The 54,420-nt window shown below is 74.0% G+C and carries 57 protein-coding genes and 2 pseudogenes (1 of these 59 running past the window's edge); 29 read left to right on the forward strand and 30 right to left on the reverse strand.

What is annotated here, in order from left to right; all coding sequences use genetic code 11:
* Positions 1–330 carry the 3' portion of a hemerythrin domain-containing protein gene (locus tag B446_RS04820; protein ID WP_020938293.1) on the forward strand. The gene continues 234 nt to the left of window position 1, outside the view, so the window shows 330 of its 564 coding nt (coding positions 235–564); its start codon lies off the left edge, out of view; the stop codon is at positions 328–330.
* 246 nt (positions 331–576) lie between these two features.
* Here B446_RS04820 and B446_RS04825 read toward each other — a convergent pair whose 3' ends face one another.
* A complete protein-coding gene (locus B446_RS04825; protein WP_020938294.1) occupies positions 577–921 on the reverse strand; it encodes a DUF3040 domain-containing protein in 345 nt (114 codons plus the stop codon).
* A 307-nt stretch (positions 922–1,228) separates the two neighbouring features.
* Between B446_RS04825 and dhaK the strand changes: the two genes are divergently transcribed.
* The 3 genes from dhaK to B446_RS04840 all read left to right on the forward strand — a co-directional run bounded on the left by dhaK (position 1,229) and on the right by B446_RS04840 (position 3,345).
* A complete protein-coding gene (gene dhaK / locus B446_RS04830; protein ID WP_020938295.1) occupies positions 1,229–2,221 on the forward strand; it encodes a dihydroxyacetone kinase subunit DhaK in 993 nt (330 codons plus the stop codon).
* A 46-nt stretch (positions 2,222–2,267) separates the two neighbouring features.
* Entirely contained in the window at positions 2,268–2,870 is a 603-nt protein-coding gene (gene dhaL / locus B446_RS04835) for a dihydroxyacetone kinase subunit DhaL (protein WP_020938296.1), read from the forward strand.
* An 88-nt stretch (positions 2,871–2,958) separates the two neighbouring features.
* On the forward strand, positions 2,959–3,345 hold the full coding sequence (locus B446_RS04840; RefSeq protein ID WP_043477633.1) for a PTS-dependent dihydroxyacetone kinase phosphotransferase subunit DhaM: 387 nt from the start codon (positions 2,959–2,961) through the stop codon (positions 3,343–3,345).
* 236 nt (positions 3,346–3,581) lie between these two features.
* On the opposite strand, the gene B446_RS04845 is transcribed toward B446_RS04840, so the two are convergent.
* Positions 3,582–4,280, reverse strand: coding sequence for a glycoside hydrolase family 75 protein (locus tag B446_RS04845; protein WP_020938298.1), 699 nt, complete (start codon positions 4,278–4,280; stop codon positions 3,582–3,584).
* 404 nt (positions 4,281–4,684) lie between these two features.
* Between B446_RS04845 and B446_RS04850 the strand changes: the two genes are divergently transcribed.
* Positions 4,685–5,641, forward strand: coding sequence for a fibronectin type III domain-containing protein (locus tag B446_RS04850; RefSeq protein WP_106960539.1), 957 nt, complete (start codon positions 4,685–4,687; stop codon positions 5,639–5,641).
* A gap of 181 nt (positions 5,642–5,822) precedes the next feature.
* The gene (locus B446_RS04855; protein WP_020938300.1) at positions 5,823–6,371 is read left to right on the forward strand and encodes a hypothetical protein; all 549 of its coding nucleotides are present in this window, start codon (positions 5,823–5,825) and stop codon (positions 6,369–6,371) included.
* Between the two features lie 504 nt (positions 6,372–6,875).
* Here B446_RS04855 and B446_RS04860 read toward each other — a convergent pair.
* The 4 genes from B446_RS04860 to B446_RS04875 all read right to left on the reverse strand — a co-directional run bounded on the left by B446_RS04860 (position 6,876) and on the right by B446_RS04875 (position 11,033).
* The gene (locus B446_RS04860) at positions 6,876–7,460 is read right to left on the reverse strand and encodes a PadR family transcriptional regulator (RefSeq protein ID WP_020938301.1); all 585 of its coding nucleotides are present in this window, start codon (positions 7,458–7,460) and stop codon (positions 6,876–6,878) included.
* A gap of 30 nt (positions 7,461–7,490) precedes the next feature.
* The gene (locus B446_RS04865) at positions 7,491–9,506 is read right to left on the reverse strand and encodes an NADPH-dependent 2,4-dienoyl-CoA reductase (protein WP_020938302.1); all 2,016 of its coding nucleotides are present in this window, start codon (positions 9,504–9,506) and stop codon (positions 7,491–7,493) included.
* Positions 9,507–9,684: 178 nt separating this feature from the next.
* A complete protein-coding gene (locus tag B446_RS04870; RefSeq protein ID WP_020938303.1) occupies positions 9,685–10,056 on the reverse strand; it encodes a hypothetical protein in 372 nt (123 codons plus the stop codon).
* A gap of 95 nt (positions 10,057–10,151) precedes the next feature.
* Entirely contained in the window at positions 10,152–11,033 is an 882-nt protein-coding gene (locus B446_RS04875; RefSeq protein WP_020938304.1) for a hypothetical protein, read from the reverse strand.
* A gap of 344 nt (positions 11,034–11,377) precedes the next feature.
* Here B446_RS04875 and B446_RS04880 point away from each other — a divergent pair, with 344 nt between their 5' ends.
* Positions 11,378–13,471 carry a SpoIIE family protein phosphatase gene (locus B446_RS04880; RefSeq protein WP_020938305.1) on the forward strand — a complete coding sequence of 698 codons (2,094 nt, stop codon included), beginning with the start codon at positions 11,378–11,380 and terminating at the stop codon, positions 13,469–13,471.
* Positions 13,472–13,522: 51 nt separating this feature from the next.
* Here the strand turns inward: B446_RS04880 and B446_RS04885 are convergent, their stop codons facing one another.
* The gene (locus B446_RS04885; RefSeq protein ID WP_020938306.1) at positions 13,523–14,359 is read right to left on the reverse strand and encodes a putative protein N(5)-glutamine methyltransferase; all 837 of its coding nucleotides are present in this window, start codon (positions 14,357–14,359) and stop codon (positions 13,523–13,525) included.
* 128 nt (positions 14,360–14,487) lie between these two features.
* On the opposite strand from B446_RS04885, the gene B446_RS04890 reads away from it, so the two are divergent.
* Positions 14,488–14,970 carry a MarR family winged helix-turn-helix transcriptional regulator gene (locus tag B446_RS04890; protein WP_106960540.1) on the forward strand — a complete coding sequence of 161 codons (483 nt, stop codon included), beginning with the start codon at positions 14,488–14,490 and terminating at the stop codon, positions 14,968–14,970.
* A 92-nt stretch (positions 14,971–15,062) separates the two neighbouring features.
* On the opposite strand, the gene B446_RS04895 is transcribed toward B446_RS04890, so the two are convergent.
* Positions 15,063–15,857, reverse strand: coding sequence for a GNAT family N-acetyltransferase (locus B446_RS04895; RefSeq protein ID WP_020938308.1), 795 nt, complete (start codon positions 15,855–15,857; stop codon positions 15,063–15,065).
* A 169-nt stretch (positions 15,858–16,026) separates the two neighbouring features.
* Between B446_RS04895 and B446_RS04900 the strand changes: the two genes are divergently transcribed.
* From B446_RS04900 to B446_RS04910, 3 genes are all read left to right on the forward strand, one after another.
* Positions 16,027–16,632 carry a sulfite oxidase-like oxidoreductase gene (locus B446_RS04900; protein WP_020938309.1) on the forward strand — a complete coding sequence of 202 codons (606 nt, stop codon included), beginning with the start codon at positions 16,027–16,029 and terminating at the stop codon, positions 16,630–16,632.
* 4 nt (positions 16,633–16,636) lie between these two features.
* Positions 16,637–17,392 (forward strand): ferredoxin reductase, encoded by a 756-nt coding sequence (locus tag B446_RS04905; protein WP_043477642.1) that lies wholly within the window; start codon positions 16,637–16,639, stop codon positions 17,390–17,392.
* 334 nt (positions 17,393–17,726) lie between these two features.
* Entirely contained in the window at positions 17,727–18,311 is a 585-nt protein-coding gene (locus B446_RS04910) for a hypothetical protein (protein WP_020938311.1), read from the forward strand.
* Positions 18,312–18,431: 120 nt separating this feature from the next.
* Here B446_RS04910 and B446_RS04915 read toward each other — a convergent pair whose 3' ends face one another.
* Positions 18,432–19,205, reverse strand: a complete 774-nt coding sequence (locus tag B446_RS04915; RefSeq protein ID WP_020938312.1) for a glycosyltransferase family 2 protein — start codon at positions 19,203–19,205, stop codon at positions 18,432–18,434.
* 65 nt (positions 19,206–19,270) lie between these two features.
* Here B446_RS04915 and B446_RS04920 point away from each other — a divergent pair, with 65 nt between their 5' ends.
* Positions 19,271–19,483: a hypothetical protein gene (locus B446_RS04920; RefSeq protein WP_020938313.1), complete on the forward strand. Its 213-nt coding sequence runs from the start codon at positions 19,271–19,273 to the stop codon at positions 19,481–19,483.
* Between the two features lie 33 nt (positions 19,484–19,516).
* Here the strand turns inward: B446_RS04920 and B446_RS04925 are convergent, their stop codons facing one another.
* Positions 19,517–20,005 (reverse strand): GNAT family N-acetyltransferase, encoded by a 489-nt coding sequence (locus tag B446_RS04925; protein ID WP_078614638.1) that lies wholly within the window; start codon positions 20,003–20,005, stop codon positions 19,517–19,519.
* A gap of 268 nt (positions 20,006–20,273) precedes the next feature.
* On the opposite strand from B446_RS04925, the gene B446_RS04930 reads away from it, so the two are divergent.
* From B446_RS04930 to B446_RS04960, 7 genes are all read left to right on the forward strand, one after another.
* Entirely contained in the window at positions 20,274–20,675 is a 402-nt protein-coding gene (locus B446_RS04930; protein ID WP_020938315.1) for a YciI family protein, read from the forward strand.
* Between the two features lie 8 nt (positions 20,676–20,683).
* Positions 20,684–21,937 (forward strand): RNA polymerase sigma factor, encoded by a 1,254-nt coding sequence (locus B446_RS04935; protein WP_078614879.1) that lies wholly within the window; start codon positions 20,684–20,686, stop codon positions 21,935–21,937.
* A 105-nt stretch (positions 21,938–22,042) separates the two neighbouring features.
* Positions 22,043–22,528 (forward strand): DUF6328 family protein, encoded by a 486-nt coding sequence (locus B446_RS04940; RefSeq protein ID WP_020938317.1) that lies wholly within the window; start codon positions 22,043–22,045, stop codon positions 22,526–22,528.
* Positions 22,529–22,808: 280 nt separating this feature from the next.
* Positions 22,809–24,053 (forward strand): NAD(P)/FAD-dependent oxidoreductase, encoded by a 1,245-nt coding sequence (locus B446_RS04945; protein WP_020938318.1) that lies wholly within the window; start codon positions 22,809–22,811, stop codon positions 24,051–24,053.
* A gap of 165 nt (positions 24,054–24,218) precedes the next feature.
* Positions 24,219–24,842: a sigma-70 family RNA polymerase sigma factor gene (locus B446_RS04950; RefSeq protein ID WP_020938319.1), complete on the forward strand. Its 624-nt coding sequence runs from the start codon at positions 24,219–24,221 to the stop codon at positions 24,840–24,842.
* A gap of 152 nt (positions 24,843–24,994) precedes the next feature.
* On the forward strand, positions 24,995–25,990 hold the full coding sequence (locus B446_RS04955) for a MerR family transcriptional regulator (RefSeq protein WP_020938320.1): 996 nt from the start codon (positions 24,995–24,997) through the stop codon (positions 25,988–25,990).
* A gap of 146 nt (positions 25,991–26,136) precedes the next feature.
* A complete protein-coding gene (locus B446_RS04960; RefSeq protein ID WP_020938321.1) occupies positions 26,137–26,697 on the forward strand; it encodes a DUF4383 domain-containing protein in 561 nt (186 codons plus the stop codon).
* A 51-nt stretch (positions 26,698–26,748) separates the two neighbouring features.
* On the opposite strand, the gene B446_RS04965 is transcribed toward B446_RS04960, so the two are convergent.
* Positions 26,749–27,345, reverse strand: a complete 597-nt coding sequence (locus B446_RS04965) for an NADPH-dependent F420 reductase (protein WP_020938322.1) — start codon at positions 27,343–27,345, stop codon at positions 26,749–26,751.
* Positions 27,346–27,386: 41 nt separating this feature from the next.
* On the reverse strand, positions 27,387–28,235 hold the full coding sequence (locus B446_RS04970) for an inositol monophosphatase family protein (protein WP_020938323.1): 849 nt from the start codon (positions 28,233–28,235) through the stop codon (positions 27,387–27,389).
* Positions 28,236–28,372: 137 nt separating this feature from the next.
* Here B446_RS04970 and B446_RS04975 point away from each other — a divergent pair, with 137 nt between their 5' ends.
* The 4 genes and pseudogenes from B446_RS04975 (at position 28,373) to B446_RS04990 (ending at position 32,701) form a co-directional block, all read left to right on the forward strand.
* Complete coding sequence (locus tag B446_RS04975) at positions 28,373–29,278, forward strand: LysR family transcriptional regulator (RefSeq protein ID WP_043474767.1); 906 nt, start codon at positions 28,373–28,375, stop codon at positions 29,276–29,278.
* A gap of 242 nt (positions 29,279–29,520) precedes the next feature.
* A pseudogene (locus B446_RS41080) lies at positions 29,521–30,349 on the forward strand (NADP-dependent oxidoreductase).
* A 279-nt stretch (positions 30,350–30,628) separates the two neighbouring features.
* The gene (locus B446_RS04985; protein ID WP_020938325.1) at positions 30,629–31,597 is read left to right on the forward strand and encodes an acetylxylan esterase; all 969 of its coding nucleotides are present in this window, start codon (positions 30,629–30,631) and stop codon (positions 31,595–31,597) included.
* 360 nt (positions 31,598–31,957) lie between these two features.
* Complete coding sequence (locus B446_RS04990; RefSeq protein ID WP_020938326.1) at positions 31,958–32,701, forward strand: GntR family transcriptional regulator; 744 nt, start codon at positions 31,958–31,960, stop codon at positions 32,699–32,701.
* Here B446_RS04990 and B446_RS04995 read toward each other — a convergent pair.
* Positions 32,671–33,450: a class I SAM-dependent methyltransferase gene (locus B446_RS04995; RefSeq protein ID WP_020938327.1), complete on the reverse strand. Its 780-nt coding sequence runs from the start codon at positions 33,448–33,450 to the stop codon at positions 32,671–32,673. The two genes, B446_RS04990 and B446_RS04995, sit on opposite strands and share 31 nt — an antisense overlap.
* On the reverse strand, positions 33,450–34,019 hold the full coding sequence (locus B446_RS05000; RefSeq protein WP_020938328.1) for a PadR family transcriptional regulator: 570 nt from the start codon (positions 34,017–34,019) through the stop codon (positions 33,450–33,452). The genes B446_RS04995 and B446_RS05000 overlap by 1 nt, the downstream gene beginning before the upstream one ends.
* 72 nt (positions 34,020–34,091) lie before the next feature.
* On the opposite strand from B446_RS05000, the gene B446_RS05005 reads away from it, so the two are divergent.
* Positions 34,092–34,490: a nuclear transport factor 2 family protein gene (locus tag B446_RS05005; RefSeq protein ID WP_020938329.1), complete on the forward strand. Its 399-nt coding sequence runs from the start codon at positions 34,092–34,094 to the stop codon at positions 34,488–34,490.
* Between the two features lie 26 nt (positions 34,491–34,516).
* On the opposite strand, the gene B446_RS40120 is transcribed toward B446_RS05005, so the two are convergent.
* On the reverse strand, positions 34,517–35,563 hold the full coding sequence (locus B446_RS40120) for a hypothetical protein (RefSeq protein ID WP_234967454.1): 1,047 nt from the start codon (positions 35,561–35,563) through the stop codon (positions 34,517–34,519).
* 446 nt (positions 35,564–36,009) lie between these two features.
* Between B446_RS40120 and rho the strand changes: the two genes are divergently transcribed.
* Positions 36,010–37,155 (forward strand): transcription termination factor Rho, encoded by a 1,146-nt coding sequence (gene rho, locus B446_RS05015; protein ID WP_020938331.1) that lies wholly within the window; start codon positions 36,010–36,012, stop codon positions 37,153–37,155.
* Positions 37,156–37,329: 174 nt separating this feature from the next.
* Positions 37,330–38,211, forward strand: a pseudogene (locus B446_RS05020) (D-alanyl-D-alanine carboxypeptidase family protein); the annotation flags it as partial.
* 50 nt (positions 38,212–38,261) lie between these two features.
* Here B446_RS05020 and B446_RS40930 read toward each other — a convergent pair.
* The 12 genes from B446_RS40930 to B446_RS05085 all read right to left on the reverse strand — a co-directional run bounded on the left by B446_RS40930 (position 38,262) and on the right by B446_RS05085 (position 49,279).
* On the reverse strand, positions 38,262–39,614 hold the full coding sequence (locus tag B446_RS40930; RefSeq protein WP_078614639.1) for a glycosyltransferase family 87 protein: 1,353 nt from the start codon (positions 39,612–39,614) through the stop codon (positions 38,262–38,264).
* Complete coding sequence (gene mptB / locus B446_RS05035; RefSeq protein ID WP_020938335.1) at positions 39,611–41,044, reverse strand: polyprenol phosphomannose-dependent alpha 1,6 mannosyltransferase MptB; 1,434 nt, start codon at positions 41,042–41,044, stop codon at positions 39,611–39,613. Before mptB ends, B446_RS40930 begins: the two co-directional genes overlap by 4 nt.
* 111 nt (positions 41,045–41,155) lie before the next feature.
* A complete protein-coding gene (locus B446_RS05040; RefSeq protein ID WP_020938336.1) occupies positions 41,156–42,094 on the reverse strand; it encodes a glutaminase in 939 nt (312 codons plus the stop codon).
* A gap of 47 nt (positions 42,095–42,141) precedes the next feature.
* Positions 42,142–43,551, reverse strand: coding sequence for an aspartate ammonia-lyase (aspA, locus tag B446_RS05045; RefSeq protein ID WP_020938337.1), 1,410 nt, complete (start codon positions 43,549–43,551; stop codon positions 42,142–42,144).
* Between the two features lie 84 nt (positions 43,552–43,635).
* A complete protein-coding gene (locus B446_RS05050; protein WP_020938338.1) occupies positions 43,636–44,652 on the reverse strand; it encodes an asparaginase in 1,017 nt (338 codons plus the stop codon).
* Between the two features lie 247 nt (positions 44,653–44,899).
* The gene (locus B446_RS05055; protein WP_020938339.1) at positions 44,900–45,628 is read right to left on the reverse strand and encodes a FadR/GntR family transcriptional regulator; all 729 of its coding nucleotides are present in this window, start codon (positions 45,626–45,628) and stop codon (positions 44,900–44,902) included.
* 115 nt (positions 45,629–45,743) lie between these two features.
* On the reverse strand, positions 45,744–46,580 hold the full coding sequence (locus tag B446_RS05060) for an undecaprenyl-diphosphate phosphatase (RefSeq protein WP_020938340.1): 837 nt from the start codon (positions 46,578–46,580) through the stop codon (positions 45,744–45,746).
* A 75-nt stretch (positions 46,581–46,655) separates the two neighbouring features.
* Positions 46,656–47,030, reverse strand: a complete 375-nt coding sequence (crcB, locus tag B446_RS05065; protein ID WP_020938341.1) for a fluoride efflux transporter CrcB — start codon at positions 47,028–47,030, stop codon at positions 46,656–46,658.
* Positions 47,027–47,434, reverse strand: a complete 408-nt coding sequence (locus B446_RS05070) for a DUF190 domain-containing protein (RefSeq protein ID WP_020938342.1) — start codon at positions 47,432–47,434, stop codon at positions 47,027–47,029. The genes crcB (B446_RS05065) and B446_RS05070 overlap by 4 nt, the downstream gene beginning before the upstream one ends.
* The gene (gene crcB, locus B446_RS05075; RefSeq protein ID WP_020938343.1) at positions 47,431–47,892 is read right to left on the reverse strand and encodes a fluoride efflux transporter CrcB; all 462 of its coding nucleotides are present in this window, start codon (positions 47,890–47,892) and stop codon (positions 47,431–47,433) included. Before crcB (B446_RS05075) ends, B446_RS05070 begins: the two co-directional genes overlap by 4 nt.
* Before the next feature lie 66 nt (positions 47,893–47,958).
* Positions 47,959–48,909: an SMP-30/gluconolactonase/LRE family protein gene (locus B446_RS05080; RefSeq protein ID WP_020938344.1), complete on the reverse strand. Its 951-nt coding sequence runs from the start codon at positions 48,907–48,909 to the stop codon at positions 47,959–47,961.
* 82 nt (positions 48,910–48,991) lie between these two features.
* Positions 48,992–49,279: a helix-turn-helix domain-containing protein gene (locus B446_RS05085; RefSeq protein WP_020938345.1), complete on the reverse strand. Its 288-nt coding sequence runs from the start codon at positions 49,277–49,279 to the stop codon at positions 48,992–48,994.
* Positions 49,280–49,702: 423 nt separating this feature from the next.
* Here B446_RS05085 and B446_RS05090 point away from each other — a divergent pair, with 423 nt between their 5' ends.
* Together B446_RS05090 and B446_RS05095 are read left to right on the forward strand one after the other, a co-directional pair.
* The gene (locus tag B446_RS05090) at positions 49,703–50,053 is read left to right on the forward strand and encodes a VOC family protein (RefSeq protein WP_020938346.1); all 351 of its coding nucleotides are present in this window, start codon (positions 49,703–49,705) and stop codon (positions 50,051–50,053) included.
* A gap of 72 nt (positions 50,054–50,125) precedes the next feature.
* Positions 50,126–50,524, forward strand: coding sequence for a MarR family winged helix-turn-helix transcriptional regulator (locus B446_RS05095; RefSeq protein ID WP_020938347.1), 399 nt, complete (start codon positions 50,126–50,128; stop codon positions 50,522–50,524).
* A gap of 20 nt (positions 50,525–50,544) precedes the next feature.
* Here B446_RS05095 and pqqB read toward each other — a convergent pair whose 3' ends face one another.
* Genes pqqB through B446_RS05110 form a run of 3 tightly spaced genes read right to left on the reverse strand, consistent with a single transcriptional unit; the run spans position 50,545 to position 53,055 of the window.
* The gene (gene pqqB, locus B446_RS05100; protein ID WP_234967455.1) at positions 50,545–51,438 is read right to left on the reverse strand and encodes a pyrroloquinoline quinone biosynthesis protein PqqB; all 894 of its coding nucleotides are present in this window, start codon (positions 51,436–51,438) and stop codon (positions 50,545–50,547) included.
* A 59-nt stretch (positions 51,439–51,497) separates the two neighbouring features.
* Positions 51,498–52,619 (reverse strand): hypothetical protein, encoded by a 1,122-nt coding sequence (locus B446_RS05105; protein ID WP_020938349.1) that lies wholly within the window; start codon positions 52,617–52,619, stop codon positions 51,498–51,500.
* Between the two features lie 37 nt (positions 52,620–52,656).
* Positions 52,657–53,055, reverse strand: coding sequence for an SseB family protein (locus tag B446_RS05110; RefSeq protein WP_020938350.1), 399 nt, complete (start codon positions 53,053–53,055; stop codon positions 52,657–52,659).
* 332 nt (positions 53,056–53,387) lie between these two features.
* Between B446_RS05110 and B446_RS05115 the strand changes: the two genes are divergently transcribed.
* Complete coding sequence (locus B446_RS05115) at positions 53,388–54,344, forward strand: GlxA family transcriptional regulator (RefSeq protein WP_020938351.1); 957 nt, start codon at positions 53,388–53,390, stop codon at positions 54,342–54,344.
* Positions 54,345–54,420: the final 76 nt, after the last annotated feature.

Raw genomic sequence — 54,420 nt, forward strand, 5'->3', positions numbered from 1 at the left:
CACGCCGAGGCCGAGCAGATCATGAAGGACATCGAGGGCCTGGACGCGGACGACCCGCAGTTCGACACCCTCATGACCCGGTTGATGAGCGAGATCCGGTCCCATGTGGAGGACGAGGAGCAGAACCTCTTCCCGATGCTCCAGGCGGCCTGCTCGCCGGAGGCACTGGACGAGCTCGGCGACAAGGTGCGCCGGGCGAAGAAGACCGCGCCGACCCGCCCGCACCCCACGGCACCGGACAAGCCCCCGGCCAACAAGATGCTGGCACCGGGCGCCGGTCTGGTCGACCGGCTGCGGGACGCGATGTCCGGGCGGGGCAAGGAAGGCTGATCTCCACCGGGGAGGCGCCGCACCACCCGGGACGCCACGGCGCCTGCCGAACACATGATCATGTGTTCGGCAGGCGCCGTGGCGTCTCCGTGCAGAGCCCAGGAGCAATCCGTGCAGAGCCAGGAGCACGAGCGAGAGCTGCGAGCCCGAGGCATCGCCCCACCGCCCTGTACCGCCCTGTCGGAGCCGGAGCCCGAGGCATCGCCCCACCGCCCTGTACCGCCCTGTCGGAGCCGGAGAGCCACGTCAGAGCCACGGGCTCACGCCGCCGGACGGGGGCCGCCGGCGGGTGGCGCGGCACAGCAGGCGGAAGCCCTGCAGCAGGGTCAGGGGCCACAGAAGGGCGAAGCACCACAGCAGCGAGGGGTCCGAGGTCTGGATCCCCACCACGGCGGTGAACACGGACGCGCACCCGAGCAGCAGGAAGGCGAGCAGCAGCCACGGGCCCCGGCGGAGGCGGGACCGGCCCGGCGTCGCCCGCATCCGGTGCGCGAGCCGCCGGTCCTGCCGCAGCTCGGCCTCGATGATCAGCAGCGCGACGCGCTCGCGCGGCGAGAGCCGTACGTCGTCGGGGGTCTCCCAGTCGTTCACGGAGAACGCCACCTCCTCCGGCCGCCCGCGGCCTGCGTACTCGTCTCTCCGGACCCCCGGGTTCCCCACCGGGCCCCGGTCCAAGCGGCCGTGCCCGTCCCGGCGCCGGGGCCGGGGCGGTGAGGCTCCAGGCAACTTCCCCCGGCCGGGGGGCCGCTCTCCGCCGGGCGGGCGGTCCGGCCGCCGCGGCCGCCGCAGGATCCGTGGCTGCAGTGGACATGACCTTGACTGCCGCAAGGCCGATACTGAGGAGCAGGACTCCCCTTCCGTCCGTCGCCGAGCGGATGAGGCTTCTTAGGAGGCACTGATGAGGATGCTGATCAACGTCCCGGAGACCGTCGTGGCGGACGCGCTGCGGGGGATCGCGGCCGCGCATCCGGAGTTGACCGTAGACGTCGAGAACCGGGTGATCGTCCGCCGGGACGCGCCCGTCGCCGGGCAGGTCGCGCTCGTCTCGGGCGGCGGGTCGGGGCACGAGCCGCTGCACGGCGGGTTCGTCGGTCCCGGCATGCTCTCGGCGGCCTGCCCGGGAGAGGTGTTCACCTCGCCGGTGCCGGACCAGATGGCACGCGCCGCGGCCGCGGTGGACAGCGGCGCCGGCGTCCTGTTCGTCGTGAAGAACTACACCGGCGACGTGCTCAACTTCGACATGGCGGCCGAACTCGCCGAGGACGAGGGCATCCAGGTCGCCAAGGTGCTGGTCAACGACGACGTGGCGGTCACCGACAGCCTGTACACGGCCGGGCGGCGCGGCACCGGCGCCACCCTGTTCGTGGAGAAGATCGCGGGAGCCGCGGCGGCGGAGGGGCAGCCGCTGGAGCGGGTCGAGTCCGTCGGGCGCCAGGTGAACGAGAACTCCCGCAGCTTCGGCGTCGCGCTGAGCGCCGTCACCACCCCGGCCAAGGGCAGTCCGACCTTCGACCTGCCCGCCGGAGAGCTGGAGTTGGGCATCGGCATCCACGGCGAACCGGGCCGGGAGCGGCGGGCCATGATGACCTCCCGGGAGATCGCGGACTTCGCGGTGCACGCCGTCCTGGACGACATGACTCCACGCAATCCCGTGCTGGTCCTGGTCAACGGCATGGGCGCCACCCCTTTGCTGGAGCTGTACGGCTTCAACGCCGAGGTGCAGCGGGTGCTCGGGGAACGCGGTGTGGCCGTGGCCCGCACCCTGGTCGGCAACTACGTGACCTCCCTCGACATGGCGGGCGCCTCGGTCACCCTGTGCCAGGTCGACGAGGAACTGCTGCGGCTGTGGGACGCGCCGGTGAGCACCCCGGCACTGCGCTGGGGGATGTGATACGGCGGACGAAGCGGTCAACACCCCTACCACGCAAGGAGATCCAGTGCTCGACGCCGATTTCTTCCGCCGTTGGATGACGGTGGCCGCCGCGTCCGTCGACCGGGAGGCGGAACGGCTCACCGCCCTCGACTCGGCCATCGGGGACGCCGATCACGGCAGCAATCTGCAGCGCGGGTTCACGGCCGTCAGGGCCACCCTGGAGAAGGAGTCGCCGGAGACCCCGGGTCAGGTGCTCACCCTGGCCGGACGCCAGTTGATCTCGACGGTCGGAGGGGCCTCCGGGCCGCTGTACGGCACCCTGCTGCGCCGCGCCGGGAAGGCGCTCGGGGATGCCGCCGAGGTCGACGAGGCCCAACTGGCCGAGGCGTTGCGGGCGGGCGTGGACGGGGTGATGGCGCTCGGCGGCGCGGCACCCGGCGACAAGACCATGATCGACGCCCTGGCGCCGGCCGTGGACGCGCTCCCCGACGGCTTCGCCGCCGCCCGGGCGGCCGCCGAGGAGGGCGCGGTGGCCACCACGCCGTTGCAGGCGCGCAAGGGCCGGGCGAGCTATCTGGGCGAGCGCAGCATCGGCCACCAGGATCCGGGCGCCACGTCCTCCGCGCTGCTGATCGCGGCGCTCCAAGAAGCGGCGTCGGGAGCCTGAGGTGAGCGACGACAGCGGCCGCGCCACGAGCGGCGGGAACGACGGGGACGACGGGAAGGGCGGGCAGGGAGGCGAGAAGGCGGTCGGGATCGTCCTGGTGTCCCACAGCGCGCAGGTCGCCGCCGCCGTCGCGGAACTGGCGAAGGGCCTGGCCGGCGGGGCGGCCGGTGTCCCCGTCGCCCCGGCGGGCGGCACGGAGGGCGGCGGGCTGGGCACCAGTGCCGAGCTGATCTCCGCCGCCGCGGCGTCGGTGGACCGGGGTGCGGGCGTGGCCCTGCTCACCGACCTCGGCAGCGCGGTGCTCACGGTGAAGGCGCTGATCGCCGAGGGCGACGAACTCCCCGACGGCGCCCGCCTGGTGGACGCGCCGTTCGTCGAGGGCGCGGTGGCGGCCGTGGTCACGGCGGCCACGGGCGCCGATCTCGACGCGGTGGAGGCGGCGGCCGGGGAGGCGTACGGCTACCGGAAAGTCTGAACCGCAGGCACCTGAGGGCGTGACCTTCGGCCACGGAAGGCGTGAGCCACGGCCGGCGGAAGGTAGGAACCTCGGCCGGCGGAGGGTGTGCACCGCGGCCGCGGGAAGGCGTGAGCCGTCCGTCGGTGCTGTCCGTCCGAGCCCTCCGGACGGACAGCACCGGCACCGGCACCGTCGGCACGCATCCGCATCCGTATCCGCGTCCGCCGGGCGGCCGGCCGCCTCACGGCACGCTCTCACTTGGCCCCGACGAACCTCCGGGCCAGCCGCTCCCCCTCCGCCACCGCCGCCCGGTGGTCCTCGATGGGCGAGATCCGGGAGCCCTTGAAGACGATGTAGGTGACGCCGGAGTCGGCCCCGCCGCTGCGTGGGTCGGCCTCGATGCCGAGGCCGCGGGCGGTGGCGTAGGAGGCTTCCCCGATGAGTTCGCGCGGGCCGGTGTCGCCGACCACCGCGTACTGCACGCGTCCCCGGTAGACGACGGCCGCCACGGAGCCGCCGCGCACGCCCTGCGCCCGGGGGTTCCACACGCGGCTGGCGGCGGGGATCACGATGTAGGGCAGCGTCTCGGCGTTCAGGTGGCGGCCGTCGGACTGCTGGAAGGCGGTGGCGGCGAAGAACAGCGGGTCGGTGCGGCGGTTGCAGCGGGCGGTCGGGCGTCCGTCGCAGTCGACGTCCAGGTCCGCCTTCCAGAACACCGCCTTGGGCGTGGCGCAGACGGGGACCTTGCGCCGGGTGCCGTCGTCGGTGCGGTACCGGCCCCGGGAGACCTGGGCGCAGGTGCGCACCCGGTCCAGCAGGTCGGCCGCAGCCACGGAGCCCTCCCCACGGCCGACGGGCTCCTGCCGGGGTGGCGCGGCGGCGGCGGCCGGAAGCGTCGTCGGGGCGAGCAGGGCGGCGCCGGCCACGGCCAGCGTCAGCGACTGGACACGCACTCTGAGGGACCTCTCCTCGTGGGACATTCCGGACACCATGCCCAATAACGGGACCAATGGGCGAGCACCTGACACCCCTATGGGGCCGGATGGAGCAGTCGGCCGACGCCTGGCGAGAGGCGAACCAGGGGCCGGGGGGCCGGGGGAACATCACCCCGAGCCCCCCGGCCGCCCAGGCCGGCGCGGGTCCGGCGACGACAGCGTTTTCCGCGCCTGAGCGTGAACTTCCCTGCGATCGAGGGGAGTTCGTCCCGTTGGGAGACCTCAGCATACGTAACTCCCCCGCACGACGGGCAACACCGCCCCTTGCCGCGGCCGCCCCGGTCGGGCCATATTGGTCCGGACCTTTGCCGTGATGCCGTCCGCAGGGAGGCGGAGCCGTGCGACACGTCCCCCCGCGGTTCATGCCGGCCTTCGGCGTCGTACTGCTGGTCGCGTCCTGCGGCTGGGGCGGTGCGGCCGACGACGGGGGCGGCGGCGCGCCCGGCGCCCCGACCGGTGTCACCGCCGCGGCCGGGAGCGCGTCCAGCGTGCACGTCATGTGGAACGCGCTGCCCTCCGGTCCGGGGATCCGCTCGTACGAGGTGTACCGCGGCTCGACGAGGGTCGCCGAAGTGCCGGGCTCCCAGCACATGGTGGACGTCGTCAGGCTCAGGCCGTCCACCGGGTACGCCTTCACCGTGCGGGCACGCGACACCGGCGGCCGGCTCGGGCCGCCCAGCCGCGCGGTGCGGGCGCGGACGCCCGCGCTCGCGGCGGCGGACCGCTCGGCCCCCGGCCGCCCGTCGCGGCCGGCCGGGCGGGTGGTCGGCAGCCGGGCGGTCCAGCTCTCCTGGGGCGCCTCCCGGGACGACCGGGGCGTGGTGTCGTACGACGTCCTGCAGGGCGGCGTGAAGATCCACAGTGTCGGCGGCGGCCAGACCGCGACCGTGCTCACCGGACTGCGTCCCGGCACCCGGTACGCCTTCACCGTGCGGGCGCGGGACGCGGCAGGCAACCTGTCGCCCGAGAGCGCCCCGGTGCGGCTCGCCACTGCGGGCACCGACGACGGCCGGGCCACCGCGCCGTCCGGCTTCACCGCCACGAGCCACCGGTCGGCCGGGGCCTACTACATCGACCTGGCGTGGGATCCACCGCGGGTGGACGGCGTGATCACCGAGTACCGGATCCTGCTCGACGGCAGCACGGCCACCTCTCTCGTCTGGGGCGGCGACCCGCCGCGCGGCCGGGCCCGTTACAGCTTTTACGCCGGCCGGGACGCGGGGGCGGGGCACCGGGTGCGGCTGCGCGCGCGGCTGCCCGACGGCACCTGGGGCGGCTTCTCGGCCGAGCGGACGGTGACCACCGGCGCGGCCCGCTGAACCACGGCCCGTAGGGCCCGGGACGGCACCGGAGCGGCGCGCCGTCGTCACCCGACCGGGTGCGGTCCGCATGCGGCGGGATCACGGAGGACGTTTGCTGCCGTTGAGGCAGCACGGACGTTTCCCGACCCTCGGCGGCGCATGGGACGTACCGCCAACCGTGCCGCCGGAGGGCCAGCCAATGCGTAACTCCCGCCTTATCCTCCGCTCCGGCCTGACCCTGGCGGCCGCCGCCGCGCTCCCGGCCTCGCTGGCCGGGCCGTCGGCCGCGGCCTCGGGAATCTCGGTGAGCACCACCGGGTCCACGGTCTCGGTCGTCACCAGCGCCTGCACGCAGACCAACGGCAGCTGGGGAACCGCCTCGCTCCTCGGCAGCCGCGAGGCGAACTTCGCCCAGGGCCGGCAGGTGGCCCTGTCGGGCACCACCGTCAGCCAGTCCGCGGCCTGGTCCGGGGTGAGCCCGGGGACGTACACGGTCGCCGTGCTCTGCTCGAACGGTCTGAGCGCCGGGACCCAGTCCGTCATCGTCTCCGCCCCGGCCGCCCCGGCGGCCCCCACGATCTCCTCGACGTCCAAGCCCGCGCCCTCGCGCGGTGTGATGGGCGGTCTCGGTGGCGCGGCCCGTGACTACGGCCCGCTCACCGTGGGCGTCGGCGCGGCGCTGGTGGGCTCCGGGGTCATCGCCGCGGCCTGGTTCCTGCGCCGCCGCTCGAAGCCCTACCGACTCTGAGCCGACCCCCACTGCCCCGGCCCGGCGGGCACCCCTCTCGGCCTACGCCGGGTGGGCGCCCCTGGACCCCGGATCCGGCGGACCCCCCTGAGCCCCGACCCAGCGGCCATCCCTGAGCCCGGGCTCCGGTGGGCATCCCTGAGCCCGGGGTTTGGTGGCCATCCCTGAGCCCGGGGTCCGGTGGGCGCCCCTTGAGCTTCCGGCCCGGCGGGCGTCCTCACAGCAACCGGACCGGTGGGCACCCCCTGAACTCCCGATCCGCTGGGCGCCCCTCAGCCCCGGCCCCGGCAGACGCCCCCTCCCCCTCCACTCGGGTCCGGCGGGCGGCCCCTGAACCCCCGAGCCCGGCGGGGGAACCCCGGCCCGGCAGACGCCGCTCCTTTACCCCGACCCGGCGGGCGTCTCCTGGGCACCTTCTTGGCTCCGGCCCCGTGGGCGTCCCCTCAGCCCCGGCCCGGTTGCCCCTCCCGGAACTCTGGTGGCCGGCGGTCGTCCGGGCGGGCGTCAGGCGGGCGTGTTGTCCGGTGTTCGCGGGTCGGGGGGCGGGCCCTCGTCGGGGAGGGCGGCGAGTTCCGTCAGGGCGTGGGTGAGCCAGCGGGTCCAGAAGGTCTCCAGGTCGATGCCGGCGCGCAGGACCAGGTGGCGCAGACGGTCCTGCGGGGCGTCCCGGTCCGGTGGGAAGTCCCGCCGCTCGATCTCCTGGTACTCGGTCAACTGCCGCCGGTGCAGCTCCAGATGGCGGCGCAGGTCGGCCTCCAGGCCCGCCGTGCCGACCACCGCGGCGGCCCGCAGCCGCAGCAGCAGGACGTCCCGCTGCGGCTTGGGGTCCTGGGCCGCGGCGGTCCAGCGGGCCAGTTCGGCGCGGCCGGCGGGCAGCACCTCGTACCGCTTCTTCTGCCCACGGGCCGGCTGTTCGGCCGGCAGCGTGCGGATGAGGCCCTCGCCCTCCAGCTTCCCCAGCTCGCGGTAGATCTGCTGGTGCGTGGCCGACCAGAAGTACCCGATCGACTTGTCGAACCTGCGGGTCAGTTCGAGGCCCGACGACGGCTTCTCCAGCAGGGCGGTGAGGATGGCGTGCGGGAGTGACATGGCCTCATCCTAGGGACGCGCCCACGGCCGCTACAGCGCCGCCGCCAGCTCGGTGCCCTGCTTGATGGCCCGCTTGGCGTCCAGCTCGGCCGCGACGTCGGCGCCGCCGATGAGGTGGGCGCTGCGCCCGGCCGCGACCAGCTCCTCGTACAGGTCCCGGCGCGGCTCCTGACCGGTGCACAGCACGACGGTGTCGACCTCCAGGACCGTGCTCTCGTCGCCGACGGTGATGTGCAGGCCGGCGTCGTCGATCCGGTCGTAGCGCACGCCCGGGACCATGGTCACGCCGCGGTGCTTGAGCTCGGTGCGGTGGATCCAGCCGGTGGTCTTGCCGAGCCCGGCGCCGACCTTGGTGGTCTTGCGCTGGAGCAGGTGGACCGTGCGCGGCGGGGCGGGCCGCTCCGGCGCGGCGAGGCCGCCGGGGGCCGTGTAGTCCATGTCGACGCCCCAGTTGCGGAAGTACGTCGCGGGGTCCTCGTGCGCCTTGTCACCGCCGTCGGTGAGGTACTCGGCGACGTCGAAGCCGATGCCGCCCGCGCCGAGCACGGCGACCCGGTCGCCGACGGGGGCGCCGTCGCGCAGCACGTCGAGGTAGCCAAGGACGCGGGGGTGGTCGGCGCCGGGGATGTCGGGGGTGCGCGGGGTGACGCCGGTGGCGACGACGACCTCGTCGTAGCCGTCGAGGTCCGCGGCGCCGACCCGGCTGTCGAGGCGTACGTCCACGCCGTGCGCGTCGAGCTGGTGGCGGAAGTAGCGCAGCGTCTCGTCGAACTCCTGCTTGCCGGGGACCTTGCGGGCCACGTTCAGCTGGCCGCCGATCTCGCTCGCCGCGTCGAACAGGGTGACGTCGTGGCCGCGTTCGGCGGCGCTCACCGCGCAGGCGAGGCCGGCCGGCCCCGCGCCCACGACGGCGACGCGCTTGCGCAGCCGGGTCGGGGAGAGCACGAGTTCGGTCTCGTGGCAGGCGCGCGGGTTGACCAGGCAGGAGGTGATCTGCCCGCTGAAGGTGTGGTCGAGGCAGGCCTGGTTGCAGCCGATGCAGGTGTTGATGGCCTCGGGGCGGCCGGCCGCGGCCTTGTTGACGAAGTCGGGGTCGGCGAGCATCGGGCGGGCCATGGAGACCATGTCCGCGTGCCCGTCGGCGAGCAACTGCTCGGCGAGTTCGGGGGTGTTGATGCGGTTGGTGGTCACCAGCGGGACGTCCACCGCGCCCATGAGCTTCCGGGTGACCCAGGTGTAGGCGCCGCGCGGCACGGAGGTGGCGATGGTGGGGATGCGGGCCTCGTGCCAGCCGATGCCGGTGTTGATGATGGTCGCCCCGGCGGCCTCGACGGCCTTGGCGAGGGTGACGACCTCCTCCAGCGAGGAGCCGCCCGGGACCAGGTCGAGCATGGACAGCCGGTAGACGATGATGAAGTCCTCGCCGACGGCCTCGCGCACCCGTCGGACGATCTCGACGGGGAACCTCATCCGGTTCTCGTACGAGCCGCCCCAGCGGTCCTCGCGCCGGTTGGTCTGCGCGGCGATGAACTCGTTGATCAGGTAGCCCTCGGAGCCCATGATCTCCACGCCGTCGTAGCCGGCCCGCCGGGCGAGGCGGGCGGCGCGGGCGTAGTCGTCGATGGTCCGCTCGACCTCGGCGTCGGTGAGCTCGCGGGGGACGAAGGGGCTGATCGGGGCCTGCAGCGCGCTCGGGGCGACCAGGTCCCGGTGGTAGGCGTACCGGCCGAAGTGCAGGATCTGCATCGCGATCCGGCCGCCCTCGCGGTGCACGGCGTCGGTGACGGCCCGGTGCCGCTCGGCCTCCGCCTCGGTGGTGAGCTTCGCACCGCCCTCGTAGGGGCGCCCCTCGTCGTTGGGCGCGATGCCGCCGGTGACGATCAGGCCGACTCCCCCGCGGGCGCGGGCGGCGTAGAAGGCCGCCATCCGCTCGAAGCCACGCTCGGCCTCCTCCAGGCCGACGTGCATGGAGCCCATGAGCACGCGGTTGGGGAGCGTGGTGAATCCCAGGTCGAGCGGGGACATCAGGTGGGGGTAACGGCTCATCGGGCCCTCCGTGCAGGGTGCGGTCGCCTCTTGTTGTAGAGGACGCCCGGCCCATTGTGCAACTAGTTGCATAAACGGTGGGCCGTGAGCCCGGCCACTCCGGGACAACCGGGCCCCTGCACGACGACGCCCCGCCCGGCGGGAAGCCGGGCGGGGCGTCGCGAGGGCGGGGGTGAGCTCAGCGGCTCCCCAGGCGCAGGTGCAGGTCGCGCTCCTGGTCACCGGAGGCCGCGCAGGTCTCCTCGACCTCGAACATCGAGTCCAGGGTGGTGCGGAACCGGTCCACCGCCCAGTAGCCGCCCTGCACGTCCGCCGTGACGGACGCGCCCAGGTGGACCGGCGGACAGCCCGACCCCCGGGCGTCCGCGACGTCATAGGTGCCGAGCCATACCATCGGACGGGTCTCGTGGAGCTGCTGGGGCACCTCTTCGGGGGCCCGGTCCGAGGCGAAGCAGGTGTTCAGCGCGTCGAAGACGAGACGCGCGTCCTCCTTCGAGCCGCTGATCTCCACCGAGACGGTCTCCTGGTGCGACCGGTCGTCGTTCCTCATGATCGCTCCTCTCGTGGCCGCGCTGCGGTGGAACGGGGGTACCCCGCCGAACCGCGTCCATCCTCAGGAAAGCACCGCGGCCCGATGAGCACACCTCAGCCGCGGGAGAACTTGTACGTCTTGCTGTCCGTGAGGACGCAGAAGCCCGGCGACACGACGATGACGCGCAGCACGCCGGTGCGGCGGTCGTAGTCGATGCCCTCGACCTCGAAGGAGCCCGAGCAGGAGCTGCGCAGCGGGAGCTGCCGCAGGGCCGTGACATGGCCGGTGACGTCCGCCGTGCCGTTCGGGGCGGCCGACAGGTCGACGCGGAGCAGCGGTTTGGTCATGCCGAACAGGGAGCCGTCAGGGTCGTCCGAGGAGCACAGCAGGGTCGTCGGGCCGGAGAAGTCGCAGCCCTGGACGTCGCGCACGGGGTGGTCGAGGTGGACCGTGGAGGCCTGCGGGAGGTTCGCCGAGGGCGAGGTGGCCGGATTGACACCGGGGGTCGGGAAGACCAGCAGGCGGTCCATCGTGCCCCACTCGCCCGAGAGCATCCACTGCCCGTCGGGCGAGATCGCGTCCCAGGAGTTGTTCAGGGCCTCGCCGGGGCTCAGCGTGTGGACGTACTCCGACCAGCCGCCGCCCGGCGCCTGCACGCGGTACATCTTCGCGTTCCCGGAGTCCCGCTGGTACGGCTCGATGTAGTGGCCGTCGTAGGAGGCGTCCGGGTCGCCGACGTGGTTCCAGCCGCGGGCGGACAGGCCGATCGGGATGGTGCCGATGCCGGTGTACCGGTTGGGGCTGTTCGCGGGGACCTCCACCGAGGCCAGGCCCTGGCTCTCGGTCAGCGGGTCGGCGCGGTCCGAGCCCGTCTCGTTCCAGATCTCGGCGGCGGAGGCCGGCGCGGGCGCGGCGAAGGACACGACGGCGGCGGTGGCCAGGGTGAGCAGTCCGGAGAGGACTGCGTGGCAACGTTGCCGGGCGGACGCGGGCATGGCCGACTCCTCGAACGGGGGGTGGGGACACTCGGACGGCGGACAGTCTGGCCGTGTCGCGTGGTCATGTACAGACCAACCGAGCAACATGGGCGTGAACTCTCACGCCCCGCCGGGGGCCGCTCCCGCACGGGTCACGGAGGCGCCGGCCGCGGCGCGCCGTCGTCGGCACCCCCTCGGGGGCGCCGCCGGCGTGCGGATTTCGGCGGACGCGCGCCGCCGTGTTGAGAGATGGTGGAGATAGTCGGCGACGGCGTCGGAGAGTCTGGTGTGAGCGCGGTAGAACAAGGGGAGTCGGCACGGGGGACGACGTGCCGTGCGGACGGGCGAAGGCGGTGCGTGGCATGAGTGCAGCCGAGGCTCCGGCGACCGCGGGCGGCGAACCCGCCCGCGGGCCGGTGCGGCCGGGCGGGCTGCTCGACGTGCTGAGCGTGGCGTCGGTGGTGCTGGACACCGACGGCCGCATCGTGCTCTGGAGCCCGCAGGCCGAGGAGCTGTTCGGCTACAGCGCGCGGGAGGCGCTGGGTCAGTACGCCGCCCGGCTGATGGTGAACGAGCGCCACATCGAGCTCGTCGGCAAGCTGTTCGCCGACGTGATGCGCACCGGCCAGAGCTGGGCCGGCGGCTTCCCGATCCAGCACAAGGACGGCACCACGAAGCTGGTGGAGTTCCGCAACATGCGGCTGCTGGACGACCGGGGCGACGTGTACGCGCTGGGGCTCGCCGCCGACCAGTCGACCGTACGGCGCCTGGAGCAGGACGTGGCGCTCTCCGAGCGGATGGTGCGGCAGTCGCCGATGGGGCTCGCCGTCCTGGACACCGAGCTGCGGTTCGTCTCGGTCAACCCGGCCCTGGAGGCGATCAACGGGCTGCCCGCCGCCGAGCACGTGGGGCGCCGGCTGCGCGAGGTCGTGCCCCGGCTGGAGGCGGGCACCCTGGAGGACGCGGCCCGCCGGGTGCTGGAGACCGGTGTGCCGCTGATCGACCGGCCCGTCGTCGGCCGCACCCCGGCCGACCCGGACGAGGACCACACCTGGGCGCTGTCGCTGTACCGCCTGGAGGACGCGATGGGCAACGTCCTGGGCGTGGCGGCCTCCCTGGTCGACATCACCGAGCAGCACCGGGCCTCCGTCGAGGCCGAGGCCGCGCGCCGCAGACTCGCGGTGATCGCCGACGCCTCCGCGCGGATCGGCACGACGCTGGAGCTGGAGCGCACCGCCTGCGAGCTGGCCGAGGTGGCCGTACCCGCGCTGGCCGACATCGCCGCCGTGGACCTGCTGGACGCGGTCGTCGAGGGCCGGCCGAGCACGCTGGGGCCGTCGGAGCCCGCGGTGATCCGGGCGCTCGCGGTGCGCCCCGCGGAGGCGTCCGACGCCGTGTGCGCCGCCGACCCGCCCGGTCAGATCGCCCGCTACGCTCCCGACCGGCTGGTCACCGAGTGCGTCCGCACCGGCGAGGCCGTGCTGGTGGCGCAGGTGAAGGACGAGGACCTGCCGCGCATCGCCCGTTCGGCCGAGGCGGCCGACGCGCTGGGCCGGGCGGGCCTGCACTCGTACCTCGCCGTGCCGCTGATCGCGCGCGGCGAGGTGCTGGGCGCCCTCGACCTCAAACGCACCCGCACGCCGGAACCGTTCGGCGAGGACGACCTCCTGCTGGCCCGGGAACTCGCGTCCCGCGCGGCCGTGCAGATCGACAACGCCCGCTGGTACCAGAACGCCCGCAACACCGCGCTCACCCTGCAGCGCAGCCTGCTGCCCAGCGATCCGCCGGTGACCACCGACCTGGAGGTGGCCTCCCGCTACCAGCCGGCGGGTGCCACCAGCGAGGTCGGCGGCGACTGGTTCGACGTCATCCCGCTGGACGGCGACCGGACCGCGCTGGTGGTCGGCGACGTGATGGGCAGCGGCATCAGCGCCGCCGCCACCATGGGCCGGCTGCGCACCGCGACCACCACGCTCGCCCCGCTCGGGCTCGACCCGGCGCTGCTGCTGGAGCATCTCGACAAGACGACCTCGGCCCTCGACCACTCCATCGCGACCTGCGTGTACGCCGTCCACGACCCGCATCTGCGCCAGTGCCGGATCGCCAACGCCGGCCATCTGCCCCCGGTCCGGGTCCGCCCCGGCCGCCCGCCCGAGCTGCTGGACCTGCCCACCGGGGTGCCGCTGGGGGTGGGCGGGGTGGAGTTCTCGACGGTGACCGTCGACTTCGAGCCGGGCGACGAGCTGGTGTTCTACACCGACGGGCTGGTCGAGACCCGCCGCCACTCGCTGGACGAGCGCCTGGACTTCCTGCTCTCTCTGCTCGACGGGCCTCCCCGTCCGCTGGAGGAGGCCTGCGACCTGCTGCTGCGGACGCTGCACCACCCCGACAACCACGACGACGTGGCGCTGCTCATCGCCCGCGCGCAGGAACTGCCCGGGCCGTCCACCGGGTAGCCGTCCGTCCGCCGGCCGTACCCTCGGTGGCGGTCCACTCGGTCGTGGGGGCTAGCGCCGTACGCCGATGACCACGTGCGCGTACAGCTCCTCCGACTCCGCGAGACGGGTCGTCAGGCCGGCCTCCCGGAAGGCCGCTACCGCGGCCGGAGCCTGGCGTTCGCTCGTCTCGGTCAGCAGGCGGCCGCCGGGCGCCAGCCACTCGGACGCCCCGGCGGCCACCCGGCGCAGCACGTCGAGGCCGTCCGCGCCCCCGTCCAGGGCGGTCTTCGGCTCGTGGTCGCGGGCCTCCGCGGGCAGCAGCGCCACCTCGTCGCTGGGCACGTAGGGCACGTTGGCGGTGAGGATGCCGACGCGGCCGCGCAGCCCGGCCGGCAGGGCGTCGAACAGGTCGCCCTCGTGGGCCAGTCCGCCGTACGGGGCCAGGTTGCGGCGGGCGCAGCGCACGGCGGCGGGGTCGATGTCGGCGGCGTGCACCTCGACCGCGCCGAGCGCGGCGGCCAGGGCCGCGCCCAGCGCACCGGAACCGCAGCACAGATCGACGACGACCGGGGCGTGCGCAGCCCGCGCCAGCGCCTGGTCGACCAGGAACTCGGTACGGCGGCGGGGGACGAAGACCCCCGGGTCCACCGCGATCCGCAGCCCGTGGAACTCGGCCCAGCCGAGGACGTGTTCGAGGGGGAGCCCGGCGGCCCGCCGGTCCACCATCGAGGTCAGTTCCGTCTCGGACCGGGCGGTCGCGAGGAGCAACTCCGCCTCCTCCTCGGCGAAGACGCACCCGGCGGCGCGCAGCGCGGAGACGACGGCGGCGACGGCCTCGGGGGTGGCGAAGCCCGGGCCTGGGTCGGCGGGCGAGGGAGACGGGGACGCGGAGAGCGGTGCTGCCATGGAAGCCGGTCCCATCCCCTCGTGGCGCGCGGCCGCGTACCGTCCGCGACCGGGCGGCCACCTTATCCCAGGGCCACCAGTTGTACTATGCAACTGAAGGGCGGGAACGCGGCGGCGGTGCCCCGCCGATGACCCGCAGGTGCCCAGGAGGTGATCCCGTGACGGCGGCACAGACGGCCGTGGAGACGATCCAGCGCGAGATGACGGTCTTCGCCCGCCGGGCCCGGGCCTCGGCGGGGCGCATGCACCCCGAGCTGTCGCTGGTGTCGTACACCCTGCTCGGCCACCTGGAGGAGAGCGGCGGCTGCCGGGCTACGGACCTCGCGGCGCACTACGCCCTGGACAAGTCGACGGTGAGCCGCCAGGTGGCCGCGCTGGAGCGGGCCGGGCTGATCGAGCGGCGCCAGGACCCCACGGACCACCGGGTCCAGGTGCTGCACCTGACCGGGACCGGGCAGAACATCCTCGCCCAGGTGACACGCAGCCGCCGGGCCGCCTTCCGGGACCGGCTCGCCGGCTGGCCGGAGGACGACCTGCTCCGCTTCGCGGCCTATCTGGAGCGGTACAACGCGGGAACGCCCGGCACGGGCGCGGGCGCCTGCGCGGGGTGAGCTCGCGGTCAGGCGCAGGGTGGCCCTCCGGTCAGGCGCAGGGTGAGCCTCCGGTCCGGCGCCGGGTGCGCGGGCCGGGCCGGCGCGGTGTTCTAGGGAACCGGTACGGGGGCTTGCCGCGCGTCGGCCAGCGGCTCGGGCGCCCGTGCGGCCAGGAAGGCGGTGCGGCGGCGCAGCCGGAAGCCCAGGGACTCGTAGAGCCGGATCGCGTTGCCGTTCTCCGCGCTGGTGTGCAGGAACGGGGTCTCGCCACGCTCACGGATGCCGTGCGCGACCGCGAGGATCATCCGGGTCGCGAGACCCTCGCCGCGGTGCGCCGGGTCGGTGCAGACCGCGCTGATCTCGGTCCAGCCCGGCGGGTGCAGCCGCTCCCCCGCCATCGCGACCAGCGCGCCCCCGCGGCGGATGCCGAGGTAGGTGCCGAGTTCGATCGTGCGCGGCAGGAACGGCCCGGGCCGGGTGCGCGCCACCAGGTCCAGCATCTCGGGCACGTCGGCGGGTCCGAGGCGGACCGCCTCCGGGTCCGGTGCGGCGTCGAGACCGTCGTCGACGAACTGCACGCCCTCCATCCGGAACGTGACCTCCCAGCCGTCCGGCACCTCCCCGCGGAAGCCGGGCAGCGGAACCTCGGCGCCGGGGCCTGCCAGGGCCGCGAGGTCGGCCCAGTCGTCCGCGTCCGGGGCAGCGGGCAGGGCCAGCCACGGGGAGACGTCGACGGGATAGCGCAGCACACGGCCACGCCGCTCGGCGAAGCGGGCGTGCGGGCCGGTGAGGGAGGCGAGGGCGGGGTTGTCCAGGACGTGCGGTGCGCCGGCCCCCGCCGGGGCCGCGTCGACCTCGGCACCCCGTGCCGTTTCGGTCAGGGCGATCGGGTTCGCCTCGGGCATCCTCGTTCCTCGCTTCCTTCGGGCCGCCACCGGCACACCGGCCGGCACGTCAGGCTGCAAGGAGGCGCGGGGCGCGGCTATTCCCGGCCCGCCCGCCGTTCATGAGCATGTAACGATCGGGGCGGTGACCTGCGACGGAGCACCCGGCTCGACAGCGTACGGTTGACGTATGAACGTCACCCGAGGCTTCACGGGTCGCCCGCGCGTCGTCAATCCGGGACTGCCACCGGGGCAGTACGACGCGGGGGACGACTGGCCCGTCCTGTCCGCCGAGGTCACCCCCCGCATCGCGCCGGCCGACTGGTCCTTCCGCGTCGACGGGCTGGTGGAGCGGCCGCTGACGTGGCGGTGGGACGAGGCGCGCGCCCTGCCCGGGTCCGCGTACGCGGGCGACATCCACTGCGTGACGGGGTGGTCGAAGTTCGGGGTGCGCTTCGGCGGTGTCTCGCTGGACACGTTCTTCGAGGCGGTCCGGCCCCGGGCGACGGCCACCCACGCGGTCGCCTACTCCCACACCGGCTACACCGCGAACCTGCCGCTCGCCGACCTCACCGGCGGGCGCGCCTGGATCGCCTGGGAGTTCGACGGCGAACCGCTCGCGCCCGAACACGGCGGGCCGGCCCGGCTGCTGGTGCCGCACCTGTACTTCTGGAAGAGCACCAAGTGGATCGCCGGCATCACGCTGCTCGACCACGACGAGCCGGGATTCTGGGAGCAGAACGGCTACCACGAGCGGGGCAACCCGTGGGAGGAGCAGCGGTACTCCGGTGACTGAGACGGTGACGACAACCTTCACGCCCCCGTCGCGCTTCGCCGTGCCCGGCCGCATCGCGGTCAACGGCCAGGTGGCGGCGGCATGGCAGACGGCCACGCTGACGGAGATCCGGCGCGAGACCCCGCGCGCGGCCACCTTCCGGCTCGCGGTGCCGCGCTGGGCCGGGCACCTGCCCGGGCAGCACCTGATGCTGCGGCTGACCGCGCCGGACGGCTACGTGGCCCAGCGCCACTACTCGATCGCGTCCGCGCCCGACGACTCCGGCCACATCGAGCTGACCCTCGACCACGTGCCGGACGGTGAGGTGTCGAGCTGGTTCCACACGCTGGCCAGGCCCGGTGACACGGTCGAGCTGCGCGGCCCGCTGAGCGGCTTCTTCGCCTGGCCGGGCGACCGGCCCGCGCTGCTGCTCGGCGCAGGCTCCGGGGTCGTGCCGCTGATGTCGATGGTGCGCCACCACCGGGCCCGGGGCCTCGAGATGCCGCTGCGGATGCTGGTGTCGGCGCGCGGCCCCGAGGACCTGATCTACGCCCGGGAGCTGGGCGCGGAGACCACGGCCGTGTTCACGCGCAGCGCACCCCGGGGGGTGCCGGTCGGCCGTCTTGCGGCCGCCCACCTGGCGCCACTGCTGTCCGAGCGGCCCGGCGGAGGCTGGGAGGCCTACGTGTGCGGCTCAAACGGCTTCGCCGAGCACGCCTCCCGGCTGCTGGTCGAGGCCGGCCAGCCGGTCGAACGCATCCGCATCGAACGCTTCGGCTGACGACGGCGCACGCGCCACCGGCCGCGGACCGCACCGGCCGGTGTCGGCCGTCGGCGCCGGTGTCCGCACCCGTGCCTGCATCCGCAAGCCGTCGCACTCCCTGCCTCGGGCCCCGACGGCCCCGCACCCTCACCGCCCACAACGCCCGCCCTGCCGTTTCACGGCGCGTGCTCCCGCAGGTGTCGCACAAGGCTTGAAGTCGCGGTGGGCGGTGTGAGCGAGGTGCGCCGTACGGGGTAGGTGACGGGTGTGGACGCTCGTGCACGGCGGTGGGGGCGGACGAGCCGGTGACACGGCCCGCCTCTCCCCCGCCTCCGGCGGCGAGGAGGTGGGCATGGGGACCGTGGTGCGTGGCTGGCGGTGGCGGCGCAATACGCTGCGGCGACGGTCGGACGTCGTGGAGGCGTGGACGGTGCTGGCCGTCTCCGTGCTGCTGTTCGTCGTCGCGCCCCTGGTCGGAGTCGCGACCGGGCTGCGTGCCCACGACCGGGCGCAGACCGTCGCGGTCGCGGAGCGCTCCGAACGGCACCGTGTGCGCGCCGAGGTGATCGCCGACCCGACCCGGCGGCTGCCCGCCGTGCAGGGCGACCGCGAGCATCCCTACCAGGCCATGGTCCGCTGGACCGAGCCGGGCAAGGGACCCAGGACCGCGTCGGCCCGGGTGCCGGCGGGCACCCGCCCCGGGGACGAGGTCACCGTGTGGTTCGACACCCGGGGCCGTAGTGTGGCACCGCCCCCGGACGATGTCGCGGTCTGGCAGCACACGGTGACCGTGGGCGTGTGCGCGGCGGGCGGCGCGGCCGCCGTGATCCTGTTCGGCAGCGCCGTCGAGCGCCGGATCGCGCTGCGGCACCGGCTGGCCGAGTGGGAACGGGCGTGGGCCCGCACCGGCCCGAAGTGGACCCAGCCGAGGACCTGACCGGCGGGGCGGTGTTCCGGGAACGCCTGCACCGGGCGATCACCGGAAGGCGGCATCGGCGCACGTGAGTCGCGGCGCTCTTGACTGCTCGTCCACTCCACGGAGCATGTTCGAGCAGCGTCAGATGCGCGAGTTGCGCAGCGACTGCGACACGGCGCCGGCCAGCGCCCGCGCCGCCCGCGGGACCGACAGGTGCTCGTGTTCGCGGTACAGCGCCCAGTTGTATCGCACGAGCGACAGCTTGTTGGAGGACAGCGATCCTGCCTGGTGGGCCCGGTACACCGCCAGCGGCTCGGCGAGGCCGCGGGCGTCGGCGCCGTCCCGCATGATCGACAGCCAGAGGGCGTAGTCCTGGCGCTTGCGCATCTCAGGCATCAGCCTCGTGCCCAGGACAGTGCGGTCGTACATGGCGGTGAGGGCACCGATGTGGTCCCGGACCAGCATCGCGCGGTAGTCCACGTGCGCCCGCGCAGGCACCACCCGCCCGTTGGGGACCCAGTCGGTGCTCTCGCCGGCGTGGTCGGCGTCCATCTTGAAGTACGAGGTGAACGTCAGCGGCGCTTCACCCTCCGCGGCGAAGGCGAGCTGCTTCTCGGTCTTCTCCGGGAGCCACATGTCGTCGCTGTCGAGGAAGGCGATGTAGTCCCCGCGGGCCCGCTGGATCGCCAGGTTGCGAGCCCGGCCCGCCCCGCCCCGTTCGGGTGCCGACTCCGGCCGGACGCGCTCGTCCTGCTCGGCGAACTCGCGGAGCAGGTCCATGGAGCCATCGGAGGACCTGTCGTCGGTGACCAGCAACTCCAGGTCGCTGTGGGTCTGCGTGAGCACCGACCGGACGGCTGCGCCGAGGGTGGCTTCCGAGTTGAACACGGGCATCACGACAGACACCAGGGGCACAGCGCTTCTCCTTGCCAGACCGGGAACGGCGGTCCATTCAAGCACCGCACGCGAGGAGGAGCTCCATGCGGATGGTCCGGGCGACCACGCCGGTGACGGTCAGGGCGGAGTGGGACCCCTGGGTGTGGGGCCCCGAGGCTGTCGTGCAACGGGTACGGGGCAGCGCCGTCGACTTCTGTCTGTGTGTCACCCGGCGTCGCCCCTGGTCCGGGACCGACATGACGGCGACCGGCGAGGACGCTCGGAAGTGGCTCGAGGTGGCGCGCGTCTTCCTGTGAAAGCGCGCAGGGCAGTCCGGCCGGTCGTGCGAGTCATTCCGGAGGAATGCGGAACTCGAATTCGGGACGATCCCACGGCACGGCGGGCGGGTTCGCCAGCACTGTCCCGGTCCGTACCGCGCCGACACGGTGGTAGAAGCCCTCGGCGGGCCGATGCGACACGACCATGACACGGTCGAGCCCCGCGGCACGGGCCTCGGACTGCATGTGCGCGACGAGCAGTCGTCCGACACCCCGTCCTTGCGCCTCGTCGTCGACGAACAGCAGGTCGAGCTCCGGTGGATCGAGGACGAGCGAGTAGAACCCGAGGACCCGGCCTCCTTGCTCGTCGGCGCCGACGGCCACGAAGGCGCGGTGGGCCTCGAGGTAGTCGGGTCCGACCCGGTAGCCCGCGACTGCGGACGCGTACTCGCCCTCGTAGGCGGCTGAGCCACGCACGAGCCGGGTGAGCCGTTTGGCATCCCCCGCGACGGCCCTCCGTATCGTGATCGGCCGGCGGAGGGGCGAAGTGCGTGTACGCATCGGGCAAGTATTCCGCAGCGGCGGACCGCTTCGTACGGCGGGTCGGCCGCCGGGCCAGGCGCTCCCGCCCCGCTCCCCGGGGACCACTGGCCCGAGCCCGGCAGCGGAGGCGGTGCGGGCCGCCGCGTGGCTGCCGGGGGCCGGTCTTCCGCCTGCCGCTGAGATTTCTTCCGGATTTCCGTCGAGGATGTCGAAAACGCCGAGCGTGCTTCTACCTACCCGTGACGGCCCCCGCCCGGGGCGGGTACGACGAACGAGGAGCGGAACCATGAAGTACATGCTGCTGATGCAGTTCAGCGAGAAGAACGCCGACTTCCCCAAGCTCGAGGAGTGGAGGCCCGAGGAGATCCAGGCCCACATCCGGTTCATGAAGGAGACCAACACCGGCCTCGCCGCCGCCGGGGAACTGGTCGACGCCCAGGGACTGGCCATGCCGGAGACCGCCCGGATCGTGCGCTCCCACAGTGGCGGCGCGCCGGTCGTCACCGAGGGCCCGTTCCCGGAGTCCAAGGAGTGGGTGGCCGGCTGGTGGATCGTGGACTGCGACACCGAGCAGCGGGCGATCGAGATCGCCGCCCTCGTCTCCGCCGCGCCCGGCCCGGGCGGCCGGCCGCTCGACATGCCGATCGAGGTGCGCCAGATCATGACGGCCCCGCCCACGGAGCTGTGAACCCCCCGGTGACGAGTTTCGATCCCACCGTCGAGGACCTGCTGCGCAGGCTCGCGCCGCGGGTCGTCGGCGTACTCACCCGCCGTCACGGGGACTTCGCCGCCGCCGAGGACGCCGTCCAGGAGGCCCTGCTGGACGCCTCGACGCAGTGGCCGGCCGAGGGTGTGCCGCGCAACCCGCGCGGCTGGCTGGTTCAGGTCGCCGGCCGCCGGATGACCGAGCAGGTCCGCAGCGAGCAGGCCCGCCGCCGACGCGAGGAACTGGTGGCCGGCCGGGTGCCGGCCGACCGGCGGTCCGCACCCGGGGCCGACGCCGTGGACCAGGGCGCGCACGACGACACGCTCACGCTGCTGTTCCTGTGCTGCCACCCCGTACTGTCGCCGGCCTCGGCGATCGCGCTCACCCTCCGCTCGGTCGGCGGACTGACCACGGGTGAGATCGCCGCGGCGTTCCTCGTCCCCGAGGCCACCATGGGCCAGCGGATCAGCCGGGCCAAGCAGCGGATCAAGGGCTCCGGAGTGCCGTTCCGGACCCCGGACGGCGCCGAGTGGCCCGCCCGCCTGGACGCGGTGCTCCACGTGCTCTACCTGATCTTCAACGAGGGCTACGCCAGCAGCACGGGGCCCGGGCTGCGGCGCGTGGAGCTCTCCCGGGAGGCGATCCGCCTCACCCGGGCCGTCCACGCGCTGCTGCCGGAGGACGCCGAGGTGGCCGGCCTGCTCGCGCTGATGCTGCTCACCGAGGCGCGCGGGCCCGCCCGTACCGGGCCGCACGGCGAACTCGTCCCGCTCGCCGAGCAGGACCGCGGCCGGTGGGACACGGCCGCGATCGCCGAGGGCGTCTCGCTGATCACCGCCGCCCTGCCTCGCGGGCCGGTCGGCCCGTACCAGGTGCAGGCGGCGATCGCGGCCGTCCACGACGAAGCGCCGACCGCGGCCGACACCGACTGGCCGCAGATCCTCGCGCTGTACGGGGTACTCGCCCGCGTCTCCGACAACCCGCTGATCATCCTGAACCGGGCGGTCGCCGTCGCCATGGTGGACGGTCCCGCCGCCGGCCTCGCCCTGCTCGCCGACCCGCCGCGCGTGCTCACCGGCCACCACAGGCTGTACGCGGTCCGCGCCCATCTGCACGAACTCGCCGGGGACCCGGAGGCCGCAGCCGCCGACTACCGTATCGCCGCCCGCCGCACCGCCAGCCTCCCGGAGCGCCACCACCTCAGCCTGCGCGCCGCCCGGCTGGCCGCACGAACAGGAGAATAGACCGCCGCTCGGCATGCGGTGGGGCAGGACGGCCCTCCCGACGCCTCGGCGCCGACCCGGAATTCCTGCCCGTTTGCGCGATCACCGAGCGGCTATCCGGAGTCCATGACGGATGCGGAGAGACGAACCGGGCGCGACGAGACGGCGGAAGAGCGCGCCGACCGGAAGTGGGGGGAGCTCATCCAGGAGGTGCGCGTCGCCCAGACCGGGGTGCAGATCCTGTTCGGGTTCCTGCTCACCGTGGTCTTCACCCCCAAGTACACGCAGTTGGGCCATGTCGAGCAGGTCATCTACATCGTCACCGTGGTCCTCGGCGCCTGCGCCACGGGGGCCCTCATCGGACCGGTGTCGCTGCACCGCCTGGTGTCCGGACAGCGCGTCAAACCCCAGGCCGTACAACTCGCGTCACGCCTGACCTTCGTCGGCCTGCTCCTCCTGCTGGCCACGATGGTCTCCTCGCTCCTGCTCGTCCTCAGGGTCGCCACCCACAACGCCCTCGTACCGTGGCTCGTCGGAGCCGTCCTGCTGTGGTACCTCATCTGCTGGTACGCCCTGCCCCTGTGGGCACGCCACCGGCATGCCGACCACTGAGTAACACGAACCCCGATCCGCCGGCCGGTACGACGGCCAGACGTTCCGTGCGAGATGCATGGCCCTGACCGGAACACTCACCGCTCGCGCCGTCCCACACGGATATGGCTGGTTCTCCACGATGCCGTTGGGGGCGCAGTGCCCCGCCAGGCCGTGGGCTGGTGCGCAGCAGACGGCGCCGTTCGGGTGATGGCGCGCATCCGAACCCGCGCTCGCGGGGGAAGCAGGCCAGGGGCGGGCGTTTCTCGTGGAAAGCGCGAGCTGCCGAGAGGAGAACGGGATGACCGTCGGGCGGGCCGCCGGGCCGTGGGACGTGGTCGTCGTGGGCGCCGGGCTGGCCGGACTGGCCTGCGCGCGGGATCTGAGCGCGCGGGGGTTGCGGGTGCGGGTCCTGGAGGCCGGTGACCAGGTCGGCGGCCGGATGCGCACCGACCGGGTGGACGGCTTCGTCGTGGACCGCGGCTTCCAGGTGTTCAACACGGCCTATCCGCAGGTGCGTCGCCGGCTGCCGTTGCGTGAGCTGCGGCTGCGCCCGTTCACGCCGGGTTTCCTGATCAACGACGACGGACGGCGCACGCGCTTCGCCGACCCGACACGCGCGCCGCGCCAGGCGTTGAGCGGGCTGGCCGCCGGCCTGGCCGGCCCGCGGGACCTGGCCGCTCTGGCGGCGCTGACGGGCTTCGCCGCGCTGGCCCCGTCGGCGCGGGTGAAGCGGGTGCCGGACGTTCCGACCCGGCGGGCACTCGCGAGGACCGGTTTCGACGACGCCTTCGTGGAGCGCTTCTTCCGCCCGTTCCTGTCCGGGATCTTCCTGGAGGACGAGCTGGCGACCTCCAGCCGGTTCTTCCATCTCGTGTGGCGCACCATGGTGCGCGGCACGCTGTGTCTGCCCGCCGCGGGGGTCGGTGCCGTGCCGGCTCTGCTGGCGTCCGCTCTCCCGCCCGGGGTGGTCGCCCTGGAGTCGCCGGTGGCGGCGCTCACCGAGGACGGGGTGCTCGACGAGGACGGCCGTACGGTGGCCGCCCGGGCCGTGGTCGTGGCGACGGACGCGCGGACGGCGGCCCGGTTGCTGCCCGGCCTGCGCGTGCCGCCGTACCGTACCGTCACCACCTACTACCACGCCGCCGGTCGCTCCCCGCTGAACGAGCCGACCCTGGTGACCGACGTGCGCCGGCGGTTCGTCAACAGCGTCGTGCTGAGCGAGGTGCACGCCTCGCACGCGCCGCGCGGGCAGGCGCTCGTGGCGACATCCGTCCTCGGTGGCGACCGCGAGGGGCGCGAGAAGGATGTCCGGGCGGCACTCGCCGAGGCCTACGGCACCGACCCGGCCGGCTGGGAGCTCCTGACCACACGTACGGTGGCCGCGGCCCTGCCCGCCATGGAGCCGCCGCTGGCCTTCAGCAGGCGCAGCCGGGTGGCCGCGGGGCGCTTCGTGTGCGGGGACCACCGGGCCACGGGGTCGGTGCAGGGGGCGTTGGCCTCGGGCGCCCGGGCCGCCCGGGAAGTGGCCGCGTACCTTCGCTGACTTCGCCACACGAGGGACTGTTCGGGCATTCGATGCACTATCGGTGCAAGTTGTTCCGAGCGGCTGCGTCCGTGACGGTGGAGGCGCACGATCAACCAGCCGTGGACGCCGCCGACGCCGCCTGGCCGAGGGGCGCCCGTGACTCCGGAACGGGAGTGATCGACCATGGCGCCCACGCCCACCGTCCTCGAACGGTCCATCGGTACCCAGGCGGGTCCTCCCTGCGATGAGGCGGCGACACTCGCGGACCGGTTCGTGGCCGGTGACGAGGCCGCGCTGGCCGAGGCGTACCGGACGTGGGGTGGGATGGTGCAGTCACTGGCGCGCCGTGTGCTGGGTGATGCCCAGGACGCGGAGGACGTGACGCAGACGGTGTTCCTGGCCGCGTGGCGCGGCCGCGCCGGCTTCCGTCCTGAACGCGGTGCCCTGTCGGCCTGGCTGGTCGGCATCACCCGGCGCAAGATCGTCGATGCGCTGCAGGCCCGTACGCGGCGCGCGGACCTCGTCGCGGCCGCCGGCTCCCTGCTCGTCGCGGACGGCCGGGTCGGCGCGTACGGCCCGTACGGCGGACACGGCGCATCCGACGCGCAGGCGGTGCTCGACCGCATCGTGGTGAGTCGGTCATTGGCCGAGCTCAGCGAGCCGCAGCGCACCGTGTTGGCCCTCTCCTTCTTCGAGGACCTGACGCAGATGCAGATCGCCCAGGTGACCGGCTGGCCCCTGGGAACGGTCAAGAGCCATGCGCGGCGGGGCTTGCGGCGCCTGGAGCACTTCCTGGAGAGCGCATAGCCCGGGAAGCCGCTCCCGCTGAACCGGCTCCGTGCGACGCGACGCGGCGCGGTCACCGCATCCGCGGACGGGGCGACGACCGAACCACCTGCATGGTGAACGGTCGGGTCATACCCACGGTGCGGCACGGAGAGCTCACTGCACAGGCGTGGATGACCACCGGTCAGCTCGCCCGTCTGCTCGGCGTCTCCCCGACGACGTTGCGGTCCTGGGACCGCCGCTACGGACTCGGGCCGGCGGTGAGGGCGGACGGCCGGCATCGCCGCTGGTCGCCCGACGACGTGGCGATGATGCGGAGGATGTGCGGCCTCACCGCCACCGGTGTGTCGCCGGCGGAAGCCGCTCGCCTCGCGCAGCGACCCGCACGCGACGCGGACACGGCCGCGGTACCGGGCGGAGCGCCCCTGCTCGCCGCTCGCGATGACGAAGCCGGCGCCGTGGCCTGTCACGCGCAGGCAGGCAGCGGGCTGCCGCTCGGGCGCGTCCGGCTCGAATGCAGGGGGCTGGCTCGGGCCGCGGTGCGCATGGACGGCCTCGAGGTCCAGCAGCGGCTGCGCGAGGCGGTGACCGCCCACGGCCCCGCGCTGGCCTGGGAGGAGGTGATGGCACCCGCGCTGCGGGCGGTCGGCCGCAAGTGGCAGTCGTCCGGCGAGCGGTACGTCGAGATCGAGCACCTGCTGTCCTGGCACATCTCGGCGACGTTGCGGCACCGGTTCGTCGAATCCGCGGCTCTCGGCGATCGAGGTCCCCTCGCCCCTCCCCTGGTGCTGGCCTGTCCGGCCGGGGAGTACCACACGCTCCCCTTCGAGGCGCTGGCCGCCGTGCTGGCCGACGACGGTCTGACCGTCCTCACGCTGGGGGGCGCGGTACCTCCCGACGCGCTGATGAGCACGGTGCAGCGCGTCGCGCCCACGGCGGTGGCCCTGTGGTCCCAGACCCGCCCCACGGCGGACCTCCGCTCGGCACGTCGTGTCGCGGCGGCCCGATGGGGTGTCCGCGGCGCGCGCAGCAGTTCCCCGGTGCTGCTGTGCGGTCCCGGGTGGCGCTCCCCCGCGGACGGTTCGGCGGACCTGAGGCAGGTGAAGAGCCTGCGTGAGGCCGTGCGTGTGCTGACCGAGCTGCAGCGGCGCTCCGCACCGGTGCGGTGAGAGAACGTCGTCCGTCACGTTCGTCCGTTCGTGGCCGTGTGCAACCGCCGGGGGCTCTTGAGCGGAAGAACGACTGACGGTGGCGGTGTGAACGGTCGCCGCCGTGCTGACGGGGGGTCCGGGTCTCGGCTCCGAAAGGATCAGACATGAGGCTTCACGACGAGCTCCCGCTGGACCACAAGCTGGCGTCCGTCCACCGCTACGGCGCCGGATTGTGCGGTGCCATCCTGCTCGCCTTCGGCTGCCTCGGCTTCGCCGACGAACTGAGCCCCTTCGACACCCGGGGCGCCCACATCGCCGGGATGTCGACCAACGGCCTGCTGAGCCTGGTCTCCGTGGTCTTCGGAGTGCTGCTCCTCGGCGGAGCGGTGCTGGGCGGGAGGGTCGCCTCGACTCTCAACATGGCCGTCGGCGCCCTCTTCGTCCTCAGCGGTCTGGTCCACCTGTTCATCCTCGACAGGCCCGCCAACGTCCTCGGCTTCGGTATGCCGAACGTCGTGTTCTCCTTCGTCATGGGACTGCTCATCGCGACCTTCGGCATGTACGGACGTGTCTCGAGCAGGCTCCCGCACGACAACCCCTACTGGCGTCGCCGCCACCCGCGGCAGGCGGCACGGGAGGCTCTGGCCGCCCGCCGTCGTCACGCCCGAGCGGCACTGTCCCCGGCAGGGGGTCGGGAGCCCGCAGCGCCGTCCGCGATCGACTGAGAGCGGTCGAAGGGGGCAGCCGACCCGAGCGCCACGTGCAGCGACTGCGGATCAGCGGGCGATCGAGATCGCGAAGGGGGCGAAACCGCCGGTCCGGATCACGTGCGGGACGAACAGGATCGCCGCCTCCGTGGCGCGGGCGGTCCGGATGCCGCCGAGGTCGGTGATCCACTCCGGGTGCCAGCCGAGGCTGACGAGCAGTTCGCGGACGACGTGCTTGGCCTGCGGGTCCTCGCCGGAGAGGAAGGCGTCGGGCGCCTTCGCCAGGGCGTCCGGCGCGGTCATCACCGAGAAGAGCATGGTGTTGAGCGTCTTGACGACACGTGTCCCGGGCAGCGCGTCCTGGAGGTGCTCGGCGAGGCTGGAACCGGGGTAGATCAGGTCGGCGGGCAGACCGTCCGGTCCGTCGACGGTGGCGTTGGAGACGTCGACGAGGATCTTGCCGCGCAGTTCCTCGCGCAGGGCGGCGAGCCGCTCCAGCGAGCCGGCGCCCGGCGTGGCGTTGATGACGATCCGGGCTGCGCGGGCGGCGTCGGCGGCGGCGCCCGGCGCGCGGCCGGCCACTCTCACCTCGTGTCCGGCCCGGGTGAGGGCTGCGGCCAGGTTGCCGCCGACGCGGCCGTTTCCGAGTACTGCGATCGTGGACATGGTGATCCGGTTCCTCCGTGCGTGCGGGGTGTGGTGCGCGGTCAGCGGGAGAGGGTGGCGGCGGCCTCGGCATGGACGCCGGGCGCGGCGGCCAGGAAGCTGTCGCTCAGCGGGGTCCAGGGGCGGCCCTGTGCGTCGGAGATCCGTCCCCCGGCCTCGGTGACGAGCAGCGCCCCGGGGAGCAGGTCCGCGCGGGCGCCGGCGAACTGCCAGAAGGCGTCGAGCCGGCCGGCGGCCACGTTGAGCAGGTGCAGGGTCGCGGGTACGGCGGTGCGCACGACGAGTGCGTCGAAGAGCATCGCGGTGATGGAGGAGCCGACGCGCCGCACGACGTCGTCGTCCTCGTCCGGCCGGGCCTGGCTGGTGGCCACGATGCCCAGGCCGAGGTCCGCGGTCCGGGAGACGTGCAGCGGCCGGCCGTCCAGGTGGGCGCCCGCGCCGGTGCGCGCGGTGTAGGTCTCGCCGGTCAACGGCAGGTGGACGGCGGTGAGCACCGGCTGGTTCTCGCGTACGAGGGTGGCGGTCACCGCCCATTCCGGGAGGGCGTGCAGGTGGTTGACGTTGCCCTCGGCCGGATCCACGACCCACCATTCGCCGGGCGGCAGCGCCCCGCCGTCCAGCTCGTCCTCCACCCACCCCGCACCCGGGCGCAGTTGGGTGAGGTGCGGGCGCAGGATGTCCAGGGCCGTGTCGTCGTTGGCGGCGAGGGCACGCATCAGCTCTTCGCGGGTCTCGTAGCGGACCACCTCCCCGAAGCGTTCACGCAGCGCGGAGCCGGCCGCGCGTACGGCGATCGCTGTCCGGTCGAGCAGGTCGGCGTCCGCAGCGGCGGGGTCCGGGACGGTGGCGTTCGACGCGGTGGCGTCCGGGGTCCGGAGTGTCTCGGGCATGGTGAACTCCCTTGTGCGTAGGGGGTGGTGAGGCCGTTCGGGACCAGTTGTGCGCTCTCTTCGGCGCTCTGCTCTCGAAGGTATCCAGCCCTTCGCTTAACCTCAAATGCATGTAAAGCACGGCTAGGATTACTCGCATGCAATTGGATTTGAATCTGCTGGCCGCGTTCGACGCGCTGCTGGAGGAGGGCAGTGTGGCCGGGGCGGCCGCCCGCCTGCATGTCACCGCGCCCGCGATGAGCCGGAGCCTGGGACGGATCCGGCGTACGACCGGGGACCAGATCCTGGTGCGCACCGGCCGCACGATGACCCCGACGCCGTACGCGATCGCCGTCCGGGAGCAGGTGCATGAGCTGCTGCACCAGGTCCGAGGGGTGCTGGCCCCGAGCCGTGAACTCGATCCGGCCACCCTGGAGCGCACGTTCACCCTCCGCTGGCACGATTCCCTGGTCGCCCTGAGCGGCCCCGCGCTGCTGGCGGCCGTGCGCGCGGAGGCGCCGGGCGTGCGCTTGCGTTTCGTCGCGGAGTCGAGCGTCGACACACCGGAGTTGCGCCGCGGCGAGGTGGACCTGGAGGCGAACGCCAACCAGCCGGGCGCGCCGGACATCCGCGCCGAGAAGGTGGGCGAGTCCCGCCTCGTCATCGTCGTCAGGCAGGGACATCCCCTCACCCGTGGCGGCACCGTCACGGCAGACCGGTACGCCGCCGCCGAGCACGTCACCGTCTCGCGACGGGGGAACCTCGGCAACGCCCTCGACGACGCCCTCGCGCGGCTCGGCCTCACCCGCCGCGTGGTGGCGAGCGCGCCCACGGAAGCGGCCGCGCTCCAGTTCGCGCGCGGTTCCGATCTCCTGGTCAGCGTCCCCGAGGCCACCACGCGGTCCACGGTCGCCGACCTCGGCCTGGTCGTGCTCCCCCTGCCGCTCGAGCTACCGCTCGCACCGGTCTACCTGTCGTGGCATCAGCGCTACGACACCGACCACGCCCACGCCTGGTTGCGCGGACTGGCACGGACCGCGCTGACCCTGCGCGGAGCGTCGTAGACGGCGCCCTCCGCCGTCCGGCCACTTCACCCCCGCCGAATCGACTTCGCCGCCTTGGTGGCGCGGGGACGGCCGCTGCCCCCCTAGGCGGGTGGTTGTCCCGACCGCCTCCGGGCGGGCGTGAAGTAGGGTCGCCGTATCGGAGTAGAAACGTGCTCTGGGCCGGGCGGACAGCCGGACGGGGAGTACGCGCACACGCGGTATCGGACGATCCGCCACTCCTTCCGCGGAAGGAGTGCGTCATGAAGGCGGTGCGGTTCAGCCGGTTCGGCGGCCCGGAGGTCCTGGAGATCGTCGATCTCCCCGATCCCCGTCCAGGTGCCGGAGAGATACGGATCAGGGTGCGCGCCGCGGGCGTGAACGCCGGCGACTGGAAGAAGCGCCAGGGTCTCGGGTGTCCGGGTCGGCGACCGGGTCCTCGGAGTCTCGCCCCACGGAGCCGCGCAGGCGGAGTCGGCCGTCCTGTCGCACTGGGCCCCGATCCCGGACTCGCTGGACTACGCGAGGGCCTCGGCGATCCCGGCGGCAGCGGAGACCGCGGCGCGCTCGCTCGACCAGCTCGGCGTCACGGCGGGCTGCTCCGTGCTCGTCAGCGGGGCATCGGGCAGCGTCGGGAGTGCCGCCGTCCAGCTCGCCGTGGAGCGCGGCGCGCGCGTCATCGGCACGGGCAGTCCGGGCACGCATGACACCCTGCGCTCACTGGGCGCCGAGCCGGTGGCGTACGGCGACGGGATGCCCGGCCGAGTCCGGGCCATCGCACCGTCGGGGGTGGACTTCGCGCTGGACGTCGCCGGCAGCGGTGTCCTTCCCGAACTCGTGGAACTCGTGGGCACCGCGGAGCGTGTGATCACCGTCGCCGACTTCCGCGGCGCGCAGCGGACGGGCGTCCGCTTCAGCCGCGGCGACACCGGCCGCGCCACCTACGCGGCGGCCCAGGTCGCCCGCATGGCCGAGGCCGGACGCTTCTTCGTCCAGGTCGGCCGGACCTTCCCCCTGACCGAGGTCTCCCACGCCCACCGCGTCGGTGAAGCGGGGACGGTGCGCGGCAAACTCGTGCTGCTCGTGGGCTGACCGGCCTTCACCGGGGCCCGCGACGGAGGGAGCGCAGGCGGGGACCCCCACGGGCACGAGACGGCCACCGGAACCGGGCGCGGACCTCTACCGCGGCGCGCAGCAAGCGCCTTCAGTTCCCCGGTCGCGGCCCGGGCCCCGGTGCGGCCCCGGGAACAGGGCAGTGGGCCAGGACATACCTGGCGGGCCGTCCGATCACCGCCGTACGGTGAGATCACGCTTTCTCCCCCACGACCTCTCCCACTCCCACTCCCACTCCTTGCCCGAAGGCGGTTGCCGATGGCTCTGTTCGACCTCCCGATCGACGAACTGCGCGCGTATCGCGGCGCGTCCGGCGCGCCCGAGGACTTCGACGCCTTCTGGGGCAAGACGCTCCGGGAGGCGCGCGAGCACGACCCGGACGTGCGGTTCGAGCCGGTGGACACCGGGCTCTCCACCGTGCGGGTCCTCGACGTGACGTTCGCCGGGTTCGGCGGGCACCCGGTCAGAGGCTGGCTGCGGCTGCCCGCGGGGGCGACCGAACCGCTGCCGCTGGTGGTGGAGTTCATCGGGTACGGCGGCGGTCGCGGACTCGCGCACGAGAACCTGCTGTGGGCGTCGACGGGCCGGGCCCACTTCGTGATGGACACCCGCGGGCAGGGCAGCGCCTGGGGCGGCGGTGGCGCCACGACGGACCCGGTGGGCGCCGCGCCCGCGTACCCCGGGTTCATGACGCGAGGTGTCGACGCGCCCGAGAACTACTACTACCGGCGGGTGTTCACGGACGCCGTGCGCGCCGTCGAGGCGGCCCGTTCACACCCGCTGGCCGACGCGGCGCGCACCGCGGTGATCGGTGAGAGCCAGGGCGGCGGGACGGCCCTCGCGGTCGGCGGGCTCGTCCCGGACCTCGTCGCGGTCGCCCCGGACGTGCCGTTCCTGTGCGACTTCCCGCGCGCCGTGACGGTCACGGACCGGCATCCGTACCGGGAGATCGGCCTGTTCCTCAAGACGCACCGGGGCCGGGCGGCCGACGTGCTGCGCACCCTCTCCTACTTCGACGGCGTGCACTTCGCGGCGCGCGGCCGGGCCCCTGCCCTCTTCTCGGCGGCCCTGGAGGACCAGACCTGCCCGCCGTCCACGGTGTTCGCCGCCTTCAACGCCTGGGCCCACGAGGACAAGGCGATCGAGGTGTACGAGTTCAACGACCACGAGGGCGGCGGCCCGTTCCAGGAGGAACGCAAGCTGCGCTGGCTGCGGTCGTACGCCTGAGGGGCCGGTGGGCCGGACGGGTCGCGCGAGCCGTACGCCGACGGGCGGGGCCACGGCCGCTCGGCCCGGTCCGCCGGCGGGCTTTCGGACACGACCGGTCCGGCGCCGACGTCGGATTCCCCGGCCCCGGACGGGGTCCGGCGGGTCGCACGGAGGGCCGGCGGGCCCGTGGCTCACGGGCGGCCGCGGCGGGGCGACACGGGTGACCGTGGGACGCGACCCGCTGTGACGGGTGGATCGCGCAGGGTGGGTTTCGGCCGAACCGGCCTGCCGCTCTTCCCTCGTGGTTTAGACCAATGCTAGATCTGGTCGCGCAATGAGCCCGCACGGCTACGTCTTGTCACCAACAGGAGGCGCGGCATGGCCCGCACCACCCCGCACGACCCCCCGCAGCCCGACGGCCGGCCCCTGTACTGGAGGGTCGCGTCACTGCTGCTGGACGAACTGCACGACGGCACCATCCCGCCCGGGGAGCGGCTGCCGGGCGAGCGGCATCTGGCCCGGCACTTCGCGGTCAGCCGGGAGACCGTCCGGCAGGCACTGGAGGTGCTGCGCCGTGGCGGCGCGGTCGCCACCGACCGGCGCGGCAGCCACGCCACGCTGCCGGGCGCCCCGGTCGAGGACCCCGCCTCGCTCACGTTCCCGGTGGGTGCCCGGCCGGCCGACCCCTGGGCGGTGGACCGGGCGACGGTGGCCTGGGAGGCGCCGCCGCCGGAGCACGCGACGGCGCTGCGCCTGGCGCCGCGCCGGCCGACGCTGGTGCACCGCTACCGGTCGGCCACGCCGGACGGCCGGTCGCTGCGCACCGCGGTGACCTCGTTCTCCGCCGTGGCGCTGGCCGAGGTCGCGGAGCTGGGCCGGTACCGGGACCGGGCCGACGGCGCCACCCCCGCGCAGTTGCGCCGGGCCTACGACTGGATGCGCAGGGCCGGTCTCACGCTGCACCACCGGGACTCCATCACCCAGCTCGGGGACACCTCCGCGGTCCGGGTGACCCGCCGGGTGCACGACCAGTACGCGCGCCCGCTGGAGATAACCGAGCTGGTGGTCGACGCCGAACAGGACGCGCTGGTCTACGAGTTCACGCTGCCGGCCGCGGGCTGACCCGGCCCGTCCCCAGCCGTCTCCCCGGCCGTCCGCCGCGCCAGCACCACCCGGGCGCGCGGGCTGCCGTCGGCGCGCCGCCCGAACTCGGGCAGTGTCCGCAGCTCGACCTCGAATCCGGCGCGCCCCAGCTCCGCCAGGACGTCGCCGAGCCGGAAGGCCCGGTAGTACATGACGAACGGCGGCCGCCACAGGGCGTTGCGCACCCGCATCACCGTGTCGAAGCCGAGCAGCGTCCAGTAGCCGAGGCCGGAGGGACGGGGCGGGGCGAGGACCGGGAAGGCGAACCGGCCGCCCGGCCGCAGCACCGAGTGCACCTGGCCGAAGAGTCCGGGCAGTTCGCGGGGCAGGAAGTGCCCGAACGCCCCGAAGCTGACCACCAGGTCGAAGGCGGGGGCGAACGGCAGGGCCCGGGCGTCGCCGCGCACCCAGGCGACGTCCGGGCCCCCGGCCGGAGCGTTGCGCCGGGCGACGTCGAGCATGCCCGCGCTGAAGTCGAGGCCGGTGACGCTGCGCCGGCACAGCCGGGTCAGGACGTCCGTCCCGGCGCCGGTCCCGCAGCACAGGTCGAGTCCGTCGCTGAACGGGCCGAGCGGCCGCAGCGCCTCGGCGACGGAGCCGAGCAGGCGCCCGGAGGTGCGGAAGGGGGTGTGGTCGAACTTCGGGGCCAGCAGGTCGTAGCCGTGCTCGACGGACGACATGGCCTGGACGGCGAGTTCGCGCAGCGTGGGGCCTTCGGGAGTGAACATCACGCCGCTCCGGGGGTGGTCCGCTGCTCCAGGATGACGAGGACACGCTCGCACCAGCGCAGGATGTCCTCCTCGAAGGCGATCCCGGCCATGAGGGTGAGGTAGGGGCCGATCCGGTCCGCCGTGCGCAGGTACTCCTCCTCGGTCCGCCCGTCCAGGAGGCGCCCGCGCAGCCGTTCGTAGCGGTCGCGCTTGCCGCGCGCCCAGCTTTCGCGCTCCTCGACCAGGGCCCGGGTCGCCGCCGGGTCGCCGCCGTCCATGGCCTGGATCTTGACGAGGAGTTCGTCGCGCACGGCGGTGGGCCGCTTCGGCGGTTCGGCGGCGAAGGACCGCAGCTCGGCCCGGCCGGTCTCGGTGAGGGTGAACATGCGCTTGTTGGGCCGGCGTTCCTGCTGCACCGTCCGGGCCTCGACGAGTCCGTCCTGCGCGAGGCGCTCCAGCTCCCGGTAGAGCTGCTGCGGAGTGGCCGGCCAGAAGTTCGCGAGCGAGACGTCGAACACCTTGGACAGCTCGTAGCCCGAGGCCTCGCCCTCCAGCAGGGCGGCCAGGACGGCGTACTTCAGCGACATGTGGACACGCTAGCAGCAGGCGACTAATCTCCTCCGCACCTATTCAAATAGTTGACTATGCGAGGTGATCGGATGCGCGCGTTCCGCGAGGCGGTCGAGGCGGGCGACCTGGACGCCGTCGAGGCGCTGCTGGCCGACGACGTGGTCTTCACCAGCCCGGTCGTCTTCAAGCCGTACCGCGGCAAGGCGATCACCGCGGCCATCCTGCGCGCGGTCTGCGAGGTGTTCCAGGACTTCCGGTACGTCCGTGAGATCGGCGCCCCGGACGGGCCGGAACACGCCCTGGTCTTCACGGCGCGGGTGGGTGACCGCGAGCTGACCGGCTGCGACTTCCTGCGGGTGAACGACGCCGGCCTGATCGACGACTTCATGGTCATGGTGCGTCCGCTGTCGGGCGCCCACGCCCTCGCCGAGGCCATGGGCGCGCGGTTCGACCAGATCGCGAAGGAGGCGGCGGCCCGGTCCGTGTGACCGGCGACGGGCCGCCACCGCCGGTGTCAGTCCTTGAGCTGTTCGAGAGTGGCCCTGGCGTCGGTCTTCAGCCAGTCGGACACGTCACTGAGCCCGGGCGGGCTCTTGTCCTGGGAGTAGGTGCTGAGGTAGGCGCTGTAGCTCATCGTGTACGTCACCCAGCCGTCGCGCACGGCGAGGGTGGCGTAGCGTGAGCCGCTGGAGGACCCGTTGGTGGTGTCCTGGCTGACCAGGTAGGCCTCGTCGCCGATGCCCTTGACCTCTTTCACGTCGTAACCGGTGTGGCTGTCACCGTAGTTCTTCCAGCTGGCCGTGAACTCCGGTCCCGGGTCGGTGCTGCGGTGCAGGTCGACCTGGACGGACAGGTACGCGTCCGCGTAGGAGGAGCCGGTCTTCTTCAGGTTGACGCTGCACGAACTCTCGTCCAGCGCCTTGTCCTTGAGGGAGCTGTGGGTCGGCGCGGAATCGCTCTCGGGGTACTCGTCCTTGAAGGAGGAGTAGTCGGCCTTGGAGCACATGTCGGCGGGCGCCGAGTAGCCGCGCAGGTCCGCGCTGTCGCCCCGGCCGCCGATCAGGAACACCCCGGCCGCCCAGGCGACGGAGGCCACGACCGCGCCGACGGCGACCCACAGCACGGCCCGCCCGGCCCCGCCGCCCGCGGACGGCGGGGCCGGCACCTGCGCGTACTGCGGCGGCTGTGCGTAGGGGTTCCCGGGCACACCCACCATCGGCTGACCGGGCTGACCGGGCTGACCGAGGTGACCGGGCTGGCCCGGCTGCCCCACGAGCGTCGGCTGCGCGTAGAAGGCCCCCGCCGGAGGCGACTGCGGATGCGGGTAGGAGTAGGCCGCCGGCTGGGCCGGTATCCCCGGCTGGGGCGCGGGCTGCCCGGGCTGCGGTGCGGGCAGCCCCGCCTGTGGTGCGGGCTGCTCCGGCTGCGCCGCGGGCGGTACGGGCTGCGGCGCGGGCTCCGGCGCGGAGGGCCCCGGCTGCGGGGCGGGCTGCGGCGCGGACGCCCCGGACCGAGGTGCGGGCTGGTCGCCCGGCTGCGGGGGCTGGGGTGGCGTGGACATGTCGTGACAATAGAGCAGGTCCACCGGTCAAGTCCCTTGTCGCCCGGGATCGTTATGGTGTGCGGACATCTGATGCGGACCGGTGACACCCCAGGAGACGCGGCCCGGCACGGCAGCCCCCTGGACACCGCGGGAACAGGACGCGCACCAGAGGTGTTGACGAATGCGCAGCGGGGCCGTGCCGCGCAGTGGTACGGTGCTTGCGGTACTCGTGCTCGCCCCTTTGAGGGCGCCGGTGCCGTTCTCCTCTCTCCGCGCTGATCCGTCCGTCTTCCACGACCCGGCGCGTCAGCCGCTTCACACCACCTCGTCACGGGGTGCTGTTCCCGTGGCCGCCCTCAGGCGCATGCGTCCTCCCGTCGCGAGGCACACAGGCCCTCCCGTCACGCGGCCCGCTTCCCTCCCCCTTCTGCTTGCTTTCGCATCCAGTCCGTGAAAGGACCACCATGACCACCACACTCGAACCCCCGCACGTACGGCCGGCACCGGCCTCGCCGCTCGTGGCCGGTGTCCTCGATGTCGACGCGCACGGGAAGGGGCATCTGCGGGCCGTGACCTGCCTGTCCTCCCCCGCCGACCCGCAGGTGCCGCCCGCGCTGATCCGCCGTCACGGCCTGCGCAAGGGCGACCTCGTCGAGGGCGTGCGCGGGGCGCAGCGCGCACTGACCGAGGTCACGCGCGTCAACGGAGGCGATCCTGACGGCTCCCGGACCCGCCGCCGCTTCCAGGACCTCACCCCGCTCCACCCGCACGAGCGGATCCGCCTCGAACACCCGGCCTCCGGCGCGGCCGGACGGGTCGCCGACCTGTTCGCACCGGTCGGCAAGGGCCAGCGCGGACTGATCGTCGCTCCGCCGAAGAGCGGCAAGACCGTGCTGCTCCAGCAACTGGCCGCCGCCGTGGCCGGCAACCACCCGGAGTGCCGGCTGATGGTCCTCCTGCTGGACGAGCGGCCCGAGGAGGTCACCGAGATGCGCCGCTCGGTGCGCGGCGAGGTGTACGCCTCCACCTTCGACCGGGCGCCCAGGGAGCACATCGCCCTCGCGGAACTGGTCGTCGAGCGGGCCAAGCGGCTCGTCGAGGCCGGCGAGGACGTGGTCGTCCTGCTGGACTCGCTGACCCGGCTGTGCCGGGCGCACAACAACGCGGCGGGCGCCGGCGGCCGCACCCTGAGCGGCGGTGTCGACGCGGGCGCGCTGCTCGGGCCCAAGCGGTTCTTCGGCGCCGCCCGCGCGGCCGAGGAGGGCGGCTCGCTCACCATCCTCGCCACCGCCCTGGTGGACACCGGCTCCCGCGCCGACGGCTACTTCTTCGAGGAGCTGAAGAGCACGGGCAACATGGAGCTGCGCCTGGACCGGGAGGCGGCCGCCCGACGCCTCTTCCCGGCCGTGGACATCGACGCCACGGGTACCCGCCGCGAGGAACTCCTGCTCACCCCGGCGGAGTTGACGGCCACCCGCGGACTTCGCCGGGCCCTGCGCTCCCGGGAGGGTGCGCCCGCCGCCCTGGAGACCCTGCTGGAGCGGATGCGGGAGACACCCGGCAACGCCGCCTTCCTGCGCCGCGTCCAGCCGACGCTGCCCGCCGGCTGAGCGGCGCCCCCCGAGAAGGTACGGCGCGGGCATCCGGCATCCCCGGGCATCCGGCATCCGGCATCCGGCATCCGGCATCCGGGAAAGGTGCCGCGTGCGTCATCCGGGTTGCTCCACTGGGCCGTCCGGCCCGGGCAGCGCGCCACTTCACGTCGCCCTTCTTAGGTTGATCGTATGATCACCGGAATCACTCGTCGGACGGCCGTCTCCGCCTGTTCCCTGTGTGTGGCGGGCGTGCTGGCGCTCGCGCCGGCCGCCGCCGCGACCGCGCACCGTGCGGGGGATCCCGCGCCCCCGCGCCCCCGGGCCGCGGTGCCGCGGCCGTCCCTGCTCTTCCACCCGGGCCCCCAGGTCCGGGCACGCCGCGGCGCCCCGGAGGTGCCGGAGGTCTCCGCGCTCTCCTGGGTGGTGGCCGACGCCGGCAGCGGCGAGGTGCTGGCCGCGAACAACGCGCACCGCAGGCTGCCGCCCGCCAGCACGCTGAAGACCCTGTTCGCCCTCACCGTGCTGCCCGGCCTGCCCGCCACCCGGCAGCACACGGTCCGGTACGAGGACCTGGAGGACGTGGGCGAGGGCAGCAGCCTGGTCGGCGTCGAGGAGGGCCACACCTACCAGGTGGCCGACCTGTGGCGCGGCGTCTTCCTCAGCTCGGGCAACGACGCCGTGCACGTGCTCGCCTCCCTGGGCGGCGGCTGGCAGCGGACCGCCGCCAAGATGCAGACCAAGGCCGTCGCGCTGGGGGCCCTGGACACCCATGTGGTCTCCCCCGACGGCTACGACGCCGACGGGCAGGTCTCCTCGGCCTACGACCTGGCGGTCTTCGGGCGCGAGGGCCTGCGCAACCCCGACTTCGCCCGGTACTGCTCCACGGCGCACGCCGAGTTCCCCGGCGACGGGTGGCCGTTCGCGATCGAGAACACCAACCGGCTGCTGACCGGCGAGGACGGCGTGGCGCCGTACCCGGGGCTGATCGGCATCAAGAACGGCTACACCAGCAACGCGGGCAACACCCTCGTCGCGGCCGCACGCCGGGACGGCCGCACCCTGGTCGTCACGGTGATGAACCCGCAGGACGGCGGCGGGTTCGAGGTCTACGAGGAGGCCCGTCAGCTGCTCGACTGGGGTTTCGCGGCGGCCGGGCGGGTGGACCCGGTCGGCTCGCTGGACGCGCTGCGCGCCGCTCCCGCCGCGCCCGCGTCCGCCGCGCCCGTCGCGGCGACCGCAGGGCCGGCGCCGGACGACGACTCGGACTGGCCTGGCACCGTGGCCGTCGCGGGGCTCGCCGGGCTCGGCGCGTTCGCCGTGACCCGGGCCCTCAGGGCCAAGAACGCCCGGGGCGCGGACGGCTGACCGGCCGGCAGGCCCAGCAGCAGGCCCAGCGTGATCCACGTGTAGGCGTTGCTCCCGAGGAACCCGCCGGGGCCCGAGGCGTCGTCGAACCAGAGCCACACCACGCTGGTGCACAGCACCGCGTACAGGGCGCCCGCGAGCCGCGGGTGCCCGGCGCGCGCCAGGACCACGAAGGCCGGCAGCAGCCACACCAGGTGGTGCACCCAGGTGATCGGGCTGACCAGACAGGCGGCCGCCCCGGTGAGGGCGAAGGCCGCCGCCCAGTCCCCGGCCGCCGCGGCCCGCCGGGCGCGCCACGCCCACACGCCGAGCACCAGCAGCACCGCCGCGGCCCACGGCGCGCGGTCCGGTTCGCCGAGGCGGGCGAGGACGCCCTGCAGCGACTGGTTGGAGACGTAGTCGAGGCGGCCGACCCGGCCGGTGTCCCACAGCGCCTCGGTCCAGTAGTAGCGCGACGCTCCCGGGTCCGCCCAGGCGGCGAGGCCGGTCGCGGCGAACGCCACGGCGGCCGCCACCGCCGCGGCACGCCACCGCCGGGCGAGCAGCAACAGGCCGATGAAGAGCGCCGGGGTGAGTTTCACGGCCGCGGCGAGCCCGATCCCGGCGCCCGCCCAGCGGTCCCGCCCGGCCGCGAGCAGCCGGCAGTCGGCGAGGACCAGGGCGAGCAGCACCAGGTTCACCTGGCCGAAGCTGAAGGTGTCCCGCAGCGGCTCGAAGAGGGCCAGCGCGCACAGGGCCAGCGACCACCGGTACCAGCCGTGGCGCCGCCACCCCGGCCCGGCCAGGATCCGCAGCACCACCGCGAGCGCGGCCAGGTTGACCAGCAGGGAGGCGGCGATCGCGGCCGGCCTGCCCAGCGCGGCCAGCGGCAGCAGGGCGAGGGCGGCGAACGGCGGGTAGGTGAAGCCGTACGCCGCCCCCGGTACCCGGTAGTCGTAGATACGGCCACCGTGGGCCAGCCAGGTGTGCACGGTGCCGTAGTAGACGCGCAGGTCGAAGAAGCCGCGCAGCAGCGGGACGGTCGCCGTGAACGCGGTGACGGCAGCGGCGAGCGCGAGGACGAGGAGCAGCCGTCCCCGGTCGGTGCGCGGCGCCGTCCGGACGCTCACGCGGTGCGTCCCGGCGCGGGCGTACGGGCGCTCTGGTGGGCCTGCCACAGGACGGCCAGGCCGAGCAGCACGCCGCAGACGGCGAGCACCAGCAGGCCGGGGTCGGCCGGTCCGCCGCTGGGCAGCACGGCGAGGGCGAGGACGCCGGCCAGGGCGGCCACCCGGTGCCGTACCGGGGCGCTGGGCCCGGCGGCCGCGATGAGGAACAGGCCCCAGAGCACGTACCAGGGGCGGATCGCCGGGCCGAGGACGGCGACGGCCAGCAGGCTCAGGCCGAGGGCGTACACCGGGTGCGGGCGCAGCCGCAGCCAGATCAGCGAGACGGCGGCCGCGGTGGCCGCCAGGCCGAGCAGGTGCCAGGCCGGGACGGCCAGGGGGGCCAGGCCGCTGCCGAGGTGTTCGAGCGCGGCGCGGGTGGCCCGGCCGAGCAGGCTGGTGAGGGCCCAGTTGTGCGGGGAGACGGGGGTGGTCAGGGTGTGGACCCAGCCGTATCCCGTGCCGGCCACGGCGGTCGCGGTGACCGTGGTGGCCGCGGCGGCGGCCGTCGTGAGCGCGATCGCGTGCGACGGGCGCCGGCCGGAGCGGACCAGCAGGGCCACGACGGCGACCAGGCCGAGCGCGGCGGGCGCCTTGACCAGGGCGGCCGACGTGACGAGCACGGCTCCGAGGACGGGCCACCGGCCGCACGCGGCGACCAGGCCGAGTCCGAGCAGCCCCAGCATGAGCGCGTCGTTGTGGGCGCCGGCGACGAGGTGCAGCAGGACCAGCGGGTTGAGGGCGCCGAGCCACAGCGCGGCGGCCGGGTCGGCGCCGCTGTGCCGGGCGAGACGGGGCAGTGCGGCGGCCATGAGGGCCACGCCGAGCAGCGCGAGCAGGCGCATGCCGAGCAGTCCGGCGGGCAGCCGGCCGTGGGTCAGTCCCGACAGCGCGGACGCCAGGGCCAGGAAGGCCGGCCCGTAGGGGGCGGCCGTGTGCTGCCACACGGGGGCGACCTCGTGGGCCAGTGGGCCGCCGAGCCGGGCGGGTCCCTGGGTGTACACGTCCATGTGGGCGTCGACCATGGCGCCCTGTGCGAGGTAGCTGTAGACGTCCCGGCTGAACAGCGGCGGGGCGAGCAGCAGGGGGGCCGCCCAGACGGTCAGGACCAGCAGCAGGGACCGCTGGGACGGTGGGCGCGGGCCGCGCACCAGCCGGCCGAGCAGCATCCAGGCGGCGGTCAGCAGCACGACGCCGAAGTAGACGGCGACCAGTCCGAGCGCGGCCCGTGCGGGGGCGGGCGCGAGGTGGTCCCGGACGGGCAGGGCGCCCGCGGTCTCACCGCCCAGGGCGAGGAAGACGGTACCGGTCAGGCCCAGCACCTGGCAGCGGCGGAGGGCGACGGGGTGGTCGACGGAAGGGGTCTGGTCAACGGGAACGGTCTTGGCCGGCACGCGGGCAGCGTGGCAACGCGGGATGGCCGCGAGACGACGCCGGACCCTCGTGGCCGGGGCCGCCGGGTGACCGGTCGGTGGCCCGCGCAAGCCGGCGGCGGCAGGACCGCTTTAGAACACCGACAGGCCGGTCAGTGTCGTGAACCGGTCGAGGGCCGCCACCCCGGCCACCGAGTTGCCGCGCTCGTCCAGCCCCGGGCTCCACACGCACAGCGTGCACCGGCCCGGTACGACCGCGATGATCCCGCCGCCCACCCCGCTCTTGCCGGGCAGGCCGACGCGGTAGGCGAAGTCGCCGGCCGCGTCGTACGTGCCGCAGGTCAGCATCACGGCGTTGACCTGCTTGGCCTGGCTGCGGGTGAGCAGCCGGGTGCCGTCGGAGCGGATGCCGTGCCGGGCGAGGAAGGTGGTGGCGAGGGCCAGGTCGCCGCAGGAGGCGGCGACGGAGCACTGCCGGAAGTACTGGTCGAGCAGGACGGGCACGTCGTTGTCGATGTTGCGGTAGGACGCCATGAAGTGGGCGAGGGCCGCGTTGCGGTCGCCGTTCGCGGTCTCGGAGGCCGCGATCTCCTTGTCGAAGTCCAGCGCGGGGTTGCCGCTCTCGGCACGCAGGAAGGCCAGCAGTTCCCCGGCCGCGTCGCCGGTACGGGTCTGGAGGCGGTCCGTCACGACGAGCGCGCCCGCGTTGATGAAAGGATTCCTCGGAATGCCGTTCTCGTACTCCAGCTGCACCAGCGAGTTGAACGGGTTGCCGGAGGGTTCCCGGCCCACGTGCTCCCAGAGTTCGTCGCCCTCCCGGGCCAGGTCCAGGGCGAGCGTGAAGACCTTGGTGATGGACTGCGCCGAGAAGGGCTGCCGCCACTCCCCCACCCCGTACACCGTGCCGTCCAGCTCGGCGACGGCCATGCCGAAGCTGCGGGGATCGCGGGCCGCCAGGGCCGGGATGTAGTCGGCGGGACGTCCGCGGCCGGGCGTGCGCTCCATCTCCTCGGCGATGCGCTCCAGGACCGGCAGGAAGGCGAGGGACGACGTCGTTGTCATGATCACCATTGTGCCTCTGGCCGGTCCTGGCGCGTAACCGCACGGGCCCGGCGGGGTCAGGCGGCGGGTGCCCCGCTACCGGCCAGGATCTCGGGACGCAGCAGGTCGGCGAGCCGCCCGGCGGGCAGCAGGCCCTTCTCCAGCACCAGCTCGGCCACGCCCCGGCCGGTGGCCAGGGCCTCCTTGGCGATGTCGGTGGCGGCCGTGTACCCGATGTGCGGGTTGAGCGCGGTGACCAGGCCGATGGAGTTCTCGACGGTCGCGCGCAGCACCTCGGTGTTGGCGGTGATGCCGTTCACGCAGCGCTCGGCGAGGACGAGGCAGGCGCGGCGCAGGTGGGTGATCGACTCGGACAGGGAGTGCAGGATGATCGGCTCGAAGGCGTTGAGCTGGAGCTGCCCGGCCTCGGCGGCCATGGTGATGGCCACGTCGTTGCCGATCACCTCGAAGGCGACCTGGTTGACGACCTCGGGGATGACCGGGTTGACCTTGCCGGGCATGATCGACGAACCGGCCTGGACCGGCGGCAGGTTGATCTCGCCCAGGCCCGCGCGCGGGCCCGAGGAGAGCAGGCGCAGGTCGTTGCAGCTCTTGGAGAGCTTGACGGCGATCCGCTTGAGCACGCCCGACATCTGCACGAAGGCGCCGCAGTCCTGGGTGGCCTCGACCAGGTTGGCCGCGGTGACCAGGGGCAGTCCGGTGATCGCGGCGAGGTGCCTGCGGGCGGCCTCGGCGTAGCCGGCCGGGGCGTTGAGTCCGGTGCCGATGGCGGTGGCGCCGAGGTTGATCTCCTGGACCAGCTCGACGGCCTCGGCGAGCCGGCTGCGGTCCTCGTCCAGCATCACGGCGAACGCCGAGAACTCCTGGCCGAGGGTCATCGGCACCGCGTCCTGGAGCTGGGTGCGGCCCATCTTCAGCACGTCGCGGAACTCGACGGCCTTGTGCGCGAAGGAGTCCTGGAGGACGGCCATCGCCTTGAGCAGGCCGCGCACCGCGAACACGGTCGCGATCTTGACGGCGGTGGGGTAGACGTCGTTGGTCGACTGGCCGAGGTTGACGTCCTCGTTGGGGTGCAGGTGCGCGTAGGCGCCCTTGGCGTGGCCGAGCAGCTCCAGCGCGCGGTTGGCCACGACCTCGTTGGCGTTCATGTTGGTGGACGTGCCCGCGCCGCCCTGGATGACGTCCACGACGAACTGGTCGTGCAGCGCGCCGGCGCGTATCTCGCGGCAGGCGGCGACGATCGCGGCGGCCTTGCGGGGCTCGAGCAGGCCGAGTTCCTCGTTGGCGAGGGCGGCGGCCTCCTTGACGGCGGCCAGGGCGTCGATCAGGTGCGGGTAGGCGGAGATGGGGGTGCCGGTGATCGGGAAGTTCTCCGTGGCACGCAGGGTGTGGACACCCCAGTAGGCGTCGGCGGGTACGTCCCGGTCGCCGAGCAGGTCGTGCTCGCTACGGGTGGCGGCGGTCATGAGGGTGCGGGACCACTTTCTGTTTCTGGGGTACGGGGGTGCGGGCGCCCCGGGCGGTGGGGCGCCGGGCGGCACCGGCGGAGGTCAGGCGCAGGCCGGCAGTTCGACGGGGTCCAGCGCGCGCACCGGCCGCACGGAGCCGACCGGCCTCCCGCCGCCGAGCAGCGGCTCACCGGCGAACGCGGTCAGCAGGGCCGGGTCGACGCCCGCCCGGGCCAGCGCGGCCGCCGCGACCGGGACGCGCGCCCGGTTCGCGCCGTCGGCGATCTTGACCGCGACGGCCCGGCCGTCGGGCAGCGCGGCCACCTGGACGCCCTCGAAGCCGTCCTTGGAGAGCAGCCCGGGGACGGCCCGCATCAGCGCGGCCACGTCGCGCCGGGTGCCGGAGGCCGTCTCGGGGTGCTCGCGCATCGCGTCCGCCACCCGGGCCTCGGGCGTGCCCGGGACGGCCGAGGTGATGCGGGACAGGGCGCGGGCGAGGCCGTGCAGGGATATGGCGAACAGCGGCGCGCCGCAGCCGTCCACGGTGACCCCGGCGGCCCGCTGGCCGGTCAGGTCCTCGACGGCGTCGGCGACGGCCCGCTGGAGCGGGTGCGCGGCGTCCAGGTAGTCGGTCAGGGTCCAGCCGTTGAGCTTGGCGGTCCACAGCATGGCGGCGTGCTTGCCGGAGCAGTTCTGGGCGAGGCGGGAGGGCTGCCTGCCGTCGCGGACCCAGGCGTCGCGCTCGACGGGGTCGTACGGCATGTCGGGCACGTTGCCCAGGTCGTCCTCGGTGAGGCCGGCGAGGTCGAGGATGCGCCGGGTGCCGGCGAGGTGCCGCTCCTCGCCGGAGTGGCTCGCTGCGGCCAGCGACAGCAGGTCGCCGTCGAGCGGCAGCCCGGCCCGCAGCATGGCCACGGCCTGGACGGGCTTGAGGGCCGAGCGCGGGTAGAACGCGGCCTCGATGTCGCCGAGCTGCAGCTCGACCCGGCCGTCGGCGCCGAGGACGACGACGGAGCCGTAGTGGATGCCCTCGACGACCCCGCCGCGGACGAGGTGGGCGACGGGAGCGTGGAGGGGCTCGCGGACCAGGGGTGCGTCCGCGGGGGAACCGTTGTACATGGTTGCCTGCTTGTCGTGGGTCGCGGCGCGGATCACGCGCCGCCGGTGGGATACGTACGCGCCGGGGCCAGGTGACGGCCAGTGCGCGCGGGGTTCTGCGGGACCGGCCCGGACGTCGCCGCCGGGTGCGGGGCACAGTCGACGCGGCGCGAGCCCCGGCCGGGTGTCGCCGCCGGCCGGGGGGCACCACCGGCAGGGCGCGGGGCGTCGCCGGAAGGGAGCGGGCCGGGCGCGGACCGCGGGGCGTTCATGTTCCGGTTCCGGCTTCCGTGGGGTCCGGGCGTCCGGCGCGCACGATGTCGGTGAGGGTCGTCTCGACGCGGTCGAGGTGGTGGCTCATCGCCTCGACGGCGTCGTGCTCGCAGCCGTCCACCAGCGCCTCGACGATGGCCCGGTGCTCCCGGTTGGACTGCTCCCGGCGTCCGCCCAGCTCGTTGAGGAACGCCGACTGGCGCGCCAGCGCGTCGCGGATCTCCTCGATGACCCGGCGGAAGACGGGGTTCTGGGCGGCCTCGGCGACGGCGAGGTGGAAGAGGCTGTCCATCGCGACCCACGCGGTGGTGTCCGTCTCCCGCTCCATCCGGTCCAGGAGGTGGGCCAGGCGGTCCAGGTCCTCCGGGGTGCGGCGCGCGGCGGCGTACCCGGCCACCGGGATCTCGATGTGGCGGCGTACCTCCAGCAGGTCGCTGGCCGCGTAGTCGCCGAAGGTGGGGTCCTCGACGGCGCTCGCGACGACGAAGGTGCCCTTGCCGGTCCGGGAGACCGTCAGCCCCATCGTCTGCAGCGCGCGCAGCGCCTCGCGCAGGACGGGCCGGGACACCTCGAGGGTGCGGCACAGCTCGGCCTCGGAGGGGAGCTTGTCGCCGATCGTGTAGTCGCCGCGCTCGATGGCGCCGCGAAGGTGGCCGAGGACCGCTTCCATCGCGCTGACGCGCCGCGGTGCCGGCACACCTGTCTGGCTGTCTGACAGGTTCACGGGAGCGATCCTGCGTTCCGCGGCGGCGGGCTGTCAAGCCGGACGTATGAAAAATTCACGGGGTGCGCCACCTGCGTTCAGGTGGCGCACCCCGTGGGTGGGCTGCGGTCTTCGCTCAGCTGTTGAGCGTGCCGGTGGCGAGCAGGCCGAGGAGCGCGCCGCCGACGACGATCCGGTAGATCACGAAGGCGTTGAAGGAGTGCTTGGCGACGAACTTCAGCAGCCACGCGATGGACGCGTAGGCGACCACGAAGGACACGAGGGTGCCGACGGCGAGCGGGGCGGCGCCGACGCCCGCGCCGAGGGCGTCCTTCAGCTCGTAGATGCCGGCGCCGGTGAGGGCCGGGATGCCGAGGAAGAACGACAGGCGGGTGGCGGCGACGCGGTCCAGGTCCAGGATGAGCGCGGTGGACATGGTGGCGCCGGAGCGGGAGAAGCCGGGGAACAGCAGCGCGAGGATCTGCGAGCAGCCGACCCACATCGCGTCCTTGAACGAGGTGTCGTCCTCACCACGCTTGTGCCGGCCCATCTGGTCGGCGGCCCACATCACGCCGGAGCCGACGATCAGGGAGGCGGCGACCACCCAGAGCGAGGCGAGGGGACCGTCGATCAGCGGCTTGGCCGCGAGGCCGACCACGACGATGGGGACGGTCGCGGCGATCACCCACCAGGCGAACTTGTAGTCGTGGTGGTGGCGCTCCTCGCGGTTGGTCAGACCACGGAACCAGGCCGAGACGATCCGCTTGATGTCCTTGAAGAAGTACACGAGCACGGCGGCGATGGCGCCGACCTGGATGACGGCCGAGAAGCCGACGACGGACTTGTCGTCGACGGGGATGTTCATGAGCCCCTCGACGATCTTGAGGTGGCCGGTGGAGGACACGGGGAGGAACTCGGTCACCCCCTCGACGACTCCGAGGACGACGGCTTGACCGACGGAGATGGCGCTCATGGGATCCAGTTCTGAGGAGAGTTGGTCGACAGTGCTGTAGACAGTACTTACTATGCCGGGCCGTACGCCACGCGCCTAGGTCGTGAGGGCGCCGGCGAGGGCGACGCCCGCGAAGGCGGCGGCGAGCCCCGCCACGAGACTCGCGACGACGTTGGCGGCAGCGTAGAGCCCCGCACCCGCCTCGGTCAGCCGCAGGGTCTCGTAGGAGAAGGTCGAGTACGTCGTGAGGGCTCCGCACAGGCCGGTGCCGATCAGCAGTTGCAGGTGCGGACCTGCGGCTCCGGCCGACACGGCACCGGTGAGCAGCCCCAGGACGAGGCTGCCGGTGACGTTCACCACGAAGGTGCCCCAGGGGAAGACCGAGTCGTGTCCGGCCTGTACGGCGCGGTCGGTGAGGTAGCGCAGGGGCGCGCCGACCACGGCCCCGGCGATGACCAGCAGCCAGTTCACTCCGACTTCTCACCCTTCGGCTTCCGGCCCCTCGCCTTGGGGCTCTTCGTGTCCCCGCCCGGCCCGGGCGGACGGCCCACGTAGCGGATGACCTCGCACGCGTCGAGGGTCACCAGCCCCTCCGTGACCAGTTCGTCGAGCTGCGGCAGGAAGGCCCGGACCCGTTCCTCGGTGTCCACCACGACGATGGCGACCGGCAGGTCCTCGCTCAGGGAGAGCAGCCGGGAGGTGTGGATGCGGGAGGAGGCGCCGAACCCCTCGATGCCGCGGAAGACGCTGGCCCCGGCGAGGCCGGCCGCGTGCGCGCGGTGCACGATCTCGGAGTAGAGGGGCTTGTGGTGCCAGGTGTCGTCCTCGCCGATGTACACGGTGAGCCGCAGGGCCCGGCCGCCGAGGGATGTCATGGCTGCCTCCGGACGAGGACCGAGCGGGCGGCGGCCGAGGCCAGCCACACCGCCGCGAGCGCCGCGACGAGCGTCGCGGCGAGGTAGGCGAGGCCGGTGCCGGGGCGACCGGCGCCGACCAGCCTGCGGATGTCGACGGCGTAGGTGGAGAAGGTGGTGAAGCCGCCGAGCACGCCGGTGCCGAAGAAGGGGCGGACCAGGCGGTGCGCGGGCCGGACGTCGGTGATCAGCACCATGAACACACCCATGACGGCGCAGCCGACGACGTTGGTCCAGAAGGTCGCCCAGGGGAACCCGCCGGGCGGCGTGGGCCAGGCCAGGGCGAACCCGTAGCGGGCCACGGCGCCGAGGGCGCCGCCCGCGGCGACCACCGCCACGACGGGGGCCTGGGCGCGCCACTCGGCCCGCCGCGCGGGTGCCCGGCGGGCGCGGAGGCTCTCGGCATCCGGGGCTGTCATGCTGTGCGTCTCCTGTCCGGCCCGCCCTCACGGGTGATCACGGCCGGGCACCAGCGTACCGCCGGGTCAGCGGGCGGCGGGCAGCGCGCAGACGGCGACGCCGGGCTCCCAGAGACTGCCGAGCACCAGGTGCCGGCCGGCCCGGCAGACGCTGGTGACCATGCGGAAGCCGGACCGGCGGCGGGTGAGGCGGTGGACGACGGTGCCGTCGTCGTCCAGGGCCATCACCCCGATGGTGCCGCCCGGCCGGAAGGGGGCGCGGACGGCGGCCCGGGCGGCGGTGCGGCGCACGGCGGCGGGTGCGCGGTGCAGCAGGTCGAGCGGGGGGACCCGGGGGCCGGCGAGGGCGACCCATACGGGTCCGTCCGGGCCCTCGCGCCACAGGTTGTCGGGCATGCCGGGGAGCTCGGCGAAGGGTTCGGCCCGGCCGGCGCGCGGTCCGGTGAGGTGGTAACGGGTGAGGCGGCAGGCGCCGGTCTCGGCGATCACCAGGAACGAGCCGTCGGCGCTCGGGGCGAGGCCGTTGGCGAACTGCAGCCCGTCGAGCAGGACTTCGGGCTCCGAGGCGTCCGGCGCGAGGCGGAGCAGGCGTCCGGTGCCGGAGTGTTCCACGATGTCGCCGATCCAGTGGTCCAGCGGGTGCCGGCGGCTGGAGACGGTGAAGCAGAGGCTGCCGTCGGCGAGGGCGACCACGTTGCTGCAGAACCGCAGCCGCTCCCCCGCCGCCGAGTCGGCGAGGACGTGCACGGCGCCGCCGGGCTCCACGCGCAGCAGGCCGCGTTCGGCGTCGCAGACCAGCAGGGCGCCGTCCGGGAGGAGTTCCAGGCCGAGCGGGCGGCCGCCGGTGTCGGCGAGCGTCTCGACGCGGGCCGTGTCCGGGTCCCCGAGGTGTCGGATGCGCAGGATGCGGCCGTCCTCGGTGCCGGTGAGGACCCGTCCTTCGGGGTCGGCCACCACGTCCTCGGGGCCGCGGCCGCCGAGGGCGACGTAGTGGAGGGGGACGAGTGCGGTCGTCATGGGGGTTCCTGTCCTTCGCCGTCCGTGCGGTCCGTCCTCGTGGCCGGCCGTGAGGCCGTTTCCTAGCAGGCGGCGCCGGTTGTCACCACCCCTTCTCGAACATCCTGGCCACCTCGGCGATGCGGACCTCGTCGCGCCGGTAGTAGGTGCGACAGCGGATCCGGCGGGTGCGCAGCAGGCCGAGGCGGGTGAGGAGGTCGAGATGTGCGCGTGCGGTCCGGCGCGGCACCCCGAGCCTGGCGGCCAGGGCCCGGGCGGTGACGCCCCGCTCGCCGGGATCGCCGGGTCCCGGTCCGGGGAAGTTGGCCGCGGGGTCCTTCAGCCAGTCCAGGATGTCCCGCCGCGTGTGTCCCGAGGGAGTCCTCAGCATGGGTTCCGCCTCCGTCCGGCCTCCTCATGCGCGTGCTCCCACTGTGTCGCAGCCGGGGCGGTCGCGTCCGCGAGTCGGTGTCCCTTTGTCCGGTACCGAACGGGCGTACGACCAGGGGGGCCGGGGCGTCCGGCCCGGAGCAGCGGGGAGGGCCGGGCCGTCGCCGCACGGCCGGGCCCGTGGTGGTTCAGCGGTGGCCGAACCACGTCGCGCCGGACGGGGCGGCGAAGCGGCCCGCGGCGCGCTCGCCCGTCAGTGGTTCGGTGCCGGAGGGCTGGTGCCGGGTGGTTCGGCGCGAGCGGTCGCGGCACGGGCCGGGCGCGACGACCGGTCAGGATCGGAGAAGCGGCCGGGGCCTGCCCCGGCCTAGCGTGGAAGCACCGGCGGGGAACCCGTCGGCACCGCACCGCGAAGGAGAGTCCCATGACCGCCGGCCTGCAGACGATCATCTACCCCGTCAAGGACCTGGAGAAGGCCAAGGCCGTGTTCGCCGCCCTGCTCGGGGTCGAGCCGTACGCCGACGAGCCGTACTACGTCGGCTACAAGGCCGAGGGCCAAGACGTCGGCCTCGACCCGAACGGGCACGCCAAGGGGCTGACCGGGCCGGTGCCGTACTGGCACGTCACCGACCTGCGCGAGCGGCTCGCGGCGCTGCTGGAGGCGGGCGCCGAGCTGCTGCAGGACGCCCAGGACGTCGGCGGCGGCAGGCTGATCGCCTCCGTGAAGGACGCCGACGGCAACCTGGTGGGCCTGCTCCAGGACCCGTCCGCCTGAGCCCGCGCGGCGCCTTGCGCCCGCACTAGTTGCACACTCAACGATTGGCCGGATCGGTGCTACGGTGCGGGTATGGCAGTCAAGACGGCCGACGCCCGGCTCGAGGAGCGCTGGCGTGACATCCTCTCGGTGCACGCGCGCACGATGTGCGAGATAGACCGCGTACTGCACCCGCACGGGCTGGGCGCGAGCGACTTCGAGGTGCTGGACCTGCTCGCCGCCGAGGCGCCCGCGCACGGCGACCAGTGCCGGGTGCAGAACCTGGTCGGACGGGTCCATCTCAGCCAGAGCGCGCTGTCCCGGCTGATCGGCCGGCTGGAGAAGGAGGGCCTGGTCGAGCGTTCGGTGTGCGCGGAGGACCGGCGCGGGGTGTGGGTCGCCCTCACCCGCAAGGGCCGCGACCTGCACGCCGAGGTGCTGCCGCTGCAACGGGCCGTGCTGGAGCGGATGCTGGCCGAGCGGGCGGGCTGAGACCGGTCGCGAAAGCGGCCCTAGCAGGTCAGTTCCGTCCCGTCCGGCAGCACCTCCACCCCGAGAGCGGCCACCCGCGCGTGTTCCGGTGAGCGCGGGTCGAGCAGCGGATTGGTGTTGTTCAGGTGGGTGTAGACCCGGCGCGCGCCGGGGTGGCGGGCCAGCGCCTCCAGTGAGCCGCCGGGTCCGGTGACCGGCAGATGGCCCATGGCCGCCTGCCCGGCGCCCTTGCGCACCGCCGTGCCCATCTCGTCGGCCGCGAAGAAGGTCCCGTCCAGCAGCACGCAGTCGGCCGTCGCGCACAGGCCGTCCAGCACCGGGCTCCAGGCGCCGACGCAGGGCGCGTACACCAGCACTCCCCCGCTCGCCAGGTCCTCCACCCGGTACGCCGTGACCCACGGGCCGGGCTCGGACGCCCCGGACGGCACGTACTTGGGGATCTTGCCGCCCACCTGGTGGGCGGTGACGACCAGCCCGCCGGAGAGCACGAACCCGCCGTCGGCCAGGCTGTCGGGCCACTCCCAGGCGGCGTAGCGGCCCAGGGCCGCGCGTGCGGGGGCGAGGACGGAGCGGACCGGCGGGGCCGCGTAGACCGTGAGCCCGGCCGCTCCGCGCAGTTCGGACATGCCGGTGACGTGGTCGGCCTCGGCGTCGGTGAGCAGCACGCCGCGCAGCGGGGTGTCGCGCGGGCCCGGGCCGGGCCACAGGGCCGGGGTCCCGGTGAGCTGGGCGCGCAGGTCGGGCGAGGCGTTGAGCAGCCACCAGTCGCGTCCGTTGCCGCTGACGGCGGCGCACTCCTGGGTCCGGGAGGGCAGTTCGCCCCGCCGGGCCGCCGCGCACAGCGCGCAGGCGCAGTTCCACTGCGGGAAGCCGCCGCCTGCGGCGGTGCCCAGCAGGACGATCCTCACGGCCATCGGCTCCTTCGCACGCGTGCCCATCCTCCGCCAGGGTCTTCCCGGCCGGAGGCGCGGAACTACTCGAACACGGGGGGCAGTTCCGGCCGTCCTGGGCCGGGCCTGCGGTCCACCGGCCGCTGGGGCGGGATCGGCGCGGCGGAGAAGTCGCGGGGGCCGGTCCACAGCGCGGGCACGGCGTCGCAGCGACGGCACAGCTCGTAGGCGACCGCCTCGTAGTTGACCCGCCAGCCCCGGAAGTGCGGCCAGGCGTCCTCGGGGCCGCGCTCCGCCCGGAAGCCGGCCTCGGTCAGCATGGCCACCGCCTCGTCGAACTCGGCGAAGGTCAGCAGGATCGGGCTGCCGGGCGAGGGGTCGGGCTCGAACGGGATGCGCAGCACTCGGGCGATGTCGCGCAGGGCGCTGAACCCGGCGCGCAGCACCAGGCGCGCCTCCGGCGGTGCCTGGCGCGGGTCCAGCGCGAGCTGGAGGGCGGCCGCGTCCATGACGGCGACGAGACCGACCAGCCAGCTGCGGTGCGGGCGCGGGGAACGGAAGGTCAGCAGGGTCGGGTACGTCGAGTGGCTCTCGCCCATGTCCGAGGCCAGGCGTTCCCAGTCGCGGTACAGCTGGGGCAGCGCGGTCTCGGTGTCCACCAGCCACTGGCGGGCGAGGATCTCCGGCCCCCAGGCGGGTTCGCCGGCCCGCGCCTGGAGCAGGGTGACCTCCAGTTCACGGCGGTTGTAGGCGCCGTACAGGGTGGGCAGGTAGGCGATCTGGAGAGCGATCAGCACGGGTCCCGTGGCCGCGGCGACGAAGTCGAGCACGGACAGCTTCAGCCGGGCCTCGCTGGCGAACCCGAGCGTGAACAGGCTGGAGCCGGCCTCGCGGAACGCGGTCGCCCAGGAGAGCGGGGACAGCGCGTAGAGCAGGAGGCCGTATCCGAGCAGCGCCCCGCCGAGCCAGGTGGCGAGCATGCCGATCAGCATCAGCGGGGCGAGCCAGGTCTGCACGCGGTCGATAGCGTCGTAGCCGCCGCGCGGGGCGGTGAGCCGCAGGAGCCTGCGCAGCATCCACCACAGCCGGAAGACCAGCGCGGAGTAGAGGCCCCTGGGCACCACCAGGGTGCGCAGGATGCTGCTGAACACCAGGAGCAGGACGACTGCGCCGAGTCCGCCGGCCACCCCGGAGATCCATTCCATGGGGGCATTCTGGCGCCTGCACGCGGCAGGTGGCGGCTCACCTCGCCAGCAGGGTGCGCACCCCCTGGGAGGTCAGCGTCAGGCCGTGCTCGGAGCTGCCGTCGATGGCAAGCGAGAGGTCGTCGGCCGGCCACTGGGAGGCGAGGGCGCCGAGCGGGATCAGGCGGTAGCGGGAGACGAACGGCAGCAGGTCGGCCATCGTCCCCTCGGAGGTGAACACGGGGACGACCTGGTCGCCGTCGCTCTGTTCCAGGACGGGCAGGGCGACGGTGGTGGGTTCGGCGCCGTCCCCGTCCAGCGCGTCGTCCGGCACCGGGACGAGGACGTCGCTGTGCGCGAGGGTGTCCAGGGCGGCCTGGTCCTCGGCGTTCACCGCCAGCGCGTCGAGCGCCTGCTGGGCCGGCGTCGGAAGGTCGTCGTGTGCGGGTGTCTCCATGGCAGGTCCCCAGGTAGCGGTGGTCGTACGGTCACGCACGGGCAGAACACACCCGGGCGTGCTTCCGCGTCGCGTACCCAGGGGGGAGGGGGGCATGCGTGAGGATCCGGCGGAGGGACGGTGCCCGTCGCGCACACCGTCCCGGGGCGGCGGAGCGGCTCCTTCCGGCGCGGCCACCATCGAGATCAAGTGCGGCGACCCATCGAGATCAAGTGCGGCGACCTCGCCTGCGCCCTGGCGCACTGCAATGCCCTCGGGCACCCCGTTCGACCCGAACGCCTGACGCCCGGCACGCGTCGGGGCCCGTACCCGCCGCCGCGTACGCTGATCAGGTGCCTGAGTCCCGCCTGCGCCGTGTCGCCGTTCTCGTGCTCGAAGGGGCCAAGCCGCTCGACGTGGGCATCCCGGCACAGGTGTTCACGACCCGCGCCAGCATGCCGTACGAGGTACGGGTCTGCGGTGCCGCGCCCGGTCTCGTGACCGGTGGTGACGGGCTGTCGTACCACGCGGCGCACGGCCTGGACGCGCTGGAGTGGGCGGACATCGTCTTCATCCCCGGCTACCGCTTCCCGGACCGCGAGGACCCGCCGCCTCCCGTCGTGGACGCGCTGGTCGCCGCCCACCGCCGGGGCGCACGGCTCGCCGCCATCTCCACCGGCGCCTTCGCGCTCGCGGCCACCGGTCTGCTCGACGGCCGGCGCGCCACCACCCACTGGCACTACGCCCGGGCGCTGGCGGCGAAGCACCCGCTCGTCCGGGTCGACGAGAACGTGCTGTTCGTCGACGAGGGCAGCGTGCTGACGTCGGCGGGCGCCGCGTCGGGCATCGACCTGTGCCTGCACATCCTGCGCGGCGACCTGGGCGTCGCCGCCTCGAACCACGCGGCCCGGCGCCTGGTCGCGGCACCGTACCGCAGCGGCGGCCAGGCCCAGTACGTGCCGCGCAGCGTGCCCGAGCCGCTCGGCGAGCGGTTCGCCGCCACCCGCGAGTGGGCACTGCACCGGCTCGGCGAGCCGCTCGGCCTCGACGCGCTGGCCCGGCACGCCGGGGTGTCGGCGCGCACGTTCTCCCGTCGGTTCGCCGAGGACACCGGGTACACGCCCATGCAGTGGGTCATGCGCGCCCGCATCGACATGGCCAGGGAGCTGCTGGAGCGTTCGGAGCGCAGCGTGGAGCAGATCGCCGCCGACGTCGGTCTGGGCACCGGCGCGAACCTGCGGCTGCACTTCCAGCGCATCCTCGGCACCACCCCGAGCGACTACCGGCGCACCTTCGCGCAGGGCGAGTAGCCGGCGGCTGGCGCGATCCTTTCGAACCATGGCGATCGCGCCGCTGTCCCGTCCGGGGCGCCGCACGCGACCCTGG

It is taken from the genome of Streptomyces collinus Tu 365 (genome assembly GCF_000444875.1).
Taxonomy (GTDB): domain Bacteria; phylum Actinomycetota; class Actinomycetes; order Streptomycetales; family Streptomycetaceae; genus Streptomyces; species Streptomyces collinus_A.

Coding starts and splice junctions, on each gene's coding strand:
- B446_RS04965 (WP_020938322.1), bottom strand. CDS start 27,345: ATGTCCACGATCGCAGTACTCGGAAACGGCCGCGTCGGCGGCAACCTG.
- B446_RS40120 (WP_234967454.1), bottom strand. CDS start 35,563: ATGTCCACGCCACCCCAGCCCCCGCAGCCGGGCGACCAGCCCGCACCT.
- B446_RS05050 (WP_020938338.1), bottom strand. CDS start 44,652: ATGTACAACGGTTCCCCCGCGGACGCACCCCTGGTCCGCGAGCCCCTC.
- B446_RS04930 (WP_020938315.1), top strand. CDS start 20,274: ATGAAGTACATGCTGCTGATGCAGTTCAGCGAGAAGAACGCCGACTTC.
- B446_RS04940 (WP_020938317.1), top strand. CDS start 22,043: ATGACGGATGCGGAGAGACGAACCGGGCGCGACGAGACGGCGGAAGAG.
- B446_RS04885 (WP_020938306.1), bottom strand. CDS start 14,359: ATGGCAGCACCGCTCTCCGCGTCCCCGTCTCCCTCGCCCGCCGACCCA.
- crcB (WP_020938343.1), bottom strand. CDS start 47,892: ATGACAGCCCCGGATGCCGAGAGCCTCCGCGCCCGCCGGGCACCCGCG.
- B446_RS04875 (WP_020938304.1), bottom strand. CDS start 11,033: ATGCCCGCGTCCGCCCGGCAACGTTGCCACGCAGTCCTCTCCGGACTG.
- B446_RS05040 (WP_020938336.1), bottom strand. CDS start 42,094: ATGGTGATCATGACAACGACGTCGTCCCTCGCCTTCCTGCCGGTCCTG.
- B446_RS05080 (WP_020938344.1), bottom strand. CDS start 48,909: ATGACGACCGCACTCGTCCCCCTCCACTACGTCGCCCTCGGCGGCCGC.
- B446_RS04855 (WP_020938300.1), top strand. CDS start 5,823: ATGCGTAACTCCCGCCTTATCCTCCGCTCCGGCCTGACCCTGGCGGCC.
- B446_RS04860 (WP_020938301.1), bottom strand. CDS start 7,460: ATGTCACTCCCGCACGCCATCCTCACCGCCCTGCTGGAGAAGCCGTCG.
- B446_RS04925 (WP_078614638.1), bottom strand. CDS start 20,005: ATGCGTACACGCACTTCGCCCCTCCGCCGGCCGATCACGATACGGAGG.
- B446_RS04985 (WP_020938325.1), top strand. CDS start 30,629: ATGGCTCTGTTCGACCTCCCGATCGACGAACTGCGCGCGTATCGCGGC.
- B446_RS04870 (WP_020938303.1), bottom strand. CDS start 10,056: ATGAGGAACGACGACCGGTCGCACCAGGAGACCGTCTCGGTGGAGATC.
- B446_RS04900 (WP_020938309.1), top strand. CDS start 16,027: ATGAACGTCACCCGAGGCTTCACGGGTCGCCCGCGCGTCGTCAATCCG.
- pqqB (WP_234967455.1), bottom strand. CDS start 51,438: ATGGCCGTGAGGATCGTCCTGCTGGGCACCGCCGCAGGCGGCGGCTTC.
- B446_RS04920 (WP_020938313.1), top strand. CDS start 19,271: ATGCGGATGGTCCGGGCGACCACGCCGGTGACGGTCAGGGCGGAGTGG.
- B446_RS05095 (WP_020938347.1), top strand. CDS start 50,126: ATGGCAGTCAAGACGGCCGACGCCCGGCTCGAGGAGCGCTGGCGTGAC.
- B446_RS04880 (WP_020938305.1), top strand. CDS start 11,378: ATGAGTGCAGCCGAGGCTCCGGCGACCGCGGGCGGCGAACCCGCCCGC.
- B446_RS05000 (WP_020938328.1), bottom strand. CDS start 34,019: ATGTCGCTGAAGTACGCCGTCCTGGCCGCCCTGCTGGAGGGCGAGGCC.
- B446_RS04945 (WP_020938318.1), top strand. CDS start 22,809: ATGACCGTCGGGCGGGCCGCCGGGCCGTGGGACGTGGTCGTCGTGGGC.
- aspA (WP_020938337.1), bottom strand. CDS start 43,551: ATGACCGCCGCCACCCGTAGCGAGCACGACCTGCTCGGCGACCGGGAC.
- B446_RS04850 (WP_106960539.1), top strand. CDS start 4,685: ATGCCGGCCTTCGGCGTCGTACTGCTGGTCGCGTCCTGCGGCTGGGGC.
- B446_RS05090 (WP_020938346.1), top strand. CDS start 49,703: ATGACCGCCGGCCTGCAGACGATCATCTACCCCGTCAAGGACCTGGAG.
- B446_RS04970 (WP_020938323.1), bottom strand. CDS start 28,235: ATGCCCGAGACACTCCGGACCCCGGACGCCACCGCGTCGAACGCCACC.
- B446_RS04960 (WP_020938321.1), top strand. CDS start 26,137: ATGAGGCTTCACGACGAGCTCCCGCTGGACCACAAGCTGGCGTCCGTC.
- B446_RS04955 (WP_020938320.1), top strand. CDS start 24,995: ATGACCACCGGTCAGCTCGCCCGTCTGCTCGGCGTCTCCCCGACGACG.
- B446_RS04910 (WP_020938311.1), top strand. CDS start 17,727: ATGGGGACCGTGGTGCGTGGCTGGCGGTGGCGGCGCAATACGCTGCGG.
- B446_RS04890 (WP_106960540.1), top strand. CDS start 14,488: ATGACCCGCAGGTGCCCAGGAGGTGATCCCGTGACGGCGGCACAGACG.
- B446_RS05060 (WP_020938340.1), bottom strand. CDS start 46,580: ATGAGCGCCATCTCCGTCGGTCAAGCCGTCGTCCTCGGAGTCGTCGAG.
- B446_RS05070 (WP_020938342.1), bottom strand. CDS start 47,434: ATGACATCCCTCGGCGGCCGGGCCCTGCGGCTCACCGTGTACATCGGC.
- B446_RS05005 (WP_020938329.1), top strand. CDS start 34,092: ATGCGCGCGTTCCGCGAGGCGGTCGAGGCGGGCGACCTGGACGCCGTC.
- B446_RS05085 (WP_020938345.1), bottom strand. CDS start 49,279: ATGCTGAGGACTCCCTCGGGACACACGCGGCGGGACATCCTGGACTGG.
- B446_RS05110 (WP_020938350.1), bottom strand. CDS start 53,055: ATGGAGACACCCGCACACGACGACCTTCCGACGCCGGCCCAGCAGGCG.
- B446_RS04995 (WP_020938327.1), bottom strand. CDS start 33,450: ATGTTCACTCCCGAAGGCCCCACGCTGCGCGAACTCGCCGTCCAGGCC.
- rho (WP_020938331.1), top strand. CDS start 36,010: ATGACCACCACACTCGAACCCCCGCACGTACGGCCGGCACCGGCCTCG.
- B446_RS05105 (WP_020938349.1), bottom strand. CDS start 52,619: ATGGAATGGATCTCCGGGGTGGCCGGCGGACTCGGCGCAGTCGTCCTG.
- B446_RS04975 (WP_043474767.1), top strand. CDS start 28,373: ATGCAATTGGATTTGAATCTGCTGGCCGCGTTCGACGCGCTGCTGGAG.
- dhaK (WP_020938295.1), top strand. CDS start 1,229: ATGAGGATGCTGATCAACGTCCCGGAGACCGTCGTGGCGGACGCGCTG.
- B446_RS04950 (WP_020938319.1), top strand. CDS start 24,219: ATGGCGCCCACGCCCACCGTCCTCGAACGGTCCATCGGTACCCAGGCG.
- B446_RS04990 (WP_020938326.1), top strand. CDS start 31,958: ATGGCCCGCACCACCCCGCACGACCCCCCGCAGCCCGACGGCCGGCCC.
- B446_RS04865 (WP_020938302.1), bottom strand. CDS start 9,506: ATGAGCCGTTACCCCCACCTGATGTCCCCGCTCGACCTGGGATTCACC.
- B446_RS04895 (WP_020938308.1), bottom strand. CDS start 15,857: ATGCCCGAGGCGAACCCGATCGCCCTGACCGAAACGGCACGGGGTGCC.